This window comes from Acinetobacter pollinis (assembly GCF_015627175.1).
Taxonomy (GTDB): domain Bacteria; phylum Pseudomonadota; class Gammaproteobacteria; order Pseudomonadales; family Moraxellaceae; genus Acinetobacter; species Acinetobacter pollinis.
The window spans coordinates 1-57,671 of the sequence record NZ_VTDQ01000012.1; the positions used below are offsets into that span (position 1 = coordinate 1).

Consider the following 57,671-nt stretch of genomic DNA (forward strand, 5'->3'; position numbering starts at 1 on the left):
AGACACACAGGAGTTACTAGAACATCATGGGCATCAGATTTTATGGTTACCGCCTTATAGCCCTGATTTGAATTCTATTGAAAAGACTTGGGCATGGATTAAGAAAAAGAGAAAAGAATGGCAAGAGGATTGTATTGATCGACTCTTTCAGATGTTTTTTCATTTTTGTATGAGTAATTAGATTGTTTGACTATATTTTTTCAAAATATGAAGTTGCCGAAGGAGTAAATATCAGTTTAATAAAACCCAAAACAATAAGATGAAAAAGATATATTTCATAGCTTTTTTGTCCCATATAAATAAGAGGCTTAAACATTATTTTATTTTTATATTTATCTTGATAGCTATAAATTAGTATAGCTATCAATAAAGCAAATACTGTCATACTCCAAGTACTCACATCATGAATAGGTTTATAACAATATAAAAATATTAAGACTATAATCGTCATATATCTCAATTGATATAAACAGCGTACATATTTTTTATTATTATAAAGAAGACCTAACATACACCCTATTACAATAGCATCAAAGCTTGAAAAATAATGGTACAAATAGGCTTCATTTTTATCCATATAAAATTGTGAACGAAAATATATCGCGTATAAAATAATAAAAACAAAAATAGGATATATGCTTTTTATACTACTTATAAAAAATGTAAATATAATTGGAAAAGCGATATAAAAGACTTCCTCTACTGAAAGAGACCATAACACCCCTAATACATAGTTTACCCAACCATAGTGAATGATAAGTATATTCATGGAAAAAGTTAAAGCAGCTAAAACGGTCTCTGCATAAGAAACAGAAACACCATTTGGAGTATGATTGATAAAAACAGGAACTTTTAAGAAAACTAAAATAGATACAAGAAAAATTAATAGCGTTAAGCAGGGTAAAATCCTTGCTATTCTTCTTATATAAAAATCTTTTATATTAATATTTAATAAGGATGAATAACGCTTAATACTGGTTTGTGTAATTAAAAAACCTGAAATAACAAAGAAGATAGTCACACCATAATTTCCATTGCGGCATATTATATTTATCCAATCTAAGCCTTCTAAATGTATTTTATAAGGTATATTAAAATGATGTAAAAGTACTAGAAAAATAGAAATTCCTCTTAAAACATCTATAAAATAAATATGATTTTTTTTCACTTTTTTTAACTTCTAATTGATATCTTCACTAACGACAGAAATTTAACATGCCTCAATAGCTAATATTTTTTTTATTGTTCTATATCTGTATAAGATGACTTTAATAACTCAACACCTTTTCCCATTTCTCACACAAAAGTTCTTAATTGTGTCATAATATCAAGCAGTTTTATGGCTTGATTAGCGGTATTTATTTTATGAATCTTGAGCGAGTTGATTTAAACTTACTTATTTATCTCGATGTATTGCTACGTGAGAAAAATGTCACTCGTGCCGCTGAACAGTTGGGCGTTACACAACCAGCAATGAGCAATATTCTACGCAGACTTAGAACACTTTTTAATGATCCTTTATTAATTCGTTCTTCAGAGGGTATGACTCCAACTGAACGCGCCTTAGAGCTACAACCCCGTATTCGAGATGTACTTTCAGATTTATCAATGATCTTAGAACCTCGAACAGAGTTTAGACCTTATAAAAGTAATCGCGTCTTTAGAATTATGACTTCTGATTATGCTGAGGCCACACTTGTACCCAGATTGGTCAAAGCATTACGCGCAGAAGCGCCCAATGTTGTTTTAGACTTTTTAACGCCAAGTGATGTGTCTTATCGAGATATGGAACAAGGAAAAGTCGACTTAGCAATTAATCGTTTTAATGAAATTCCTCAAAGTTTTCACCAGATTTTAGTATGGCGTGATAGCTTTTCTTGCTTACTTAACCCAAATCATCCAAATATACACAATCTTAATTTAAAAAATTACTTAGATGCCCATCATATTTGGGTATCTAAAACAGGAATGGGCATTGGTTTTGGCGTTAATCCAGATAAACAAGCAGGTTTAGGTTGGATTGACCAAGCACTCGAAAGAATTGGGCAAAAGCGTAAAATATCTATTTTTACACGGCATTATCAAATGCCAGCTTTATTGACAAAAAATGTAGATTTAATCGCCACTCTACCAACGCGAATTGCACGACAACAAGCAAAACATCAGGGCTTAATTATTAAAGACCCACCTTTTTATATTCCAGATATTGAGCTTAAAATGGCATGGTGTCCGCTGTTACATCATCATCCCGCTCATCGTTGGTTACGACAATTGATTTTATATGTTGCTCGTCAAATGGTTGAAGAGGAAGGCCGTGAACTCTATCCAAACCATAGCCAAAATTTACATTATTAATAATTTCTTAGGTTGGTAATACATACCAACCTGTATGATTTTGTGTTAAAAATAAACTAAATAATGCCAAACTTATAAGCACAGGTGCATTGTGAGCTTTTTTCAAAGTATGATTATTGTCATCATCCTCATTGTAGGTGGTGGTTATTTGGCCCTCGCAGAAATCGCATTAGCGGGTGCACGAAAAGTAAAACTAAAAATTTTAGCAGAAGCTGGAGATGAGCGCGCTAAAAAGGTTCTAGACATTCAGGAGCAATCTGCCGACTTCTTTGCTGCATCTCAAATTGGCTTAAATGCAGCTGCAATTTTAGGTGGTATTGTTGGTGAACCAGCCTTTCGCGAATTATCGCTTAGAATTTTAAATCACTTTTTTGAAGGTGCTTGGATTGAAAATGCAGCCTTCGGTTTATCCTTCTTATTTGTAACACTTGCTTTTATTCTTTTTGCAGACTTCATGCCAAAACGTTTGGCCATGATTGCACCTGAAAAAATTGCAATGTCAGTCATCAATCCAACTTTAATTTATATCAGAATATGTAAGCCACTGGCTTGGATTATTAACTCGATTACAAACTTTTTATTTAGAATATTTAAAGTCAATACCATCCGTGAAGATAACATTACTTTCGACGATATTGCAGCCGTGATGGAAGCAGGTGCACAAGCAGGTGTTCTACAAAAACAAGAACATCATTTCATCGAAAATGTATTTGAACTTGAGGAACGTACCGTCCCATCAAGTATGACCACTCGAGAAAACGTCGTCTTTTTTACTCTCAATGAATCTGAAGAAAGTATTCGCCAAAAACTTGCTGAATACCCTTTTTCTAAATTTCTAGTCTGCAATGAAAATATTGATCAAGTCATTGGTTATGTAGACACAAAAGATATTCTGGTAAGAATTTTAAATCATCAAAAGATTAATCAGTTGAATGAATCTACTATTCGTACAGTACTGACTATTCCAGATACACTAACGCTTTCAGAATTACTTGATCGCTTCCGTGCAAGCAAAGAAAAATTTGCTGTTGTTATTAACGAATATGCTTGGGTAGTAGGTGTCATTACTCTCAGTGATGTTATGAGTACTGTAATGGGTGATTGGGTAACTCCAATGGATGAAGAGCAACAAATTATTAAACGTGATAGTAGCTCTTGGTTGATTGAAGGAAGTACACCAATCGAAGATATGAAGCATTCTTTAGATATTGATGAAATGCCTGACGAAGAAAACTATGAAACAGTTGCTGGATTTATGATGTACAAACTTAGAAAAGTACCTCGTCCAGCAGATTTTGTTGAGTTTAATGGCTTTAAATTTGAGGTTGTGGATGTAGATCACTATAAAATTGATCAACTCTTAGTAACACGTATTATGGATATTCCTATACTTATTCCTAAAGAGCCTTCTGAACCTCAAGAATAGTTCTAGTGCCATTGTTGTTGTAATAGATGAAGAGCATCTATAAAGCTTTTCATCTCCATAGCTTCTTCTGAATGAAAATCATCTTGTAAAAAATGATCAGGTAATTGCATTTCAGTTAAAATTTTATTCAGTGATTGTATTGTCTTAATCATTTGATAGCTAACTTAAATAAAAAACATCATATATAAAGTTAAATTAATGATAAAACCGAATGTTTTTATTATTATGATCGGGTAAGCAAATAAAAAGCCCTCAAATGAGAGCTTTTTATTTATTATTACAACTTAGCTATCTTTACGACGCATATGTGGGAATAACAATACATCACGAATACTCGGTGCATTTGCAAAAAGCATTACGAGACGATCAATACCAATTCCCTGCCCTGCAGTTGGTGGTAGACCATATTCAAGTGCTTCAATAAAGTCAGCATCATAATGCATTGCTTCATCATCACCAGCATCTTTTTCTTCAACTTGTGCTTGGAAACGTTCCGCTTGATCAATCGGATCATTTAACTCACTGAAACCATTTGCAAGTTCGCGACCACCCACAAAAAATTCAAAACGATCTGTCACATGTGGATTATCATCATTACGACGCGCAAGTGGTGACGTTTCTGCAGGATACTCTGTAATGAATGTTGGCTGTCTTAGTTTAGTCTCAACAGTTTCTTCAAAGACAATAGTTTGCAATCTGCCTAAACCAAAGCTTGGTTTTACTTCTTCTTTTAATGTTTCACGGACATAGTTTGCAAGAAATTCACGATCTGCAACGTTATCAGCCGTAAAGCTTGGATTATGCTCTAAAATAGCATCAAACATTGATATTTTTTTGAACGGCCCTTTAAAGCTATACACTTCATCACCATATGGTAAATCTGTAGAACCCAAAATATCTAATGCGAGTTTTTCGAGCATATTCTCTGTCAGTTGCATTAAATCTTTGTAGTCTGCGTATGCCTGATAGAATTCAATCATTGTAAATTCTGGGTTATGACGTGTAGATACCCCTTCATTTCTGAAGTTACGGTTAATCTCAAACACACGTTCAAATCCACCTACGACAAGACGCTTTAAATAAAGCTCAGGTGCGATACGAAGAAATAAATCCATATCTAATGCATTGTGATGCGTCACAAATGGTTTTGCAGAAGCACCACCCGGAATGATATGCATCATTGGTGTTTCAACTTCCATAAAGCGTTCAGCAATCAAATACTGACGAATACCTGCAACAACTTGTGCACGAATTTCAAATGTCTTACGTGTTTCGTCATTTACAATCAAATCCAAATAACGCTTACGATACTTTGCTTCCGTATCATTTAAACCATGGAATTTATCTGGTAATGGGCGTAAAGATTTTGTAAGTAATTCAAATTCTTGCAAATGTACATACAAATCCCCTTTGCCTGAACGACCAATATAACCAGTCGCAGCAACAATATCGCCTAAATCCAAACTTTTAATTGCATCTAATTGCGCTTTTGGTAAACCTTTGCGATCTACATAAAGTTGAATACGACCTGTCATGTCCTGCAAAACCATAAAAGAACCACGGTTTAACATGATACGACCTGCAACTTTCACATGGACTTGTTCAGATACTTCAATTTCAGCTTTATCTTTATTCTCAAATTGTTCTTGTAGATCGGCTGCATAGTGCTCACGTTTAAAACTATTTGGCCAAGGACTTACACCATTTTCCTTGGCTTGCTCTTGAATCTGTTTTAACTTGGCATGACGCTGTGCAATTAAATCGTTTTCGGAAATGGTTTGTTCAGAACTCGACTGAGCGTTTTTTTGCGTCATCTCTGCCTCTAAAAAAATAATAAAAAAGAAGTCCCATAGAATAGCAGAATTCACTTTCTTTTCTAATCTATTCTTCGCTAAGAATGCAAAAAATATTCATTTTTCGTCTTTCTTTAGACTATTTGCTAGCTTCCAAAAGCAAAAAACTTTTCTAGAATAAAAAAAACACGGCCAACGATGGCAGGAAATAAAGTTGGTCACCTATATCCAAATCAGATGTATTTATCAATGAAGGGATACGATATTAAAATATTATTCTTACACGGATTGGATTCGTCAAAAGAGTCAACGAAATTTCACACCATTGCATCTAAAAATAAATTTTGTATTAACGTTGACTACAGAAATTTGAACTTTGAAACTGTGCAATATTTCTACCAAGACACCATCCAAAAAATTAAACCAGACTTACTGATTGGCCATGGTATAGGTGGTTATTGGGCATTAAAAATGTCTTATCTCTTTCAGTTACCGACTATTGTTGCAAACCCAAGCTTAACGCCTACATTTAGAGCTGATTATCCTAAACTTGAAGAAGTCGACTTAAACCACGATATTCCGCAGGTTGCATATTTAGAACTAGGAGATGAACTTGTAGACATGCATAAAACACAGCGTTTTTTAGAGCATTTTATGTTTATCGAAACATATATAGGAGGATACCATCGATTAGAACACCCAGAGAATATCAATAAACTCATAGCATTCTTACAAAACAATTATAATCTATAAACATACCGACTCATTGTTCGGCATGTTTATAATATATCTAACCTTTTGTACTTTCTTGTAAAACTGACCAAACATTCATATCTAACGGCGCATCGAGTAACTCTAAATCTAACAATACAGATGTTCCAAGCACATCCAGATGACTCTTTTCAGCCAATTTTTGTGTCGCTCTTAAAGTTCCACCAGTTGCTAATACATCATCTACTAAAATTACTTTCTGAGGTTGAATGCTCGCAGATAATTCTAATTTGTCTGTACCATACTCTAAACTATATTCAACACCCACTACTGGTGGCGGAAGCTTTCCAGCCTTACGCACTAAAATTAAACCTTTATTTAAACGCTGTGCTAAAAAACTGGCTAATACAAATCCTCTCGCTTCGACTGCCATAAAACTATCCACATCCTTTAAGTATTGATCAGGTATGCTTTCAATTAATGCATCAGTCAAAGCATTAATTTGATCTAAAAATAAAGGGGTAAGGTCATAAAAACAAATTCCTTCTCGTGGAAAATCTGGAACAGTTCGTATATGTGACCAAAGCATTTCTGTAAGTTTCATAACCATTCATAAAGCGACTTAATTTATGCAATTTTATGTCTCCTCTTTATAAAAAACTATCTATTCGTGGTTATTTTCATATATTTTCTTCAATTCTTTTTTTAAATGACTGTTTAAACTACAGATGCTAAAAAATGAAACATCAATTTGAATATTTTCACTAAAGCCAGCAAAAATCTCCTGCTTCTTTTATAATACATCACGTTATAATTGTTAAACTGTACGACAATTTGCTGACAGGCACTTGTTTAACTCCCCCATCAGCACTTGGAGAAATTCATGAAAAAATATCAATGCATCGTCTGTGGCTTTATTTATGACGAAGCAGAAGGATGGCCAGAGGATGGTATTGCAGCAGGCACAAAATGGGATGATATCCCAGATGATTGGACTTGTCCTGACTGTGGTGTGACTAAAGTCGATTTTGAAATGATTGAAGTTGAATAATTTTTTTTAGACCATGTACTTACATGGTCTTTTCTTTTGGTCTTACACTGAGATTAACCTATGGAACATCCTATTATCATTATCGGCTCAGGTATGGCCGGATATACTTTAGCAAGAGAAATACGAAAACAAAATAAAGAACAAACATTAATAATGATCTGTGCTGATGATGCACAAAATTATGCCAAACCCACACTATCTAATGCATATGCCACTAAAAAACAACCGAATACCATCGCACTTGCAGATGCAACAAAAATGGCAACACAATTAAATATATTAATAAATAGCCACGCTGTTGTGGTAAACATTGACTCTAAAAATAAAATAATTAGCTATATGCAAAATGGGCAAAAAACAGATTTGAAATACTACAAATTGGTCTTAGCACTCGGTGCAACCCCTATAGTTCCTGAGCCACTAAAAGATCATCCTTCTGTTTTTAGTGTTAATAACTTACATGATTACGTCACCTTTAGATCGTTCATAGAAACGAAACCTGAAAAAAGAATTGTTATTGTTGGTGGTGGCCTAATAGGCTGTGAGTTTGCACACGATCTAAAAGCTTCAGGTTATGACATTACAGTTCTCGAAAAGAGCGCCTACCCACTTTCAGGTTTATTGCCTCAGCATATCGCTAAATTATTTCAAGACAAATTATCTCTATTAGGTATATCGTTTTTATGTGATACGACTGTGAAAGCGATAAATGATCACCATATTACGACACAGTCAAATCAGCAGATTCCTTACGATAGTATTTTATGTGCAATTGGTTTAAAACCTAATACCGAACTTGCGCAAGCCAGTGGCATTGAGGTAAATAAAGGTATTATAGCGAATACTCTATTAGAAACGAATCAGCCAGATATTTATGCACTAGGCGATTGTGTTGAGGTGAATGAGTTAATTCTTCCGTACGTCATGCCTTTAATGCAACAGGCAAAATCTCTAGCAAAAACACTCTTGGGTGAACCTACGCATCTACATTATCCGGCCATGCCAGTTGCCATTAAAACTCCAACAGCGCCACTTACTGTACTTCTCCCTCCTCAAAATATAACAGTGACATGGCATGATGAAATTTTAGAGGATGGACTTATTGCAAGCGCAATAGATTCAGAAAATACCTTGCGTGGTTTTATTTTGTTTGGTGCAACTGCCGCAAAGCAACGCATGTCTTTAACAAAACTTATACCAGACTTAATTGCACCTCAACTTACGATAAAAACATCATAAAACGAGATGAAAACTATGCCATCATTTCAACCCTCGCCCTATAGTCGTTTTATGCAAGAAGCAGTTATTGAAACACCAAATGGGCTTTCATTACATGTCGAAGTGGGTGGTAATCCAGACCATCCCTGTATATTACTTATTATGGGTTTAGGCGGACAAATGATTCATTGGCCTGATCAGTTTTGCGAAACACTTATTCAACAAGGATTTTATGTCATTCGATTTGACAATAGAGATATCGGCCTTTCGTCAAAAACTGAAGTTACGCACATACAAAAAAACCTTTTGAAGATGATGATCCGCTTTAAAATTGGCCTTAAAAATACACCTGTGACATATACACTTGAAGATATGGCAGATGATGCATTTATTATTCTTAAACAACTCCATATAAAAACTTGTTATGTCATTGGTGCATCTATGGGAGGTATGATTGCTCAAATTTTAGCTGCAAAATACCCTTCACTTGTTGCACGTGTTGGCTTATTATTTACAAGCAATAACGCACGTTTTCTTCCTAATCCTGGAATTAAGCAATTACAAATGTTCTTTACTAGAGCAAAATCAGCAAAAGAAGAAGATGTCGTACAACATAACATCAAGATTGCGAAAAATATTGGCTCTCCGAGCTATATAAACGTTACAGATATACGTAAAATATCTAAAATTGCTTATCAGCGTTCTTATGCGCCTTTCGGTGTATTACAACAACTTTTAGCAATATTATGTACTGGCTCCTTACTGAAATGGGATAAGAAAATTACACAACCCACGCTCGTTATCCATGGCGCATGTGATAAGCTACTTCCGCCAAAGCATGGAAAAGCTGTTGCAAAAGCAATAAACGGCGCAAAGTTTGAATTAATTTCAGGAATGGGGCATGATATTCCTACTGAGCTTATCCCACAGTTAAGTAAACTATTTGTACACCACTTTAAATCTTAAAAAAATATTAGGACATTATGGCTGCATTACCTTCTTTAAGACAGCTTTCTTACTTAGTCACCCTGTCTGAAACATTACATTTTACCGAAGCTGCGCGCAGATCTTTTGTTACACAGTCTACACTGTCTGGTGGCATTATGGAGCTAGAGCGCCTTCTTGGTGGTGTCTTAGTTGAGCGAGATCGACAAAATGTTCGTTTAACCCCGCTTGGAGAACAAGTCGTTGGACGAGCACGCGTTTTACTTGCAGATGCACAAGATTTAATGCGCCTCAGTCGTGAAATGAGTGAACCTCTTACTGGAGATTTACATCTCGGAATTATTCCAACCATTGCTCCTTTTATTCTGACTAAACTATTAGATGAAGTTCATCAGCATCTTCCAAAAATTCAGTTACATCTACACGAAGCACAGAGTGAGAAAATCGTTGAGAAGCTAGAGCATGGTAATCTAGATATGATTATTCTGGCTTTACCATTCGATACACGTGGCTTAAAAGTTGCTGAAATTTTTCAAGAAGATCTTATTTTGGTTTATAACAAACAAGATAAAGCATGTGCACAAGCAAACTCACTGGATGACCTTGAAATGTCACGCTTAATGTTACTTGAAGAAGGACATTGCTTACGTGACCACGTACTTAGTGTTTGCCCTATTGGCGACCGTAAGTCAGATCATCGTCTAAAAGCCAGTTCCTTACCAACACTGATTGAAATGGTTTCTTCAAATCTTGGGTATACACTCCTTCCAGAAATTTCATTAAACCGAAATATCTTACAATATCATCCAGATTTACAAGTTAAACGTATCGAGAATGCACCAAATAGAACGATTTCTCTTGTTACACGTAAAAGTACACCATTGCATAACGAGTTTGATGTCCTCGCACGTATCTTGCAAAAGATTACACGTGAACATGACTAAATAAGAACATAAAAAAAGGAAGCTTAGCTTCCTTTTTTTATAATAGATTATCTTACTCTTCAGACTTAGTTTCAGTGATCGCTTCTACACTTTCAACAACTTCAGCTTGCTCATCCGTCAGCTCTTCTTCATCTTCTGCTACTGCTTCAATAGAGACAACACCAACTAGAACTTCTTCATGTAAGCGAATAAGACGAACACCCTGTGCATTTCTTCCCGTTGTTGCAACCTCAGAAGCACGTGTACGTACCAAAGTACCTCCATTTGAGATAAGTAACATTTCTTTACTTTCATCAATGGAAACTGCACCAATCAGCTCACCATTTCGCTCACTGGTTTTGATTGCAATAATTCCCTTACCGCCACGTTTCTTCGTTGGGAAGTCATCTACAGGTGTACGTTTACCATAACCATGTGCACATGCACAAAGGACTTCACCATTTTCTGGTACAACCACAAGCGAAACAATTCGGCTAATAAGGTTCAAATCACCAGCATCATCTGCATTTTCATCATTTGAATCATCAATATCTGAATCTGCATCGTCCGCATCAGCTGTACTAGCAAGTGTTACACGCATGCCTCGTACACCGCGTGCTGTACGTCCCATGGCACGTACATCAGTTTCTGCAAAGCGGATTGCTTTCCCTTCATTAGAGAACAACATAATCTGTTGCTGACCATCGGTAATTGCAACACCTATAAGCGTATCTTCTTCATTTAGCTCAATTGCACGCAAACCATTTGAACGTACATTACTAAATTGTGAAAGATCGACACGTTTTACCGTACCTGAGGCAGTTGCCATAAATACGTAATGATCTTCTGGGAAATCCTTAACAGGTAGAATCGCAGTAATGGTTTCATTTGGCTCAAGCGGCAATAAATTTACCATTGGGCGACCTTTTGCTCCACGAGAAGCTTGTGGTACTTCAAATGCCTTTAAGCGATAGACTTTACCAACATTTGTAAAGCACAACACTGTTGAGTGATTTGATGTCACAATAAGATGCTGAATAATATCATCATCTTTCATTGATGTTGCAGATTTACCACGACCACCACGGCGCTGTGCCTGATAGTCTGAAAGTGGTTGTGTTTTTGCATAGCCTGTTTGAGAAACAGTCAATACAATTTGTTCTTCAGGAATTAAATCTTCACGAGAGAAGTCAATGCGTGACTCTACAATATCTGTACGACGCGCATCGCCATATTGCTGAAGAACTTGTGCAAGCTCCTCACGAATAACTGCCATCAGCAAGTTAAAGTCATTTAAAATTGCAGTTAGCTCAGCAATTTGTGACAATATTTCGCTATATTCTGCATGAAGTTTATCTTGCTCTAGGCCAGTTAAACGATGTAGACGTAATTCTAAAATTGCGCTCACTTGTGCAGGTGACAAACGATATTTATCTTCAGCTAAACCAAATGGACGGCTAAGATCTTCGCCTTCGATCACTTCTGGACGCACAGAAATTGAACCTGCTTTCTCCAGTAGGGCAACAACACTACCAGCTGCCCATTCATTTGCTAATAAACGTTCACGTGCTTGAGCAGGGTTTTCAGACGAACGAATCGTTTCTATAACTGCATCAATATTTGCAAGTGCAACAGTTAAGCCTTCTAAAATATGACCGCGCTCACGTGCTTTACGCAATTCAAACATCGTACGACGTGTAACCACTTCCTGACGATGACGAATGAACGCTGCGATAATATCTTTTAAGTTCATTAACTTAGGCTGACCATTATCTAGACAAACCATGTTAATGCTAAAGGAGTTCTCAAGCTGAGTATTTAAAAATAGATTATTAACAACAACTTCTGCATTTTCACCACGTTTTAAGTCAATGGCAATACGCATGCCTTCTTTATCTGACTCGTCACGAAGTTCTGAAATTCCCTCTATTTTCTTTTCTTTTACAAGTTCAGCAATACGCTCAATCACTCTTGCTTTATTAACTTGATATGGAATTTCAGTAAAGACAATTGTTGTACGACCTTTACTGTCTTCTTCGAAGTGGTATTTGCCACGAATATGTAAACGACCTTTACCTGTGCGGTAAGCATCTACAATACCCGACTTACCATAAATAATACCACCAGTTGGGAAGTCTGGGCCTGTCACATGCTCCATTAACCCTTCTACAGATATATTTGGATTATCTGCATAAGCAAGACAAGCATGAATGACTTCTGTCATATTATGAGGTGCCATATTGGTTGCCATACCAACAGCAATACCTGCAGCCCCATTAATTAATAGGTTTGGAATACGTGTCGGTAAAACCTGTGGTATACGCTCCGAACCATCATAGTTATCTTCCCAGTCGACCGTATCCTTTTCTAAATCGGCCAATAATTCATGTGCAAGGCGCGTCATACGTACTTCTGTATAACGCATCGCAGCAGCACTGTCACCGTCTATAGAACCAAAGTTTCCCTGACCATCAACCAGTTGATAGCGTAAACTAAAGTCTTGCGCCATACGTACGATAGTTTCATAAACAGCCGAATCACCATGTGGGTGATATTTACCAATAACATCACCTACCACACGTGCAGATTTTTTATAGGCTTTGTTATAGTCATTGCCCAACTCGTGCATAGCAAAAAGCACACGACGATGAACGGGTTTAAGGCCATCTCTCACATCTGGCAATGCACGAGAAACAATCACACTCATGGCATAATCTAAATACGAGTGCTTGAGTTCATCCTCAATGGCAATCGGTCTTATTTCCGATACGCTCATGCATACTCCTTGTTTTTTTGATTAGTCATGCTAATCATAAATCTTCAAAAATCAGATAGAATTGAGTTCAAAAGCTCAAACTAAAATTAAAAAATATAACGCTTAATTTTAACATATTTGCCATTTTATTTGTGTGATGAAAGTTAAAGTTCATCTATTTTTTTGGCGAGAAAATGTAATATTTTTTACAAAAAAAGTTGATCATTTTCTTAAGCTTATATTTTATTCAAGGTAAAAATAAAAAATGCCTCATTATGAGGCATTTTTACGCATTCGAGGTCTAAATTTTTGAAACGAGCTCTGGAATAACCTCGTTTAAATCGCCTACTAACCAGTAGTCAGCGACAGCATTTATTGGCGCCTCTTCATCTTTGTTAATTGCAACAATGACTTTAGAATCTTTCATACCAGCCAAATGCTGAATTGCACCTGAAATACCAACAGCAATATAAAGCTCAGGAGCAACGATTTTACCTGTCTGGCCCACTTGCATATCGTTTGGTACAAAGCCTGCATCTACTGCTGCACGAGAAGCACCCTGCGCTGCACCTAGCTTATCAGCTAGAGGGTCAAGTACTGCATGATAGTTTTCTGCAGAACCAACACCACGACCACCTGAAACCACAACACGTGCTGCTGCAAGCTCTGGACGCTCAGATTGAATAATCTCTTCAGCAATAAATTTAGATAAACCTGCATCTTCTGCATCTGTAATGGTTTCAACAGATGAATTTCCTGCATCTGATGCAACTGCTTCAAATGCTGTTGTACGTACAGTACCTAAAATAACAGTTTCTTCAGATTGCACTGTAGCAATAGCATTACCCGCATAGATTGGACGCTTGAACGTATTTGCAGATTCAACAGCAATAATATCTGTAACCATGCTGACATCTAGAAGTGCTGCCACACGCGGTAAAATATTTTTACCTGTTGTTGTAGAAGCAGCCAAAACATGTGAATAATTTTTTGCAATTTTAGCAATCAATGCTGCTACGTTTTCAGCAAGTTGATGAGCATATACAGCTTGATCAGCAAGGATAACTTTTGTTACACCTGCAACCTTTGCAGCTTGTTCTGCTACCGCACTTACGCCTTGACCTGCAACTAAAACAGTAATATCACTACCAATTTTCTGTGCCGCTGCAACAACATTTAAAGTCGCACCACCAAGTGCTTTGTTGTCATGATCAGCGATTACCAAAATACTCATGTTCTATCCCTTGTATTAGATCACTTTCGCTTCGTTTTTAAGCTTTTCTACAAGCTCATCTACTGAAGATACTTGCACGCCAGCTTTACGCTCAGGTGGATTTTCAACTTTAATGGTTTTTAGTTTTGTACCCGTCGCCACACCATAATCAGCAGGTGATTTTACATCTAACTGCTTCTTACGTGCTTTCATAATGTCAGGGAGCTTCACATAACGTGGTTCATTCAAACGCAAGTCTGATGTGATTACTGCTGGAAGTGAAAGTTCAATCGTCTGTAAACCACCATCGATTTCACGTGTAACTTGTGCTTTTCCATCTTCAATATGAATTTGAGATGCAAAAGTTGCCTGTCCTGAACCAATTAAGGCAGAAAGCATTTGACCGACTTGATTTGAATCATCATCAATCGCTTGCTTACCAAGTAATATCAATTCAGGTTTTTCTTCGGCCACGATGCCTTTCAATACTTTTGCGACTTCTAAAGCACCAATTTCATCATTTGTTTCAACTAAAATTGCACGGTCTGTACCAAGTGCCATAGATGAACGTAATTGTTCTTGAGCTTCTTTCGCTCCTACAGAAACAACTACAATTTCAGAAACAACCCCTTTTTCTTTAAGGCGTACTGCTTCTTCGACAGCAATCTCACAAAATGGATTAATTGACATTTTAACGTTAGTTAAATCAACACCACTGTTGTCCGACTTAATGCGAACTTTTACATTGGCATCTACGACACGTTTGACAGCAACAAGAGCCTTCATGTAATCCTCGGCTATGTTTAATGATATGGAGGGAAAAAGCAAAATGCTTTTTTAATTTATCTTTACGTGCCTATCTTGCATTGTACGCTATCTTTTGGTCAAGTCACAATTCTTCTTCTTAGCGGGTTTTGGGTAAAAAAACATACATTTAATTGCATAAAAAATAATTATTTTCACGAATTAAATTGGATCATTCTATTTTTTTATATGAAAAACAAATATTTAAACAACAAATACCAAGTGATCAGACAAATATTACATCAATTTTACTGATATAAAACATAAAAACAATTCAACGTACAAATATACCCCTTGAAGCTTGCATTCCTCGCCAAGGGGCATAACGTGCTAGATTAATGTGTAATAAGCCAAGTTGCTGCGAGCATAATCATTGTACCTGAGCCCACATCTACCCATTTTTGTTTATTTGCATCGAAATGTGTACGGCGCACGAATTTACCAACCAATAGACTTAAACCCGAATATACGACAAAGCATAAGCCAATAAAAATAAAAGACAAACTTAATCCCTGTACAATCGTGTTGCCCGTTTGATTCATAAATTGAGGTAAAATAGCAAAATAAATAAGCATGCCTTTGGGATTAAGTAATGCTGTAAAAAAACCTTTTTTGATCGGGCTTTTTACCACTTTTTTATTCAGCTTTAATGCCTCGTTATTTGAAAAAGCTGTTCTAAACAGTTGAAAGGCTAAAAATAATAAATATGCAACACCAATATATCGAATTGCATCGAATAATAAGGGATAAGCAATAATAATTGCAGATACTCCGAGAGCCACTAATATGGAGTGAATGAGGTAGCCAAGACATACCCCAAGCGTAGCCATAACCCCTGCTCTAGCATCTTTTCCAACCACTTGAGATAAAATAAAAATCATATCTGGACCCGGTGTAAATACCAATGGAATTATTGTTAGCGTAAATAAAACTAGATCAGACATTTAGACCCCCCAAACCGTTACTACCGAATGGGCGTATTATCTAAATTTTTTTATAAAATAGGATTGCAAATATTCTATAATTATTCATATTTTTAGAATTATCTGTGAAAAAATGAAAGTTAAATCATCAAATATTTCAGTAAGCTTAGATAGAATCGATAAAAATATTATTCGGCATCTACAAGAGAATGGCAGAATTCAAAATAATGACCTTGCCAGACATGTTGGGCTTTCACCATCTTCTTGCTTACGACGCGTTAAAATTTTAGAAGAAGCCAACATTATTCAAAGCTATACCACTCTAGTAGATCCGCAAAAGGTCGGTTTACAGCTCATTCTGTTTTCACGCATATGGCTTATTGGACAAGATGCAGAAACCATCGATCTTTTTATCGAAGCAATGAAAGAACTCCCACAAGTCATGGAGTGCTATATTATTTTAGGTGAGTGTGATGCTATGCTAAAAGTTGTTGTACCCGATTTAGAAAGTTACCGTAAATTTCAATCTGGACATCTCACTAAAAAAAATGGCATTACAAGCGTCAAAACCGATTTACCAAGTCAAATTATTAAACAAAGTTACCAATTGCCCTTATAAATATATAAAAGGATAAATCATGAGTTTTGTATCCCCTGTTCAACTTTGTATGAATAATATCCGAATTGAACCTTTAGACTTTTCACATGAGACAGGATTAATTGAAGCATGTAAAGATGGGGAGCTTTGGAAACTTAGAATTACCTCTACACCTCACTTTACCCAAGTCAAAGAATATATCGAACTCGCACAAAAACAACGCCAAGAAGGTTCAAGATTTGCATTTGTGGTTATCGATGAAACATCTGGAAAAATTTTAGGAACCACCAGCTATCACGATATTTTAGCATCCGTAAAACGTGTTAAAATTGGCTATACTTGGTATGCACAATCTGTACAACGCACCCATGTTAATACAACATGTAAATTACTTTTAATGAAACATGCTTTTGAAACCTTACAATGCAATGTTGTGGGGTTACGTACAGATATTTTTAATTTCAAAAGTCAAAAAGCGATTGAACGACTCGGGGCTAAAAGAGACGGTATTATTCGAGGTGACGCATTAAGAAAAGATGGTACGGTTCGAGATACAGTAATGTATAGCATTACTGCTGGAGAATGGGCTAATGTACATGCACATCTCTTAGATTTATTATCAAAATATGAATAGCTTCATAAACTATTCTACTTTGACCTTTTGTGCACGTGGATGTGCCTGATCATATACAGAAGCCAATCGGTCAAAGTCTAAATGTGTATAAATTTGTGTCGTAGACAAATTACTATGACCAAGCATCTCTTGTACGGCACGTAAATCTCCACTACCAGAGAGTAAATGGCTTGCAAAACAATGTCTCAATAAATGTGGATGGAGGTCAACATTTACACCTGCACGTTGTGCTTGAAATTTGACACGTTTTTCAATTTGTCTAGCACCTAGTGGCTCACCGCACCGTTGTGAAATAAACACAGCATCATCAGATTTAAATTCACGTTTCCATACACGATAAACTTGAAGCCATGTCAGAATCGCATTTTTTGCACTCTCTCCAAACGGTACAATTCGAGTTTTATTTCCTTTCCCTGTAATGCGAATGAGTTTTCGTTGAAAATCAATATCTTTGAATGTTAATCCTTGAATTTCCGATAGACGAATGCCACTAGAATATAATAGTTCAAGTAAAGCTTTGTCTCTTATCCAAAGTTGCTGTTGAATATGATTTTTGGGCGCAGGTTGATCTAAAATCTGAATAATAGTTTCAGGGTCGACCAGTCCAGGTAATGGCCGCGCATGGCGTTTAAGTTGAAAATCTTTAGTAACGTTTTGAGCGATCAGATGATTCTCACTTACCCATTTCATAAATTGCCGAATGGCACTGAGTTGACGTTGTAAGCTACTACGACTCAAACGCCCTTGTTCTACCTTAAACGTCAAAAACTCACGTAAATCAGATGTTTCTATAGAGTGAAGATCTAATGCCTTATTTTCACAAAACTTAAGAAAGTCTGTGACATCTCGTGAATAGGCTTGAATAGTTTGCACAGATTGATTTTGATTTCTACGCGAAATCAACCAATTCTCTAACCAATCCCATACTGTATTCACATTGATGTCCCAGATTTAAGAAAAAGCACTCGCAGTTGGTGCTTTTTCAATAGATGAACTTAGCCTTGGAAATAACGTAGATCCAAACGTCCTTCATAAACGGTAGATGTCGGACCTGTCATCCATACCACACCACCCTCTTTCCAAGCAATGTGTAAACGACCACCCGCAAGCTCTATTTCAACTTCACTTGATAAAAGGCCACGGCGCATAGCACTTACTGCTGCTGCACATGCACCTGTACCACACGCGAGCGTTTCACCTACACCACGTTCAAATACACGTAGTCGAGCATGTTTCTCATCTAAAATTTGTAAAAAACCTGCATTCACACGTTGAGGAAAGCGAATATGCTTTTCAATCTGAGGACCAAGCAATGGAACATCTACATTTAAGACATCGGGTACAACAGTAATCGCATGCGGATTCCCCATATTAACCACGTCAATTTTTACAATTAATCCATCTGCAAGAGATAAATCATAAAGTTCCTCTTGTTCTTCAGCAGCAAAAGGAATTTCATGTGGCAAAAATTTAGGTAGGCCCATATTTACACGCACCCAACCATTCGGGCCTAGTTCGGGTTCAACAATACCAGACTGAGTTTGTACTCGAATTTTGGTTTTGCGTGTAAGTTGACGATCATGGACAAACCGTGCAAAACAACGTACGCCATTGCCACACTGTTCTACCTCTGAGCCATCCGCATTGTAAATACGATATTTAAAATCTACATTCGGTAAATCTGGTGGCTCAACAATAAGAAGTTGATCAAAACCTATGCCAAAGTGCCGATCTGCTAAACGCTGAATAGTGAGTGTATCTAATTCAGCCTTTTGACTAATCAGATCAACGACCATGAAGTCATTCCCAAGACCATGCATTTTTGTAAATTCAAGTAACACTTTTTATTCCTCAGGCAATAAACGTTCTCTTTCCCATAATGACTCAATGGTTTCACGCTCACGGATTAAATGTGCTTTATGACCTTCAACCATAACTTCAGCAGCACGACCACGCGTATTATAGTTTGAGCTCATCACGAATCCATAAGCACCTGCACCAAATATAGCAAGTGTATCGTTTTCTTTAAGAGATAATTTACGATCTTTTGCTAAAAAGTCACCAGTTTCACAAATTGCACCCACGATGTCCCATACTTTAGCTTTGGTTTTCTTCAGCTCAGTTACAGGCTGTACATCCATCCACGCTTGATACAATGACGGACGAATTAAATCATTCATAGCTGCATCGACAATTGCAAAATTACGATGACTGGTTGGTTTTAATAAATCAACTTTAGTTAAAAGCACACCCGCATTTGCGCTAATGCTTCGACCTGGTTCCATAAACACTTTAAGCCCGAGTTTTTCAAGCGCAGGTTGAAGTGCATTGGCAAACTGTTTCGCTGTAGGAGGTGTTTCGTCTTTATAGACAACCCCTAATCCACCACCAATATCAATATGTTGAAGCTCAATACCCATTTTTTTTAATTTTTCAATCATGACCATTAAACGTGCAAGCGCATCTTCAAATGGTTGGGTCTCAGTCAACTGTGAACCAATATGACAGTCAATTCCAATGATATCTAAATGTGGTAATTGATTAGCATACTCATAAGTCTCATATACAGCATCACTTTGAATACCAAACTTATTTTCTTTTAAACCTGTAGAAATATAAGGGTGAGTATTGGCATCGACATCTGGATTTACACGTAGTGAAATTGGTGCTTTTACATTAAGTTTAGCTGCCACTTTTTCTATACGATCAAGTTCGGCATGAGATTCCACATTAAAACATGCAATACCGACTTCCAAAGCCTTTTGAATATCTGCTTCAGATTTACCAAGTCCTGAAAAAACAACTTTTTTAGGATCACCACCCGCCGCAATCACACGTGCAAGCTCCCCTCCAGTTACAATATCAAAACCAGCACCAAGCTTGGATAATACATTTAAAACCGCGAGATTTGAGTTTGACTTTACTGCATAGCAAATTTGATGATCTATATAAGAAAACGCCTTGTCCAATTCAGTATAATGTTTTTCAAAAGCAGCTTTTGAATATACATATAGTGGCGTACCAAACTCTTGTGCAACTTGCTCTAATGAGCAATGCTCTGCATGCAAAACCCCTTGAATGCGGTCAAATGTCATCATAAAATCCTTAAAAAATTAATCTTTCTGTGTTGTATTTGGCTCAGAAACAGACTGAGATGTTGCCGGATCTGTTTGTTCAGCACTTTGCTTATGATGCCAAAGTAAATATTTTGGTCTTTTGTCTAGATTCGGATCACTTGTAAGTTGCAATGCACCTGGTTGGCCACAACCGACCAAGCTTCCGACTAACATCAAGCCAATTACGCCCACTAAATTGCGCATAAACTTACCTTTTTTCATATTTTAAAGCAGTATACATTGATGCAAAACGCTTTTGTATCTTAGATTATGGGTTTCAAGCTTTTATATAGCTTAAAATATGCTCACTTTTTTCTTGGTTTTAAGAAAAAATATCCAACCACTAAAAGTACAAACCAAATTGGACTGACCTTTAAAGCTTGAAACGTATCTGGCTCAAGCGATAAGACATATAACATCATCACAAAAAATAAAATGACGATCCAGCAAGTTACTAAACCACCTGGCATCTTAAACTTAGACTGTGCATGAAGTGTTGGCCGTGTTTTATAATAGACCATATAACTCCAAATAATCATTAGCCAGACACAAATAAATAATATCGTTGACAATGTCGTTGCTAAGGTAAATGCTTTAATTGTATCGGGTACAAAGTACTGTAATGCAGCACCACCCAATAAACATAATGCGGAGAAATATAAGGCATTTGCAGGAACATGGCGTGAAGTTAAAATACCAAATAATTTCGGCCCTTGCCCTTCTCTTGATAAACCAAAAAGCATTCTACTGGTCGAAAAGACACCACTGTTCATAGATGACATTACAGATGAAAGCACAACTAAATTCATAATAATTGCAGCAGCCGCGATGCCTGCTTGACTAAATAAACTGACAAATGGACTCATATTTGGATTTACATGATTCCATGGCGTAACAGACATTACGACAGTCAAAGAAAGTACATAAAAGATTATTATACGTACAGGAATCGAATTTACCGCTTTAGGTAAGTTGCGTTCAGGATCTTGTGTTTCCGCAGCAGTTGTTCCAACCAATTCTACACCGACGAATGCAAAAATTGCGATTTGAAAGCCTGCGAGAAATCCATTTAGCCCTTGAGGAAACAAGCCACCATTTGCCCATAAATGTGTAAAAGAAGCAATATCTCCAGAGGTAGAGGTAAATCCTGTAAATACCATCCAAAGCCCTACCGCAATCAATACAACAATTGCAATAATTTTAACTAGGGCAAACCAAAATTCCATTTCACCAAATAGTTTTACAGTAACGAGGTTTAACCCCATAATAAAAAAGATAGATGCCACACAAATAAGTGCACTTTCCTGCGGGCTAAACGGCACACCATGATTAAAGAACTGCAAATAATTAATAATTGCTGAAAGATCGGCAATACCTATAGAGATCCAACATAACCAATACGTCCAACCAATAAAATAACCTGCCCAAGGGCCAATTAAATCTGTCGCAATATCAATAAATGACTTATATTCTAAATTTGATAGTAACAGTTCACCTAAAGCGCGCATGACAAAAAACACCATGACACCAATAATCATATAAATAAATAAGATAGAAGGTCCAGCTAAAGAAATAGTCTTACCAGAACCCATAAATAGACCTGTTCCAATAGCGCCACCAATAGCAATCAATTGTAAATGTCGATTGGATAAACTTTTTTGTAATTCTCCACCATGCTGAGAATCATGGATATTCTGATTAGACATGACTTACTAGCTTTTAAAAACGATTGAGCAAAGTTACCGTAAATTCGAATAAAAATAAAAATAAAATGTTATTTTTAGAAAAAATATTATAAAAAATGCCTATTTTAACTATAAATACGAAAAAATGAGTACTTTATTTCATCAAATTTCAACGTTTCTGAGGTATCTCGATCGGTGTTATAATCACTTGTTACTTTAATATTTATCTTTTCAAAGAACTTTAGGTGTGGGTAAATTTACTCTATGAGCAAAGCCAAAACGGTTTATCGTTGTGAACAATGTGGTACAGATCATTCGAAATGGGCAGGTCAATGCAGTGAATGTGGTGAATGGAACAGTTTACTTGAGGTTCGTCTAGACACAGCAACGCCACACCGTGCCCGCCCTAAAGTCAGTGGTGGTTACGCAGGTCAGGCATCAAGTGTGACTACCCTCAAAGATGTTTCTATTTCTCATGAATCGCGTCTTCCAACTGGCATCAGCGAATTCGATAGAGTACTCGGAGGAGGTCTAGTCACTGGTTCAGTAGTACTTATTGGTGGTGACCCAGGTATTGGAAAATCTACAATTTTACTGCAAACAGCGACGCACATGGCAGACACAAAACGTGCTGCTTTATACGTTACAGGTGAAGAATCTTTATCTCAAGTTGCCTTACGCGCCCAAAGACTTGATCTACCTACCACTCACTTGAAAGTTATGGCAGAAACATGTGTTGAGCGTATTTGTGAGGTTTTAGCACAAGAAAGACCAGCAGTTGCAATACTAGATTCGATTCAAACGCTTTACACCGAAACTTTACAGTCTGCGCCGGGTGGTGTATCACAAATACGAGAGTCTGCTGCTCTTTTAACACGATTTGCAAAACATAGTGGAACAGCACTATTTATTGTAGGTCATGTTACAAAAGAAGGTGCTCTGGCAGGTCCACGTGTCCTTGAGCACATGGTGGACTGTGTACTTTATTTTGAAGGACAGTCAGATTCTCGCTACCGCATGATACGTGCTGTAAAAAATAGATTTGGTGCAGTGAATGAACTTGGTGTCTTCGGCATGACAGATAAGGGACTTAAAGAAGTATCTAATCCTTCTGCGATTTTCCTCAGTCGTTATGATGAAGCAATTCCTGGTTCTATTGTAATGATTAGTCGCGAAGGTACACGCCCTCTTTTGGTAGAGGTACAAGCCTTAGTCGATGATGCACATGGACAGGCAAGACGAGTTTCTTTAGGACTTGATCAAAACAGATTGAATATGCTGCTGGCCGTTATGCATAGACACGGTGGTATTCAGACCACAGGGCAAGACGTGTATGTAAACATTGTAGGTGGTTTAAAAATTACAGAAACAGGTTCAGATTTAGCAGTACTTCTTGCATGTGCATCCAGTTTACGTGGCAAATCACTCCCACAGCAACTTGCTGTATTTGGTGAAGTTGGCTTATCTGGGGAAATTCGTCCCGTACCAAATGGACAAGAGCGACTGAAAGAGGCGATTAAACACGGCTTTGAATATATTATTTTGCCTAGAGCCAATGCACCTCAAAAGCCAATTCCTGGGGTTAAAGTCATTGCAGTTGCAAGACTTCACGAAGCATTATCAGAAGCACTTCAATTAGAAAATTAATTTTTTATTGCGTTTTTAGTACTTTTATTAAAAACGCCTCCCCACTTTCACTTATTTTTTAAATATATTATTTAGTTACAATAAGTACTTAGATCTTTGTCTATCGTATAGGTTTCATTTGTTATAATAAAATTTACACTTAGCTATTGAATTTTTTTCACTTTGCCTTCATAAATAGGTAACTCACTTTAATTTTTAATAGGAAAAATTAATGAAATTACGCCAACGTGGCTTAGTTGCAAGTATCTTAATAGCAACTTTGGTGGTTTCACCGTTGGTCGATGCAAAACGTGCAGGCAACGGCAAAAGCCAAGGTATGCAACGTTCAATCGCACCAAGTCAGTCTAGTCAACAGCAACAACGTGTTAGACCACAGCCTGCCCCAACTTACAACAATACAGCACCTCAACCTCAGCAAAAACAAGGTTCTGGTATTGGTAAAATGGTTGCTGCTGGTGCCGCTGGTGCTGCAGTTGGTGCATTAGCAACACATGCGCTTGCAGACAACAACCATAATAATGCGACAAATAACGCAAATACTGGTACTGCGACAGCAAATGAAGCAACTGCAACACAAAATACAGCACCTCAACAACAAGCTGAACAACCTGCAGAGAAAAAATCAGGTGGTTTACCGTGGTTGTGGATTATTTTGATCGCAGGCGCAGCGTTCTTTATTTTCCGTAAAATGAGTGCAAAAAAAAAGTCGGAGGGTAACAACAACCCTTATGCACCAAACAATGGTTCACCATCTTTTGGTTCAAACTCAACGACAACAAACACATCCAACAATGATACAAATATTTTTGGACAAAGCGTTGGTGGTGGTACAAACATGAATACGCAAGCACCTTTTACAAACAATGGTAATCAGTTACCAGATGGCACTGAACAGGCTGCTTTCTTACGTGTTGCACGTCAGCGTTTTAATCATATTCAGTCCATTAATAGCGCAAGTAACATTGAAGAAATTCGTCGTTATTTAACAAATGACTTATATAACTCAATGTATCAAGACATCATGGCTAACCAAGAGCAAGATGTTGCTGAGTTTGAAAACCTAACTGCAACCTTAGTCGATAGTACGACTGAAAATGGTCAGTACATCGCAAGTGTTCGCTTTACAGGTATGGTTTCAGAAGACTTAAACAGTACTGCAAAACCATTCTCTGAAGTTTGGCATTTTGTAAAACCTGTTAACTCTCAACAAGATTGGATTGTTGCAGGTATTCAAGTCGAAAACTAAAAACACATTAGAAAAAAGCCAGTCTCAGGACTGGCTTTTTTTATATTTAAGCAATGGTCTTATAAAATTGTAAGAAGCCATCTTCGTCTTGCTGAGTAAAATGATACTCTGTCTCTATACATTGTTGTTTACTTAGCTGAGTGTTTAGTGTCGTTTTCTTATATTTCATTACGTTATCTCCTCCTACGAGTTGAATATCGAAAATATAAGGAATATGTTCTTTCGCAAGTAACTTCTTAATACGTGCACAGTTTTTATGCCAGTTTGCGATATCACCATCACGTGTCGCTTTAAGCTTTAACAAGATTTTATATTCTTTATCTATACACTCAATTTCCTGTTCTCCATTTACATAAAATGCTTTTAAAGCTTCTGCACTTTTTGTAATGGTATATGGATGATTCAGTGTTGTTATTGTAAGTTGATACGTTTGTTGATTTGGCATAATTCTTCTCTTCCTAGGTTGGTTTGAAGTAGTTTTTAATACCACTTATGTCTATTGTTGTGATTGTTTCGCTGTTTTTTTATACTTTTTATCATATCTATTTTTCTGCTGAAAAAAAAGCCAGTCTCATATTTTTTTACAAAAAGGTAGACCAAAGTATTAAACCAACCTTAAAAGCTATGATTCTTCTTATTATTATCACAATAAACAAAAATTACTTACGCAATATAGCTAAAGCACGCCCTATTTCCTATAAAAGGACGTGCTTCAAGACTTATCTAGAACTATTAGGTAACGGAATATACTGAGTATTACGACGCTGAGGCGAACGCTCTCCTACTGTTACATCAAGAACGAGCGATTGATTATCTCGAATAACATCTACTTTCACTGTACTGTTTGGCGACTGTAAAGCAACATAGTTAATCAGGTGGGATGCCGAATTCATTTCTGTATTATTCACCTTAATAATCCGATCTCCATTTCTTAACCCAGCATTTGCGGCAGGTCCGTTAGGAAGAATAGTTGCAATAACAACACCACTCGGTACAGTATTCACATCATCACTATATTTGGGTGGTAAAAGACTAAGCCCTAACCAACCACGAGTAACCTTTCCATCTTTTAAAATCGAATTAAACACATGCTGACAAATCTTCGCAGGTATTGCAAAACCTATTCCTAGTGAACCACCAGATTGAGAAAAAATAGCAGTATTTACACCAATTAGATTCCCCGCAACATCAATTAAAGCACCTCCTGAATTACCAGGATTAATTGCAGCATCTGTCTGAATAAAATCTTCATAGGTATTAATACCTAAATCAGAACGCCCAAGTGCTGAAATAATACCTTGAGTTACTGTTTGACCCACACCAAAAGGATTACCTATGGCTAAAACAACATCTCCAACTTGATTGCCACTCAATTTAAAAGGTAAAACTGGCAAATTATCTAAATCAATTTTAATAACAGCTAGGTCTGTATCTGGGTCAGTACCAATTACTTTCGCTACAGCCCTTCTACCATCATTTAAACCAACAATAATTTTTTCTGCCTGTGTAATGACATGATTATTCGTTAAAATATAACCATCGGATCGAACAATAACACCTGACCCTAAATTATTTTCATTGCGACTTTTTAATTCTGGAGATTGGCTCCCAAAAAACTCTCTCAGCGCATCTGAATTCGAAAGGTCTTTACCATTTCGTTTTATTTTTTGAGTTGTAAAAATATTAACTACTGCGGGTGCAGCTGCTTTTACTGCATCACTATAGGAGTCAAATGCACCTGCTTTTGCATTTACCAAAGGCTCAACTTTTTCGGCAGGCATTTTAACGCCATCAGAAGCAATCGGTGCTTGAGGAGCCACTTTTTTAGGTATAATTGTATGATCTGTTTGGTTAATCCTTTGCCACCCTAAAAAAGTGATAATTACTATAACTAGCAACCCCCAAGGTAACCATATCAATGCTTTACGCACGTTGCCATCCCTCTGTAAAATACTTTAATTCATTGATGTCAAAAAAAATTTATGCGTTATTGTAATCATAATTTTCTTTGAAGACGTTAAAAGTTAACATGAATTTGTCTAGCTTTAGTTAATACATAACCTATTTTTTATTTCATTTACTTATTTAGGATAATTATGGCCAATCTTAATGACATTATTCAATGGTGTGATCAGACCTTAAAAACTCAAGAATTTAAAGACTATGCACCAAACGGATTACAAATAGAAGGTAAACAAGACGTAAAAAAAATTTTGTGTGCTGTTACAGCCTCTCAAGATGCTATTGATGCATGTATCGCTGAAGGTGCTGATGTACTTTTGGTACACCATGGTTATTTTTGGAAAGGCGAACCGTACCCAATTACAGGTATGCGTGGAGAACGCATTAAAAAACTGATCCAACATAACATTTCTCTCATTGCCTATCACTTACCACTCGATGCCCATCCTTCATTAGGTAATAATGCAGCAATTGCCGAACTGCTTAAATTAGAGAATATTCAGGCCCTCGACTTCAATGACAAACACCCTATCGGTAATGTTGCAACGTTAAAGTCACCCATCTCAGTTTCAGAATTTCAAACGCTTTTAAAAAATAATATTAATCCAAATATTCTTCATTTATCTGCTCAACGAGAGATGATTCAACGCATAGGTTACTGCACAGGAGCTGCACAAGATTTTATTAGCAAAGCTTCTGAACAACTGTGTGATGCATATATATCAGGAGAAGTCAGCGAAAGAACTTTTTATGAGGCTAAAGAGTTAAATGTCCACTACTTTGCTTGTGGTCATCATGCTACTGAACGTTATGGCGTACAAAGACTTGGGAAAGCAATAGCTGAGCAATTTGGAATCACATATCACTATTTCGAACAAGATAACCCAGTTTAAACATTTGAATATTTATTTTTTTTACATACTATGTATACGGTGCCATGCACAACATGCATCTTCAATGTGAAATAACATAAAACTTTCTAACCCAGCATAACGCAAGGAACGAAAAACATGACAACGATTACTTTACCAGAATTACCATATGGTTATGACGACTTAGCACCTCATATTAGTCGTGAAACACTTGAGTTTCACCACGATAAGCATCACAACACATACGTTGTTAACTTAAACAAAGCAATTGAAGGTACTGAGTTACAAGGTAAAACGCTTGAAGAAATTATTGTTGCAACCGCAAATGATAGTTCTAAAGCAGGCGTATTTAACAATGCAGCGCAAGTATGGAACCATACATTTTATTGGAACTGTTTAAAGAAAAATGGTGGTGGTCAACCTACAGGTGCTGTTGCTGAAAAAATTAATGCAGCTTTCGGTTCATACGAAAAATTTGCAGAAGAGTTTGCAAATGCTGCTGCAACACAATTTGGTTCAGGTTGGGCATGGTTAGTTGCAGATGAAATTAATGGTAACCTTTCTATTTTAAAAACATCAAATGCTGATACACCACTTGCACATGGTAAAATTGCTGTATTAACGATTGATGTATGGGAACATGCTTACTATATCGATTTCCGTAATGCACGTCCGAAGTACATTTCAACTTTCCTAGAAAGCTTAGTGAACTGGGATTATGCAAATGCAAAACTTGCTGGTGAACCTGCTGGCGTTGAAAAATAATATTTAAAAGATGTCCTACATTCACTGTAGGACATCACCCATTTGGTTAAAAATATAACTAATATCCTGATTTAGATCACAAATAATACAAAAGAATCAAATTATTTCAATATATCCTTGACGATCTTTTATATCCCACATAGAATGCGCATCAGATTCTCCAATAGCTCAGTCGGTAGAGCGACGGACTGTTAATCCGCAGGTCCCTGGTTCGAGCCCAGGTTGGAGAGCCAGCTATTCTCCCATAGCTCAGTTGGTAGAGCGACGGACTGTTAATCCGCAGGTCCCTGGTTCGAGCCCAGGTGGGAGAGCCAAATACTAACCCTCAAAGTGTACGAATCTTTGAGGGTTTTTTAATGCCTGCTTGTTCAAAAACGAAGCCATGCCAGAGTATAACATGGCACTTCGTCTATTTAATGTTGGACCAACCACCACCTAAAGCACTAATTAAAGCAACACTGTTTTGTAATTGAGTTGACTGCAACTGCAATAAGCTTTGTTCACTACTTAAACGTGTCGCCTCTGTGGTTGCCACACTGGTGTAATCAATAACACCTTCTTCATATTGATTGCGAATAATCCTCGCTGACTCTGTGGCTGCAACCAATGCTTTTTGTTGTGCAGAAAATTCTTTTTCTAAGCTTGTCGACTTAACTAGATAATCCTCTACATTCTGCATCGCGTCTAAAACTGTTTGGCGATAGCTAGCGACAGTTTCATCGTAAGCAGCACGTGCAGAAGCAACTTTTGCTTTATTGGCACCAAAATCTAAAATACTCTGTGTTGCAGATGCACCTAAAGACCAAATAGATGTAGCCGCAGAAAACAACTCAGATAAGTGATTACTGCTATATCCTGCGCTTCCAGATAAACTTAAACTTGGAAAATAGCCTGCAATGGCAATCCCTACGGCTTCATTTGCGGCTGCTACACGGCGTTCAGCTGCTGCAATATCTGCTCGTCTTTCTAAGAGTTCACTCGGCAACTCAATCGGGATATTTGGAATATAAAGCGTTTGATTACGTGTTTCTAAATTAAAATCTGCGGGCATTTTACCCACCAGTACAGCAATCGCATGCTCATACTGCGCTCTTTGCCAAATCAAATCCTCTCTCGATGCAATACTACTATGCAAAGATTGTTCAGCCTGTGTTAAATCTGACTTTGCAATAATACCTTCGGTATACTTCGCATTTAAAACAGTCGCATATTTACGATAAACCTGAATCGTTTGATCATACAAATAAATTCTTTGATCAAGTACACGCAATGCAAAATAGTTCTGTGCCAAAGTGGTTTGAGCACTTAATGTCGCATTTGCTAAATCTGCAAAACTGGCTTGTGTACTTGCTGTATTTTCTTGAACTTGCCTTTTTAAGCGCCCCCATAGATCTAACTCCCACGATGCACTTAAACTCGCTGTATAACTATTATTTACAGATGTTTTTCCAGAGCGTGTTGCACTTGGCCCTAAAGTTACATTAGGAAATAAACTACTTTGCGATTGATTAACCAATGCGGCTGCTTGTTGGTATTTTGCCACATACTGCGCAACATTCTGGTTAGAGATAACCACTTGTGCTTCAAGCTGGTTTAATATGGAATCGTTGTAAATCTCCCACCACTCACCTTTCGCCTGTGCATCTTTAGGTGTAGCCACCTTCCAACCTTTCGCCTCTTTAAATTGAACTGGGCTTGTAATCACAGGTTTCTGATAGTTTGGCCCAACAGTACAGCCTGTCATAACAGGTAAAAAAATAACAATTGACCAAAATAACTTACTTTTAAACATATTATGACTCATCTGTAATATTAGAAGTTGGGCGATATAACACATGCCACCGTCGCTTAACCCATGCACCGAAACGATCTAAGTAAACATATATCACTGGTGTCGTATAAAGTGTAAGTATTTGACTTAATGCAAGCCCACCACAAATAACATAGCCTAAAGGACGATGTAATTCTGCATTTCCCCCAGTTTCTAAAATCAATGGTAATGCACCAAAGAAAGCAGCCAGTGTTGTCATTAAAATTGGACGAAAACGTTTTGAACATGCTTCGACTATTGCTTGTTCAGGTGTAAACTGATGATTCTTTTCAGCATCTAAAGCAAAATCAATCATTAAAATTGCATTTTTCTTTACAATGCCAATAAGTAGCAAAATGCCAATAAAAGCAATAACTGTAAATTGAGTGCCTGTTAAAATGAGAAGTATAAGTGCACCTACACCTGCAGAGGGTAATGTAGATAAAATTGTAATTGGATGAATCCAACTCTCATACAACATACCCAATAAAATATAGATCGTAGCTAAAGCAGCCAATACGAGCCATGGAATATTTTTTACCAATGTTTCATAAGCTTTTGCAGTGCCCTGCAATCCGCCATGAATCGTATCTGGTACACCAATTTTTGCAATAGTTTCATTAATGGCTTGCTGAGCTTGCTCTAATGAGACACCATCTGCCAAGTTAAATGCAATTGTAGTTGTCGCCATTTGATCCTGATGAGCAACAGAGAGAGAGGTATTGCCATAGCTTAAGCTTGCAAATGCAGAAATAGGAACGACTTCATTATTACTTGTGAGTACATGAAGTTGATTTAATATATTTGGATCGGCAGTATACTCTGGTGCTAGACCTAAAATTGTATAATACTGATTCAACATTTTGTACTGGGTTGCGATTTGCCGTTGACTAAACGCATTATTTAAAAATGTATCAATATCATTTACATCTAGACCATATCTCTTAGCGGCAACACGATCTATAACAACCCTCACTTCTTGCCCACCTGTCTGGGAATCTGTATCAACACTGGTCAATTGTGGTAACTGTTTTAAAGCCGCATATACGATGGGAGCCCATTCACGTAACTGACTCAGATCATCGCTTTGTAAACTGTACTGATAAGTTGCATTTGCACTACGCCCACCTATACGTAAATCTTGTGCAGGCATAAGAAAGACTGAAGCACCCGCAATATTTTTATTTTTCATGGTCAGTGAGTTTGCAATTTGCATAGCAGATTGTTTACGCTCACTTAAATCTTTTAAACGAACAAAGAAAGTACCTGTATTTCGTGCACCAAATCCTCCGCCACCTGTAGATGACATCACATATTTCACATTTGGATCTTGCATTAAAGAATGGGCCACTTCCTTTAATTTGGGTTCAAATGCTTGAAAACTGGTATTCTGATCTCCTCTCACCATTCCCATGAGCATGCCAGTGTCTTGGTTTGGAAAGAATCCTTTTTGTACTACAGTATAAAGATAGACGTTACATATAATAGTAATCAAAAGTGTAAGTACGGTAAGTCGTTTATGTCGCATCACTACAGAAAGACTTTTGATGTATCCCCGATGTATACCGTTTAAGCATCGTTCAATAAAAGAATAAAATTTATTGTCTTTATTTTCTCCATGCATATGCGGTTTAAGTACAGTTGCACATAACATCGGAGTTAGGGTTAATGACAAGAACATTGAGAACACAAGAGAAATTGACAATGTCACAGCAAATTCACGAAATAATCGTCCAAGCATTCCTCCCATCAATAACAGAGGAATAAATACAGCAATTAAAGATGCTGTCATTGACAGTACTGTAAAACCAATTTCACGACTTCCATCTAATGCTGCCTGAACTGGCTTCTTACCCATTTCTAGATGACGACTAATATTTTCTAATACAACGATGGCATCATCGACGACAAACCCAGTGGCAATAATTAATGCCAACATTGAAAGCGAATCGAGCGTGTATCCAAGTACATACATAGCAGAGAATGTACTAATAATTGAGATAGGTAGTGCAACTGCTGGAATAAGTAAGGCACGTGCATTTCTAAGAAATAAAAACACAACAGCAATGACTAAAAGTATAGCAATTACGAGCGTCATTTCCGTATCATGCAATGCACTACGCGTTAAAGTAGAACGATCAATCGTAAATGTAAGCTGAGTATCTGCAGGTAACATTTCATTTAAAACAGGCATCTCAGCTTTAATTGCATCAATGGTTTTGAGCATGTTTGCATTGGCTTGTCGGGTAATTGAAATCATGACTGCAGGCTCATTATTCAAATAACCTGCAGCATAAATATCTTGCACAGAGTCTGACACTAATGCGACATCTTTTAAACGAACCACAGCACCATTACGAGATGCAATAATAACTTCTTGATATTCCTTGGCTTTGGTTAACTGACCATTGGCCTCAATCCATAAATTGTAGGCATTCCCATTTAGTTGACCACGTGGAGTATTGGTTGTGGCATTATTAATGGCTGCACGTACTGTATCTAATGAAATACCATAGCTTTCTAACTTTTTAGGTTGTAAGGCAACCCGTACAGCAGGTAAAGCACTACCCCGAATAGAAACTTGTCCTACCCCTTGTACTTGAGATAATTTCTGTTGGAGCTTACTCGATGCTAAATCGTATAACTGACCACGATTAAAACGAGATGATGTCAAAGATAAAATAACAATTGGAGCATCAGAAGGATTCGCTTTTCGATAAGTAGGAAGTGTTTTCATACTACTTGGAAGCAAACTTCTTGCCGCATTAATCGCCGCTTGTACTTCTCTTGCCGCGCTATCAATATCTTTGTCTAAATCAAATTGAACAATAACACTGGTAGATCCCTGACCACTGGTAGAAGTCATTTCGGTAATGCCTGCTATTTGCCCCAACGCTCGCTCTAACGGCGTTGCAACAGTAGCAGCCATAGTTTCGGGACTAGCACCAGCAAGACTACCCTGAACCATAATAGTAGGAGTATCAATTTTGGGCATTGGTGCAACAGGCATTAAATAAAATGAAAGAATGCCTAACAATGTCAATGCAAAACTAATCAGTAATGTACCAACAGGGCGAAGAATAAATATCTTTGAAAAATTCAATTTATTCTCCTTTACCTACCGCTTGTTTACCATGCACAAGTCGTTCAAAGGCCAAGTAAATAATAGGTGTTGTAAATAAGGTTAAAACCTGACTAAGCAATAAGCCACCAACAATGACCAAACCTAAGGGCTGACGTAATTCAGATCCTGAGCCTACAGCAAACATCAATGGAACTGCGCCAAGTAAAGCAGCACATGTCGTCATTAAAATAGGGCGAAAACGTAATAGACACGCTTGATACATCGCCTCTGTGGCAGTTTTTCCGTCTCTTTGTGCATCTAGTGCAAAATCAATGAGCATAATGGCATTTTTCTTTACAATACCAATAAGTAAAATCACACCAATCAATGCAATAAGAGAAAACTCAGTATTGGTTAAACGTAATGCAAGGAGAGCCCCTATCGCTGCCGAGGGTAAAGTAGAAAGCACGGTAATTGGATGAATCCAGCTCTCATACAAAATACCCAATACAATATACATGGTTAGCAAAGCTGCTAAAATAAGCCATAAGGTATTGGAACCAGAAGTACTATAAGCAAGTAAAGCACCTTGATACTTCACATTAATAGTTTTAGGTAAACCCACCTCTTGTTGAATATGTTCAAATGCTGCTTTTGCTTCTTCTAAGGTATACCCTTGATTTACATTAAAAGAGAGTGTTGCAGCGGGTGTCTGGTTAATTCGAGTATAGCCTTGATAGCCTATCTTTTCAGAAACAGTCACTAAATTACTCAAAGGCACCATTGAAGTTGATGACGTTGTTACTGTGCCATCTGAGTTTGTTGTCGTTGAAGCTGTACCAGAAACATAAATATGTGAAAAGGCAGATAAGTCTTGACGATATGGCTGTCCAACTTCTAAAACCACTCTGTACTGATTTGCTTGTGTATAAATCGTAGAAATCAAACGCTGACCAAAAGCATTATATAAGGCCGTATCTATATCACTTGCTGTAATACCGTAACGACCTGCTTCTGTACGATTAATTTCTAAGTATGCGATATTGGCTTTATTTTGAAGATTCTGATTAACTGCAGAAAAAATTGGATTCTTCTGCATGGCTTCAACTAACTTAGGTGACCATAATTCTAAATCTTTTTGGTCTGGAGTATCTAAAGTAAGTTGATACTGACTTGGTGTTACTTGATCATCTACACTTAAATCTTGATTTTTAATTGCATATAACTGAATGCCTGCCACCTGTGCAGCTTCTGCTTTTAATCGTTGAATTACAATATCTGCTTTATCACGCTCAGAAAAATCTTTTAAACTAATCTGCAAACGTCCAGTATTTAACGTTGTATTGTTTGCAGCATCAATACCCACAATTGAAGAGATAGAAGCAACTGCTGGATCTTTTTGTAATGCCTGAACCAATGCCTGTTGTCTCTTAGACATCTCCGCAAAAGAAACATTTTGCGGCGCCACAGAAATGCCTTGGATCATTCCTGTATCTTGCGATGGAAAAAAACCTTTTGGTATCCATGCATATAAAAGTCCCGTCAATACCAGTGTTAAAATGGCGACAATTAAGGTAATTCCCTGATGGCGAAATACAACCTTTAAACAACGCTCATATACATGCAATACACGATCAAATCCACGTCCAAAACTACGTGCAACCACATTATGCTTTTCTTCTGGGATATGTTTTAGCAAATAAGCGCTCAACATTGGTGTCAAAGTTAATGACACAAACATAGATACAAAAATTGCAACGGCTAAAGTAATTGAAAACTCTCTAAATAAACGTCCAATCACATCACCCATAAATAATAATGGAATCAGTACCGCGACCAAAGAAATTGTGAGTGAAATAATAGTAAAGCCAATTTCTCGCGAACCTTTTAAAGCGGCTTGCATTGGTGGTTCACCATTTTCAATATGGCGCTGAATATTTTCAACAACAACAATAGCATCATCAATCACAAACCCCGTTGCAATGGTTAATGCCATTAAGGTGAGATTATTAATTGAAAAACCAGACAAATACATCACCCCAAAAGTACCGATAATAGATAGCGGCACAGCAACACTGGGAATAAATGTAGCAGCAAAGGTACGCAAAAATAAGAATGAAACCATAACGACCAAACACATGGCCAAGATGAGCTCAAACTGGACATCATGAATAGAAGAACGAATAGTTTGAGTTCTGTCTGACAATACCTCTAAATGGATCGAAGCAGGTAAACTATTTTGAATTTCTGGTAATTGCGCTTTAATATCGTCTGCAATTGAAACTACATTTGTACCAGGTTGACGTTGCACATTCATAATAATGGCAGGTTTCCCATTGGCAGAAGCTGACTGATACAAATTCTGTGGCGCTTCAGTTACTGTAGCCACATCTCGTAGATAAATTGCACTACCATTTTCATACTTCAAAATCAGATTCTTATAGTCATCTATACTTCTGAGTTGATCATTTGCTTCAATAGTTACGGACTTACTGGGACCATCAAATCCGCCTTTTGAACCATTCACATTCGAATTACTAATTACTGTAGAAATATTAGCAAGCGTTAAACTGTGATTGGTAAGCGCTGTAGGATTGACTTGAATACGTACTGCGGTTTGCTGTCCTCCAGCAAGACTCACTAAACCCACACCAGAAATCTGAGATAACTTTAATGCAACTCGGTTATTCAAAATATCTTGTACTTTAATTAAAGGTAACGTATCTGAAGTCGCAGCAATTGTTAAAATCGGCGCATCGGCAGGATTCACCTTTTTATAGGTAGGTTTATTCGGTAATCCACTAGGTAATAAAGAGTCCGCCGTATTAATCGCTGCCTGTACTTCTTGTTCTGCAACATCAAGTGACATATCTAAACTAAATTTAAGTGTAATAACAGATGCACCGCCTGAGCTGGTGGAATACATTTGTTTTAAACCAGCCATTTGTCCAAGCTGTCTTTCTAAGGGTGCTGTCACCCCACTGGTCATTACTTCTGGCCCTGCACCGGGGAATTCAGTTGTCACTTGAATAATTGGATAGTCCACTTCAGGCAAGGCAGAAATGGATAAGTTCTTATAAGCTAAAATGCCGCTTAAGATAATAGCAATCATTAACAGTAATGTTGCAACAGGTCGATCTATAAAAATACGAGATGGATTCATAGTCTTTTAGCGTGGTCCATGATGACGAGGTGCAGGCGCATTGTCTAAAATACGTGTATCTACTTTTTCAGGTGTAACAACTTTTACTTTTGCGCCATTACCCAGTGAGTCTACACCTGTAGTGACAACCTGCTCGCCATTTTGAACACCCTCAAGAATAGTAACTTTTCCATCATTTGTTTCTGGACCAGTTTTCACCATTACTTTTTTCACAGTTGAATGATTATTTACTGTAAATACATACTTACCAGCATCACTCAGTTGTACGGCTGCGCTTGGAACAACCAACGCATGACTTAATGTTTTTGTTGTTAATTGTACATTTACAAACTGATTCGGGAACAATTCATCTGATTGGTTTTCAAATACTGCTTTTAATGAAATGGTTCCTGTAGAACTATCAATTTCATTGCTAATAACCGCAACTTTACCTTCAGCAAGCTGGGTTTTACCACTTTGATCATAAGCATGAACAACTAGAGGCTTTCCTTCTCTTAATGGCTTCACAATATCGGCAATTTCAGATTGAGGAATACTAAAAACCACAGTAATAGGCCTAGTTTGAGTAATGACTGCGATTGCGGTACTATCTGCACTCACAGCATTACCAATATCTACTTTTCTTAAACCGATATACCCTGAGATTGGTGCAACAATTCGACCATAGCCAATATTAAGTTTGGCAGCTTGTATTTGCCCTTGTACAGATTTAATTGCGCCTTCATATTGTGCAGCTGTCGCTGTTTGCGTATCTAAATCTTGTTTAGAAATAGAATCCTTCTCATATAATCTTTGATATCTTTCTAGGGTCAAACGTGCATTTTTTAATTGAGCCTGATTTTGAGAAAGTGTGCCTTCATATTGTTCTAATGTCGCTTGTGAAGGTTTGACATCAATCTGTGCCAGTGAATCTCCCTGATGAACGTACTGTCCCTCTTTAAAATACACCGATTGCAAATTACCTGTAATTCTACTCGTAACTGTTACTGTTTTATTTGCCGTTACGGTTCCAAGTGCATTTACAATCACAGGTACATCCTGTGTCGTAACGACACCTACCTGAACTGGTGTTCCTTCAGACTGAGGCATACTGCGAGGTTGACTAGAAAATTTTGATTGAATATAAAAATAAGCCGCTACAATAACAACAATGAAGATTAAGAATATAAAAATCTTTTTAAGTTTTCGCGACATAGTACAACCTTGGAAGAGTTAAAATATTTTTCTGCACAAATTAAAACAGAGTCATGTTTCAAATAAACGATTTAACGATATTATTCAATAATTTCATGAAGTAATTATGTTCTTACTGTAAATACCATTATTAAAAAAACCAGACTTTTTATTATTTTGATAAAAAATGAGGAATAACTTAGATCATACCTATAATTTAAAAAATAAAATATCTTATTTCACAAGGAAAACGTTTAAATTTAGATCACTTAACTAGATCTTTGATGATATAGACTTGACGATATTTAAAATCGAACATAGAATGCGTATCAGATTCTCCAATAGCTCAGTCGGTAGAGCGACGGACTGTTAATCCGCAGGTCCCTGGTTCGAGCCCAGGTTGGAGAGCCAAGATTCTAAAAAACCCATATATTATTTTTAATATATGGGTTTTTTATTGGGCATAAATTATAAAAAATGCTTTTAAAATAAAAAGCATTTTTGTGAATACATTAACGAGTTTGATTACTGCTCGTTGTTGCTTCAGGGTCAGAAGCTAAACTACGCTCTTCATCTTGCTTGGCAAATTTTTCTGCATACCCTGCTCTCTCTGCAGCATATTTTTTACTGGTTTTTGCATCCTGTGACGCAGCTACAAATAAAAGTAATACAAGTAAAATAGGAACAAGTAAAGCAACGGAAAAAATTATCCAACGCTTACGGTTTCTTGTACGTACATCTTCGCTCACACTTCCTACTCCCTTACAGCAAACTCATAAAAATACCAGCAAAAACCAAGATTCCCACCCAACGGTTATGTAAAAACATTTTAAAACAGCGTTGTGGATCACGGTCCTTAATTTGATACCACTGATAAAGATAATCAATAAATACCAAAAACAATGCTATCGTACCATATGGGTGCAAAATATCATCACGAAATAAAGCCCAACCAATAAGAAACAAACTCACTACTTGTAACAATGCAATGATTTGCACGTCATAACGACCAAATAAAATGGCTGTAGACTTTACACCAATTTTCAAGTCATACACACGATCGGTAATTGCATATTGGGTATCGTATGCAACTGTCCATGTTAGATTTCCAAAATATAAAAGCCAACAGGTTAAATCTAGAGGTCGACCTACTGCAGTGAATGCCATAGGAATAGACCAAGAAAATGCTGCACCCAAAACCACTTGTGGTAAGTGTGTATAACGCTTCATAAATGGATAGATAAAGGCTAAAAATAATGCACCAAAAGAACAGTAAAACGTTGCAATAGGCAAAAATAATAATAAGCAAGCACTTGCTAGAACAAGCAGGATAAAAACTATTACTGCTTCTTTAGGTGTAATTATACCTGTGGCTAAAGGTCTGTTTTTGGTTCTTTCAACATGGCCATCTACCTTCCGATCTGCAAAATCATTAATAGCGCAACCCGCTGCACGCATAAAAATGGCGCCAAGCACCATCAGTAAAAGTACTTTAAAATTTGGAATACCACCTGTTGCATCCCATAACGCCCACAGGGTTGGCCAAAGTACCAACTCTGTACCAATTGGTCGATCAAAACGGCATAAGTAATAATATGCTTTTAGGCGCTCTGCCCATGTTATTTCTTTATTCACTATTACTCGGCCTTACTATACTCATATCTTGAATGAACTGTTCAAATGTGGGTAAAAATGTCTCTTGTACAATAAACTTACATCCATGCCAAGTATATGCACTTTGTCTTGTCCATCCTTCACTTAAATAAATAACGCGACGTTCGCATAAAGGAAAAGTACGTTGAAATAGAAAGAAACCTATTGGTCTTTTTCCTAAATATCTAAAAATACGGGCTTTCCTTTGTAAACTTAATATGGGAAAAATACTTGTAGCTTTAACCCATGGCTCATCCTCACACCCAAATAAGAAAGCTTCTCTTACCCATGATGTATGTGAGCTTGGCATATTCAACCATTGACTATCTTTAAATGTTAATCGCTCAAAAGATGACTGTATTGGTTGAACATGAAATTGTCCATGTGCAAGGCGTGTTAACTGCTGAGTTAAAGAGCCCGAAGCGTATAACCAATCATATAAATAAGGAGGAATATTCTTTAGCCGTTTTTGAGCTTGACCAATACGACGCTTCTGTTGCATATCACTACATATTATTTTAAACGCTATTAGTGTAACTGAAAATTATGTGATCGCCATCTACAATTTTATTGTTTATATACAAGTATCGTTGAAAGTACATTCTAATAAGGAACAAAACCAACGTGTTCAAAAACTTGTTTTAAGCAACCAAAGATAAAGAGGAATGACATCACTCTATGACACGTAAAACTATAAAATTAAAACTGCATTTTGGTTATAAAGCTATCCATTGAATCATTATTACCTCTCTGCATTCCTTCACTTATTACAGTTACTTGTAAATCAATACTCTCTTGAAGAAACTTATACTTTAAATTCTATCTTTTACTCTTCAAAATATAGCTTTAAGCAAAAATTTATCTAAAGAGCAACTGAATGAAAAAAGAATTATCAGATAACAATCCAAGTTATTATAGTTTATTTTTAATTTTAGGCATGTTTTCTTATTGGGGTGGAATCTTATATCTCATAAGCATGAAAAGTAAAGGAGTATATATAGTTAGTGATATTGGTACTTTTAATTTCAAAATAGGAATAGGTTGTGCAATTTTAGGAAAGGTCTTTAGCATTCTTTTTAATAAACTAGAAGAAATTAATTATTTATTTTTAAAAAATATTATTGGTTGTTTTTGTAATTTAGTGGTGGTAAAGCCTAACTTCTAAACTATATACCTCTTAACTTTTCTTATAAAAGCCTGAAAACTAATATTGACATCAGTCCGCCATATATATGAAATCAGCAATACTAAACTGAAGACAAAGCCATAATACCCCTAAAAAAATACCCACCATAATGGTGGGTACTTTAACGTAAATTTAAATCATTAAGCGACAATATTTAGTGTTACATCAATATTGCCACGAGTTGCATTTGAGTATGGGCATACAATGTGTGCAGCATCTACCAATTTCTGAGCAGCTTCTTGCTCCATCTCTGGCAAATGAATATTTAATGTCACTTGAATACCAAAACCATTTGGAATTGGGCCAATACCTACTTCACCCTCAATAAAGGTATCTTTTGGCATCGCAATTTTGTCACGACCCGATACAAACTTCATTGCCCCTAGGAAGCATGCAGAATAGCCTGCAGCAAAAAGTTGTTCTGGGTTAGTTGCTTCACCGCCTGCACCACCCATTTCTTTTGGTACACCGAGTTTAACATCTAGTACACCATCACTTGATGTTGCACGACCATCACGACCACCCGTTGCTTTTGCTTTTGCTGTATAAACGACTTGTTCCAATGACATTGTTATTACTCCACCGTTATTAATGATTGTTTACGATTATATCGTACACGATATAAATTATCCGTCAACTGCCTTTTGATATTATTTTTCTTACTTCTGATTTAATCTATCACGCAATTCATTTAATTGTTGTTTTATTTCTATCATTGTTTGTAATTCACAACCTGAAGCACATTGTATTTGATTGGGAATATCCTTCATCTTTGCTTTTAACTGCATCCCTTCATCCGTTAAAGAAACAAGTACTTGCCTTTCATCTTGCTTTGAACGATGACGTACCACCCATTTTAAAGCCTCTAGTCTTTTCAACAGTGGTGTAAGTGTAGAAGACTCTAAAAATAACCGCTTACCGATATTTGAAACTGTCAAATGATCTTCTTCCCACAAAACCAATAAAACCAAATACTGTGGATAGGTTAATCCCCACGGTGAAAGTAGTTTTCTATAAGTCTGATTTAGAGACAAGTTCATAGAGTAGACGGCAAAACAAAACTGGTTATCTAACTTTAATAATTCATCTTGTTCAAACATCATTTCACCCGCTCTACTTATCCAATCTAATTGATCAGTTTACTACAAAACGAAAATTATATTTGTATACCATCTTCACATACAAAAAAGCCCTTATACAAGACAAGGACTTTTCTAATAGTGCAGGAACTATAGATTATTCAATAAGTAATTCTTTTTCTGAAATATCTGTACCATATACAGGTTTCAGTGTTTTTTCATATGCCTGTTGCATTACACCTTCTTTCGTCAGCTTATCCATTTCTTGGTCAAGCCAATTCAATAAAGCAGTATCGCCTTTCTTCACTGCAGGAGCAATAAAGTCATGTTGCCCTAGTGTTGGAATACCCACTTTAAAGTTTGGATTCTCTTTTGCCCAAGCAAGTACTAACAAGTTATCATGTGCAAGTGCAGCACCACGCCCATCTTTTAAAGCATCAAACGTTTCAGTATTTTGCTCATACTTTTGTAGCTTAATTTCAGGATGATTCTTAGTGAAGAAATTATCTGCTGTTGTGCCTTTATTCACAAGTAAGATTTTATCTTTCAGCTGCGTCAAATCGGTAATTTGATGATCTTTAGGAGAAACAATGCCTAAAGCAACTTTAAGATATGGTTTTGCATAATCTACCACTTCTTTACGTTCAGGCGTAATGGTGAAGTTTGCAAAAATAATGTCGACTTTATTCGATTTTAGATATTCAACACGGTTAGCGGCTTCAGTAGGAACGAATTGGACTTTCTTTTCATCACCCAATAAATCTTTTGCTACATGTTTTGCAATTTCAACATCAAAACCTTGATTATTGCCTTTTTCATCTAGATAACCAAATGGTGGTTTATCAGTAAATACACCGATACGAACGACATCATTCTTCTTAATACGATCGATCGATGACAAGTTTGCATCTGTAGATTGTTCCTGCTTACTGCATGCTGTCAGCCCCATTGCGAGTAATGATGCTGCAACCAATACTTTGGCACCACGAATAAATCCCATAGTTATACCTTTCAAATGTTATATTCTTAGCATTAATATGCCAAAATATTTAAGAAGTTACGTGCACGCTCTGTTTTTGGATGTTCAAAAAACTCCTCTGGCGATGCTTCCTCGATAATATGACCTTGATCCATAAATATAATACGATCTGCAACTTTTCGCGCAAATGACATTTCATGTGTCACAATCAGCATTGTCATACCTTGCTGTGCAAGCTCAAGTACAACATCTAAAACCTCTCTCACCATTTCAGGGTCGAGTGCTGCTGTGATTTCATCCATAAGAATGACTTCTGGGTTCATGACCAACGCGCGCACAATTGCGATACGCTGTTTTTGACCACCTGATAGCTCTCGAGGGTACGCATTCTTTCGATGCATAAGCCCCACACGAGTGAGTAGTTCATCTGCAATTTTTTCAACATCTTTTGCATTTCGATTTTGAACTTTTACAGGACCCAGCAAAATATTATCTAAAATGGTCATATGACCAAATAATTCATAGTTCTGAAATACCATACCCACTTTAGCACGGGCTTTTTCCCAACGTATATCTTTACCTAATACACCATTGCCCTCTAAAACAATTTCACCACCTTGAATTGTTTCTAGACCATTGACACAACGTAATAGTGTACTTTTACCACAGCCAGATGGACCTAAAATAACAACAACCTCTCCACGCTGTACATTTAGGTCTACACCTTTTAATACAGGTGTTTCACCAAAAGCTTTTTGTAATTTTTGGATGGATAATAAAGCCATAATTTGCCTACTCCCAAATTTTTTCTAAATATGTAGCTAACTTTGACAATGGGTAGCAAATTGCAAAATATAGAATAAAAATAAATCCATACACCCATAGTGATGCATTTGGAACAACCAATAGGGAGTTTTCTATTAACTGTTGTCCCACTTTAATAACATCAACCACACCAATTAAAACAGCCAAAGAGCTTGTCTGCACCATTCGTGTAAACAAATTAATACTCCCCGGTGTCACGCGCTTTAAACTCTGAGGTAAAACAATGTAGTACAGCGTCTGCCACTGCGTCATACCTAACGCATAACTTGTATCACGTTGATGCTTATCAATCGAAGAAATCGCAGCTCGAACAAGATCGCCCATTTCTGCAGTTCCCCACATCACAAAAACTACAATACAAACACTAAAAGAAGAAAGCTGCCAGTTAAACCATGTTGCAAAGCCAAAATAGAAAATAAACAACCACACCAATATAGGAATAATACGAATTGATTCTAAATAAATACGGCAGATACTACGAACAATTAGATTATTGGATGTCATTACAATTCCAAATATTGCACCCAATATAGCTGCAAAAAAGATTGAAATGAATGAAATCTTTATGGTCTCAAATAAACCAAACATCAACCGTTCAAGGTGACTTGGTTGAAATAAATACTCAAACCCCATGACTCACCTTACGACTGCGATACTCTAGAAAACTTGTGATTAAGGAAACAGGTAACAAAATAATCAAATAAGAACTTACTAATAGAAACAATGCTTCAGTGGTTTTATAGTCCATACCAATTAAGTCTTTCGTGACAAATAGCAACTCGACCACAGCAATAGCGCTGACAATAGAACTCTCTTTAATAAGAAATAGACAGTTTGCACCAATTGAGGGCACAGAAATTGCGAATGCTTGAGGAAATGTGACATGCATAAATACTTGGATTGGTGTCAAACCAATACTTTTGGCTGCATCGATTTGCCCTTTAGATACAGCCTGTAAGCCTGCTCTAAATGCCTCAGCCATATAACTTCCACCTAAAAAGGTTAAACCAATGACACCACATGTAAATCCTTCTAACTTAATTCCCACCTTAGGTAAACCATAATAAAGGAAGAAGAGCTGAATTAATAAAGGTGTGTTACGAGAAAGCTGAATATAAATTTTTGCAATTGTGCCTAAAACACGTATTTTGTACGTCACAACAACTGCGCACAGCAACCCCACAAGCATAGCTAAAATAATACTAATGCATGAAATTTTTAAAGTTGTTAATATCGCATGTCCAAATTGAGATGCGACACTATAAATATATTGCCAGTTCAAAAGACATCCTAATAAAAATAGAGGCTTACTATAATTTTTTGCATTTTATTGAGTTTGATGAACGCTGAACAGCAAAACATTAGAATAAAATAATATTTATATATTCTTTTTATTGATAAAGAAAAGTATTTTTAATCATAAATATAAAAAAGCCTGCTTATGCAGGCTTTTTTATTTAACGCTTAAACGCTGTAGTACATGTCAAATTCAACTGGGTGAGTTGTCGTATTTAAACGACGAACTTCTTCAGTTTTTAATTCGATGTATGCGTCTAGCATATCTTTCGTGAATACACCGCCTCTTAACAAGAACTCTTGATCCGCTTCTAACGCATCTAAAGCCATTTCTAGACTGTGCGCCACTGTTGGGATTTTTGCTTCTTCTTCAGGAGGAAGGTCATATAAGTTCTTATCTGCTGCTTCACCCGGATAGATTTTATTTTGAATACCATCAAGACCTGCCATTAATAATGCAGAGAATGCTAAGTACGGGTTTGCTGCTGGATCAGGGAAACGTGCTTCAATACGTTTTGCTTTCGGGCTAGAAACATAAGGAATACGAATAGACGCTGAACGGTTACGTGCAGAGTAAGCAAGCATAATTGGTGCTTCGTAATGAGGAACCAAACGCTTATAAGAGTTTGTAGATGGGTTTGTTAAAGCATTTAATGCACGAGCATGCTTAATGACACCACCAATAAAGTAAAGTGCTGTTTCTGAAAGACCTGCATACTCATCGCCAGCAAACAAGTTTTTGCCATCTTTAGAGATAGAGATATGTACATGCATGCCTGAACCATTATCGCCCACCATTGGTTTTGGCATAAAGGTTGCTGTTTTTGCATATTGGTGTGCAACATTATGAATTACATATTTAAATTGTTGCACTTCATCAGCTTTACGAACCAATGTATTGAAACTTACACCAATTTCTAACTGGCAAGATGCCACTTCATGGTGATGTACTTCTACACGGCCTTCACCCATCACTTCTTCTAGTTTTGCACACATTTCTGCACGCATATCATGATGAGAATCTACTGGAGGAACTGGGAAGTAACCACCTTTCACACGTGGACGATGGCCTGAGTTACCCGCATCAAAGTCCTTACCTGTAGACCAAGCAGCTTCTTCAGCGATTAATGTATGGCGCGCGCCAGACATATCGATGTCCCACTTCACTTCATCAAATACAAAGAATTCTGGTTCAGGACCAAAAAATGCTGTATCACCAATTCCTGTAGATTTTAAATACTCTTCTGCACGGCGTGCAATTGAACGTGGATCACGTTCATAACCTTGTCCTGTCGCTGGCTCTACAACATCACAAGTCACAACAACAGTCGGTTCAGCAAAGAATGGATCAATAAAAGCACTCTCTGCATCTGGACGTAAAATCATATCTGATGCTTCAATGCCTTTCCAACCAGCAATTGAAGAACCATCAAACATTTTACCGTCTTCAAAATTATCCTCATCCACAGAATGTGATGGATAAGTGACGTGTTGTTCTTTCCCTTTTGTATCTGTAAAGCGAAAATCAACCCACTTAGCACCAGTTGCCTGAATGAGTTCTAGAACCTTGTTCGCCATGCTCTTTGCTCCAATATGAAGTGTTTTATTGCACTTATGCAGTGCGTCTTGCAGTTAGGCTTTAGAATGCAAACCTCATGCCAACTTCAGGTCAAATCTTTCATTGTCATTCGATTTCTTATTCATTGCCCTGTCTTACTTTAAATAACAATAGAATAATTACGTTGTAGATGCCAGTCATCGCACTAGAATAAAACAATTTATGCACATCTCTAATTGAGTATGTAGAAATTACATTCAAATTTCTAGCATATAACAAAAATTAATTGCACCAAATTAGCACATTAAATCTTTCGCATGCTTTTATTGCACCAACTTATACCAAAAATATAGTTTGAGCATTCATTAAATGCCTGAAATATAAAATGATCGCTATAAAGTTGAACCCAATGCTCAAAGAAAGGAATTTCAAAAAATTAAATCAACCCTGATTCTTTCATATCTATTACATATTTTTGTATTTATTGAATGAATATTTAAAAGTATAAAAAACCATCCGAAGATGGTTTTCTTGAACTAGATTTAATTATGCCAAAAAGTTGCACTTGGATTCGCTACAGCATCTTCACCATATCTTGAACTATATTTATAAATTTTATTTACTTTCATCGATTTACAAATATTAGAATCAGCCCCAATTAAACGACTTACTTTTTCGCACTCAGCCATCCCCATCGCATTTATAAAGGTTAACTTATCTTCAGGATAGGCATACAAATAGTACTTAGTCATATAATTCATCTTTTTTTCACAAGTATTATTTCCATTTCCATTTGCTACTTTTACAGCCAACCCCTTTTCTAAAAAATTAAGATTGCTCTCATTATCACCAGACACAATACATATTCTATAACCCGGCTGAGCATATACCGCCGTAAAACCTAAAATGTTTATAGCAAATAAAAAAACTACTACGCGCATTATTCTTCTTTCAAAACTAAACACTGACAATCCTTAATACTTATTAAAACGATAAATAAACAGCGTCGGCATATTATTATATTAAATAAATCACATTTTAATATTTTTGTGTGATTAAAGTAACATTATTGTTTCCTTGATTTTTATACTGCCTCTCTTATAGCTTACATAAATGATTCACTTGAATACCCCTTTAGATGTGCATGTAAAATTCAATCCACTGTAAGGTAAAAATAGAATATAAAAATCTAGCTTTACTCTTATATGAATGATGTCGTCACAAATCGATTAAATTCTGATAAAGTAGTGACTTAAGAGTGGCTTTTTTATTTATGCATAAAAATGCAAACTTTTATTTCTGTGATAATCAATTCACTTAAATAAATAAATTAATTAACTTTCAAAAGGTTGCCATTAAAATGCTTTTAATGATTGAAAAGAAGTATTTTAGTTTTATATAGTGCTTATTAGTTTGATTCACTTCCTCAATAACTATACTATTAAATAGTCTTAGTGCTTATTAGTTTTATATAGTTTGTTTTAATCTGACAAAAAAACGGGTATTTTAACGGGTAATATTTAAAAATAGTACAAGTTACCCGTATGCTCTCAGACGCAAAGATCAAAACACTTAAACCTAAAGAGAAAGTATATCGCATACTTGATGCTGAACGCCTTTATATAGAAGTTCGCCCTAGTGGTAAAAAGATATGGCGTTTCAAATATGTTCTAAACGGGAAAGAGGGATCAATTAGTCTTGGTGAGTATCCAGTTGTTTCACTACTTGAAGCAAGACGATTAAAACAGGCTGAACAGGTAAAACTATCACAGGGACTCAACCCATCTGACGAAAAGAAAAAGGCAAAGCAAAAAGAATCCTCGTCAACAACATTTAAAGATATTGCCCAAGAATATAAAGAAAAGAAATTAGTGAACAGGTCTGTTGGCTATATCAATCAGTTTGATAGTGCAATGGAAAAAGATATCTTTAAGGTTATTGGCGCAAAGGACATCTCAAAAGTAACATCAGCTGATGTTCTAAAAATTATGGAGAGCACCTTAAAGAGAGTACGTTCACAAACCAATTATGGTTCAGGGGAAGTGACTGCTATCCAAAACCGTAAGTTTATTGGCCTTGTGATGCGATATGCGATTGTTACGCTACGAGCTGAATATGACCCAACTTATGCAGTTAAAGATTATGTCACTAGGCCTGATGTAGAACATGCAAAACCAATAGATCGCTCTGACATGTCAAAACTAAGAACTAATTTAGAGAACTATAATGGTTCAACAACTGTCAAGAATGCAGGACTATGTTTGCTCTACTCTATGCTTAGAACAATTGAAATTAGGCGTATGAGATGGTCTTTTGTTGATTTTGAGCAAAGAATAATTACCTTCCCGATCTCATCAAAAAGGAATCCAAGTGAACGAACAACCAAGAAAAATCGTCTTCACATCGTACCATTCTCAAAACAAATTGAAGGCATTCTAAAAGAGCAGTTAAAAATTACAGGCGGCCAAGAGTATGTGTTTCCTTCTGTCTATAAAACAGGAATGCTATCTGCTACAACATTAAATCGAATGCTAGACTATATTGGGTTAAGTGAAGTTACTGCTCACGACTTTAGAGCTACAGCCTCAACCATGCTTAATGAAAAAGGATATAGCCAAGACTGGATTGAGAAACAATTGGCACATGCTGAAGAAAACAAAACAAGAGCATCATACAACCATGCTCAATATTTAGAGGATAGACGCAAAATGCTTCAGGATTGGGCTGATATGGTTGATGGGTGGAAGTAGATATCTAGTATAAATTTCTCTCGACTTCAGCAATTAATTTAAACTAGAATGCAGTTAAGGTTATTTGATGTTAGATGTTAACAGTATGAGCTTCTTTAGAGATAAAATTGATGAATTGGAGAGTGTACTTGAGTATCACCCGATACTTTGTTCTATTGTAGTTATAGTCTCCGCACTACTCATCTTTATTTATGACAAGGTTGTTCTTACCTTATTTAATGTTCAACTTTTCGATTACTTTTTATTTAGAGAACATATTGCTAATCATTTAACAACTGTTAAATCTATATATTTTATACTACCCCTTTCATGTATGTATTTTGGATACTGCTATGTTAGAAGAATTTTTTATTCTAGATTTTAGTGAAATCGATTTTTTATTCAGTAAAATAGGAAATTAGAAGTCATTATTAAATAAGGTCGATAATACATATTTTGATATCGGATTTCTTATTATTATATAATAAAAACAAATATACATAGGAAGACATATCAAAATGTTTGATTTTAAAATTGGCACACTATCTTTACTTGGAGCTATTATTTTTCTTTTAATTTATCAAATTGGTAGATGGTGTAGAAAATTTAAGCTTTGGGCTTATAAAAAAAATACTGAACTAGATGATCGTAAAATTTTATTTTATCCATCAAGTATACTGTTTGGTTTTATAATCGGCTCTTTACTACAAGCACCATTTAATCAGTATAATAATTGCAAGAAGATAGAGATTGATTCTAAAGCTTGTATTTTTAAATTTGCAGACTATCCAAAATAATTAAATATATATTTTATGAAATTCATCATTTTAATTACTAGATAAATTATGGAGTTATTTATAACAACTCCATAATTCATCTTATTTATCAACGTTTCCATCGATTGTATAATTGTGTAATATGCTCAAAGTTGCTAGGGTTATTTTTTTGTCGATCCTTGATTATTAACTCCAAGAATTCATAATTAGCGACAACAATAGAGCCGAGGGTATTCTTAATCAATTGCTCATCAAAATCTCCAAATCTTATTCCTACAGCCACAAACTCTAGATAATTCAATATATAAAATAGATTCTTTTTATCTTCGTAAGAAATTATGTGGGATTTATTGTGATGATGGCATCCATCTTTATTATCTTCATAACAAATATGTTCAATCTTAAGTTTAAAACATCCCGCCTTCATGCATCTTTCATAAATCCCATTAGCTTTTTCAATCCTATCAGAATATGCTGTAGAGAACCTAGAAGACATAAGACTCTGTATAGAGTGGTTTCTAGTTGCTGCTAAAACCTGGTTTCGACTTGTAAAAAGCCAACCAAAAACAGCTGCAACAATACCAAGTAAAACTAAAATAGAGCTTGATTGGCTTCCCCTAGATCCTGTGAAATCAGCAAGTGAAAAACCTAAAAAGTTACGATCTTCTATACATAAATTCCAAATTACAATTTCAATAAATAAAATAATTAGTGAAATCATAATTAACGCGAGCTGTATATGAGTTCTTGGTTTCAAAAAAAATTTATCTTTTACATATTTATTAGCTATGTACGCTAAAATAATATATGGAACAAAAACAAGTACGGTTCTTAAAAGTAAAATATTATCAATTGACACTTTAAAGCCTAAAAATGATTATCTATAGATACAAGAAAGCACCTCACAAGAGGTGCTTTGCACTAATTTTAATGATTTACTAACCGATCCCGTATCCATCTTGCAAACCTTTATTTTTAATAAAATATGACATAATTATACTCCTCTGTAGGCGCTAAAAACTCAATATTCATAAACTAGAAATTAAGATCACCTAAAAATAATACTATATGAATCCATATAGTATTGATATGCTAGTTCGCTATTGATATATCACAATCAACAGAAAAAAAGCGTTTTGACCCGAATAGGCAACAACTTTACCTATGCAGTCCGCAATAGAGATTAAATTCACCTATGCGGTGTATATACAACCATATACAAATAATTTAACTCAGTCAACCATACTAAAGCGAATAGTGTAATAGAATGTACTCATAATTTTATGAAGTTAGTTGTCTACAAAACTATACAACTAGTCATCTACTAAGTGAAAATATAAATTAAACTATCGTACCGATCCTTACACTCATTATATTTCTTCACCGTATCCACCGACCAAAGAATCCATGCCTTACCTGTATTTTCATCTAATGTTTGAAGATCAGGACAAGGCTGCAACAAGTTACTTGGTATCTGTACTGGTGGTTTGACCTGATTTAATGAGTTCATTGAGCTGCACCCGACCATCATCATCGATGCACACATTACGATAGACAGGGCGATCAACGTATTTATTGATGGTCCTTGTGACGTATTCAACTTTTGTTGCTTGCTCAGATTTAAGTTTTTCATAGTCTGCACTCACCTTGTTCATTTCAATTTGCTGTTGTTGAGCAGCTTCTAAATATTTCTGTTTTTGTTCTTGCACATAGCCAATATGCTCTTGCTTCAGTTTCTCAATGCTGTGATCTTTGTGACTCAAGATCATGAGTAAGCACAGAATTAAAAAAGCGAGTAATGCAATTAAGCATTCTCGCCAGTACTTCAAAGCCAGCAATAGATAAGTCATCGGTTCACCTCTAAACACTTTTCAATTCGCCATTTCTGACGATTCCAAACGCCTTTACACTTAGAATTAAGGCGACAATCTACTTTGATGTTATGTGACCCTACACGGCTAAACCGCCAATTCTCTAGTGAATGACACGCTTTCACATACTGCCCTGCTTTTAAATGTTTTAGCATTTGTGATTGAGTCCATGCATTAATCCCGTACTGATAAACAAAGTCGGCATATAGATCATATTCAACTTGTGAAATTTTGACGTTCTTCAAAGAGTGATTGAACGTATCTCGATGACGAGAAATATGAGCATGTAAATAACGTAAGGCTTCTTTTTGTGAGATCGGCTTGTCTGTCATTTTAATTTTTGAACCATCAGGTTTTAATGTTGAACCAAAACCTTGAGTAACAACTTTCCCTGAATCATGATAAGGCTTTGCTCGATAACCCTCTTGCATTGCCGTTCCCTTTACCCCATTTTGACTTACATCACTTAGATAATAGGAAGCCGTAGGAACGCCTGTCATTACTGCAACAATTGAGCCGATAACATAGTATTTAGTCTTGTCCATGCCATTTACCCTCTTTCATTAACTGCATTTTTAGTTGATGAAATTCTTGCGCTCTTTGGTCTTCATTCGACTTATATTGATCATCCTTATATTTGTAATACCAATTCATGAAAAAGCTAAAAATAGTGAACACCGCACTAACTGCTGCAAAACACAGTAAAATCTTTGCAACAATATCTATGTTTGCAAGCGCGGAAAGAATCCCTGCACCTGTACTTGTATATGCTCCAATTTGCGTGGTCTTATTTGTAAATACTGTATTCGCCGTATCTACAAGTTGTTGCCGATCTGTCATCTTTCCCTCTAATTTGCTAATTTTTAGATATAAAAAAACCATGCTTTTGCATGGTCTTAACTTGTTTAGTAAAAACTAAATTTCTATCGTTCCTGTATTACCTGACGGCGCAATACGTTTGATCTCTGTGCCAGCAACAAAAACTCGATCACCGGTTTTAAATTGAGTGGCACTGGTACACAGCAGTAAACCAGTACTATCAACGATCAACACTTTATAATTTGGATGATCTGCATTGGTAATATCCCCAATGAGTTCCGGTGTTTTTGGTAAAAGGTCTAAAAGCTTCTGATATGGATTACTCACTTGTTACAACCCTCTCAATAGCAACTGTTTGCATCACTTTGTCATAAGAGAAAGAAACATCAACACTGTCTACAATACCCCACCACTCACCGTTAAACGCTGTAATTTCACCTAAAACACACTGTCCAACCTTATCGCTAATCGGCATCTGAATTGTATGCATTTCAACAAGACCAGCTTTAGAAAGCATTGCTTTCCCTGCACTGGCCATCACAGACGTAGAGCTATAAAGTGGATTGTTTTGTGTGGCATAGATATTTGCACCATCAGTCCCTGTTTTCTTCACCTTATAAATATCGCCTGACTTATCACTAGTCAGCCACACGGCGTTATATTCAGGGTATCTTGTATCATTTACACTAATATTTACCGCAATCGATTCAGGAATCAATCGGTCGTATTCACTCACAACCAATGACTCCCAATAGCTCTTTTTATATAGTGGCTTAATGGTCAACGTATTACTGTCAGGCTCACTATAAATAAAGCCCCCGGCTGAATCAGCAATCAGCTTAATTGCTGCAATCGGGGTTAAATTTGAATAAGAAAAACTATACTTAGGAACAATCCAACCTAACTCATCAATGAGTTTCCAATTCAAGGCTACAGTACTTCCCACGCGATCTAATTCGGCCTGTGCTAATTGAACGGATGTCCGCTCATTTTCCTGTAAAAAAGTACGTGTCGGAGAAGCCGGTGCATCGAGTAACGCAGTTGGACTTCGCCCTGTTACGGTATAGACTTCCTTACCGAATTGCCGTGTTCGTGTTCTATCCTCAACAAACATACGATGAACATTACCATTCACGGCAACCACTAAAATAACTGGATTGCCGTCAGTACTTCTTGTCTTTTGAATTTCGCTTGCTGGAATAGATAAGCTAAAGGTCCAACACCACTTTGATCTGTCACAGTTATAGCGACCATTAAAAATTAAGATACTTTCTTTTGTATCCTCACGATATACAGAAACATCATTCACAATCTGCCATCCATTTACTGGTGCGACTTGTGGAATACAATCATCATTCCCAAAGTCAAAATTAATATGATGTGCATCAATATTCGTACACAAGCACTGAAAATCTAGGTCATTGCTACCAAGATACGGTTTTTCAGGAACAGGCTCCCATGCCTCAATATCATGCTTTTTATAATAGATTGCCCGACCATCTTGCCAAGCATAGGCATTCTCAACAATCAGCTCTAAGCCTTTAGCAAAACCAAACTGATAACGCCGTTCAAAAACATGGGCCACTTCATACGCGTATGTCAGTTGCTTTCTTTGCCGTTGCATTTCTTGCCATTGCACAATACTTTCAGTTGTTGCTTTTAAACCGCTCTCCCAAGCGATAAACGCATTTGACTGTAGAGATAGATCCTGTTGCCATAATGACCCAAAGAAATTACTCAAACGATTACCCGATTGATAAATACTTTGAATACTGCGACTCAGTGACGAAGTTTTTTCAAACTGCAAGGATGCACCATGACTACACGCAATTGCTTCATTCAACCCATTGTCATAGTATTTGGTAGCATGAATACCAATTTGCCACGGCGTATCAATATGAGCGCTTGCCTCTACCGTAGATTGGAACGCCGTATTTAAGTCCATAAATACAGCTCGGTAATAGTCAGCGTCATAATTTGCAGTGACTTCACTCAAAAACGGTGCATGACTCACAACTGCATCAATCACAGCCTGTTGCTGATCATATTTGGCCTGAATATCAGCAGTCATTGTACTTGCGACTTGGCGATCAATACGTGCAAGTGCTTTTACATTTGTTTGAATATCACTAAGCAGACTCAGATTGACTTGAGAATTTACATACGCAAGTTGAGTGGATACAGCCTCAATCTCAGGAATAATTCTGCTTTCATACGAAGCATCAAAAACAGCAACATTATCGCCTGTTGCTGAATATATCGCTTGTATCTGAGAGGAAAAATCAAAGGATATGCTTGAGCTAAGAGTATCTGCGACCACTTCACCAAAGTTTAAGTCTGTTGACTCGATCACCCTACCTATAAAGTTTAGATCAACATGATGACTGTCATTCTTTAGATATGGATCAATATAGTCATACTGTGCTGTAACTTGAGCTGAAAAAGCTGTTTGAAATAAACCATCTGCATGGCCAGTTCCGCTTACTGTTGTTACATAGTTGGTTTGTGTTTCTAGCTGAAAACCTAGATTGATACGCGCGTCAACCGCACCTAAAACATCATCACCAAAATTAAGATTGGTTGAGCCTGTAGCTAGATACTGAAAATTGAGAACACTTGAGTCATCACTCTCAAAATTGAGAATAAGATTTAGGGCATCGATGGGTACCCTACGTTTCTTAAAATCCACATTTTGCCCCCTATTGCCCGGTATAAGGTCTTAACTTAATAGACACAATACTAAGGGTACCGCCGACAATTAAAGATGTATTGGCCAAAGTAATGTCTGTCCCAACTTCAAAGTCTGCAACGGCTTTACCATCACCATTAAATAGTCTTGCCCAGCGTGCAGTACCTGTTTTCACTGCAACTGCTGTATCCGTTGGATTTAACTCAATACTATCTGTATTTACTTGTTTTAAACTTGGTTTAGGTAATGTCAAGGTGACAAGCTTCGCGCCGTTGTCTGCATTTACATCACTCGTTGTCGGCTTTATAGAATCATAAAAAATAAAGGTAGCATTATTGCTACCTTGATCGATGTATGAAGCGAGCGCACTCAGCTGAGAAACAGCCGCAGTATTTGATAAATAAATCATTTTGGAACCACCATATCTTGTATAACTGCGTTAAATTTTGTCTGATTATCAAAAGCCACTATGAATAAAGTTAAATCTTTATTTAGTCCACGAACAACATAAGAACCATCTAGTTTCGGCTTCACTGAGGCCAATAAACTCAGCTGATTTCTGTCAAAGATACCAACTAGGCAATTACTATAATCTGAGCCCTGCTTTTTAATTGAGCCTTGAACTTTTCTTGGAGTATTATCACTTCCAAAATAGTTGATATTAATGCCAGTGACACCAATTCCAATCTTTCGAGATATAGGAAACACTATAAATACTCCCCTAAGTAGAAATAAAAACCTCCACCACCAGGGGTCCCATTTACCATTGCAGCGTCAGATACATACATTGAGGAATCCGACAAAATTGGTGTTGTTGAAATATTACCTAAAGCATTTCCTGAATAGAAAATGTGTTTAAAAGTACCTCTGAGATAAGAGAGTCCATCAGCAAATGGTATTTCTAATGCACTCATAGAGTTTGCATTAAAGGTACCAGAACCCGAAACATAATTTGGTATTATGGGTAAACCGATGATGCTATTCCCATTAAGAGTCATTGGATGTGTTACAAGAAATTTTGCGAAAGTTTCATTGTAAGCTAATGGAGTGGAATACCCGATAGAATTACTTGAAAAGTCGATACCTGTTGAAGCAGTTATATTTTTAAAGGCTGAAGATAATAAAAACCATTGTGGGATGGAGCTATTCAAAGATGAGTTAAATAAACCACAGCCCGAAAGTGTCTTATAATTATCTGCACCTGTAGCAGTTCTAAGAAAGTAAAATGCATCGGAATCCCCGATCAAAGTAAAGTTACGCAATCCACTAGAAGGGGCTGTCGCATCAGATGATGAATTATATGAATTTGTTGCTCTTGCCCAATACCACCGTGCCCAACCACGTACACAATCACCATTACTTCCTTTAATATCCCAATTACTTGTGGGATTGGCTGAATCAAATGGTAACTGTTGGACTGTATTATTATTAATATCATCAACATTATTCATTGATGCCAATAACCCAACCATCCCATACTTGGCATAACTGTCATTATAAACACTTGAGCCATCTGCATTTGCTCGGCTTTCATCGATACGAATAAAAGGATGCTGTGCTGTAGGATTCTTCGCACGATAAACTCTTTTTTGATTTGCACTAAAAATAATGTCATACCCTAAAGGTGATAAAACTGCTGTACCAATAGTTGTAACCGTTTGTGCTATTAAATCTGTAGATAAAATAAATTGCGTTGTATTTGGTACACCAACAATACGATATTTGCCATTAATCACATCAGGCTTACAAGCCGACAGCGTTATACATTGAAACAACATACATTGATGATCTGCATTGAAATTAACCGTCATCTTTCCATCATCAGCAATGCTTATTGATGTGACTGTAGGTAAAGCAACGCCATTCACTAAGCATGAATCTAAGAGGTTAATTAAATCGCCCCAACGGTTATCTAATGACAGTCCATTTTTATGACTAAAAAACTGAACCTTTGTATCTGCTTTCATAATAATTTCCATAAAAAAACCCATGCGAGGCATGGGCTAAAACTTGTTAAAGACTTAGAGTTTGCGGTCAATATCACCACGGAGCATGAGTTGAAATTGATCTGATAATAAAGATGGTTCAGACTGCTTCACTGTACGAATACACCAAATTGGATAGGTTGCTGCTTTTGTATCAAAACGAAGTACATTACCACTTGCCCACCCAGTTCCCCAACCTGTTGCTTTAATCACAAAATAGGGAGCATTAGTCACTGGATTAATCGGTGCACAGTCACTGTCTGTTGATCCTGTTGCAATTTGACCGCTATATTCACCAATCACCCTAAATCCTGTGGTTGATGTGAAAACTAAAGCCCATCGTTCCTGAATTGCGCCTTTATTGGTGACCTGAA

At 36.6% G+C, this 57,671-nt stretch carries 58 protein-coding genes and 3 tRNA genes (1 of these 61 running past the window's edge); 20 read left to right on the top strand and 41 right to left on the bottom strand.

What is annotated here, in order from left to right; all coding sequences use genetic code 11:
- Positions 1-181 (top strand): transposase (locus tag I2F23_RS06540; RefSeq protein ID WP_195771759.1); only part of this gene is annotated, 181 nt, incomplete at its 5' end.
- A 9-nt stretch (positions 182-190) separates the two neighbouring features.
- Here I2F23_RS06540 and I2F23_RS06545 read toward each other — a convergent pair.
- On the bottom strand, positions 191-1,168 hold the full coding sequence (locus I2F23_RS06545; RefSeq protein WP_195771760.1) for an acyltransferase family protein: 978 nt from the start codon (positions 1,166-1,168) through the stop codon (positions 191-193).
- 197 nt (positions 1,169-1,365) lie between these two features.
- Here I2F23_RS06545 and I2F23_RS06550 point away from each other — a divergent pair, with 197 nt between their 5' ends.
- Together I2F23_RS06550 and I2F23_RS06555 are read left to right on the top strand one after the other, a co-directional pair.
- Positions 1,366-2,355, top strand: coding sequence for a LysR family transcriptional regulator (locus tag I2F23_RS06550; RefSeq protein WP_195771761.1), 990 nt, complete (start codon positions 1,366-1,368; stop codon positions 2,353-2,355).
- Positions 2,356-2,446: 91 nt separating this feature from the next.
- Complete coding sequence (locus I2F23_RS06555) at positions 2,447-3,781, top strand: hemolysin family protein (protein ID WP_195771762.1); 1,335 nt, start codon at positions 2,447-2,449, stop codon at positions 3,779-3,781.
- A 2-nt stretch (positions 3,782-3,783) separates the two neighbouring features.
- On the opposite strand, the gene I2F23_RS06560 is transcribed toward I2F23_RS06555, so the two are convergent.
- Positions 3,784-3,933, bottom strand: a complete 150-nt coding sequence (locus tag I2F23_RS06560) for a hypothetical protein (protein WP_195771763.1) — start codon at positions 3,931-3,933, stop codon at positions 3,784-3,786.
- Positions 3,934-4,065: 132 nt separating this feature from the next.
- Positions 4,066-5,595, bottom strand: coding sequence for a lysine--tRNA ligase (lysS, locus tag I2F23_RS06565; RefSeq protein ID WP_195771764.1), 1,530 nt, complete (start codon positions 5,593-5,595; stop codon positions 4,066-4,068).
- A gap of 228 nt (positions 5,596-5,823) precedes the next feature.
- Between lysS and I2F23_RS06570 the strand changes: the two genes are divergently transcribed.
- A complete protein-coding gene (locus tag I2F23_RS06570; protein ID WP_195771816.1) occupies positions 5,824-6,327 on the top strand; it encodes a YqiA/YcfP family alpha/beta fold hydrolase in 504 nt (167 codons plus the stop codon).
- Positions 6,328-6,364: 37 nt separating this feature from the next.
- Here the strand turns inward: I2F23_RS06570 and I2F23_RS06575 are convergent, their stop codons facing one another.
- Complete coding sequence (locus tag I2F23_RS06575) at positions 6,365-6,889, bottom strand: adenine phosphoribosyltransferase (RefSeq protein ID WP_407648002.1); 525 nt, start codon at positions 6,887-6,889, stop codon at positions 6,365-6,367.
- 279 nt (positions 6,890-7,168) lie between these two features.
- Between I2F23_RS06575 and rubA the strand changes: the two genes are divergently transcribed.
- From rubA to oxyR, 4 genes are read left to right on the top strand one after another with little or no spacing between them, the layout of a single operon-like run.
- Positions 7,169-7,336 carry a rubredoxin RubA gene (gene rubA / locus I2F23_RS06580; protein ID WP_195771766.1) on the top strand — a complete coding sequence of 56 codons (168 nt, stop codon included), beginning with the start codon at positions 7,169-7,171 and terminating at the stop codon, positions 7,334-7,336.
- A gap of 60 nt (positions 7,337-7,396) precedes the next feature.
- On the top strand, positions 7,397-8,575 hold the full coding sequence (locus I2F23_RS06585; protein ID WP_195771767.1) for an FAD-dependent oxidoreductase: 1,179 nt from the start codon (positions 7,397-7,399) through the stop codon (positions 8,573-8,575).
- Between the two features lie 6 nt (positions 8,576-8,581).
- The gene (locus I2F23_RS06590) at positions 8,582-9,520 is read left to right on the top strand and encodes an alpha/beta fold hydrolase (RefSeq protein WP_195771768.1); all 939 of its coding nucleotides are present in this window, start codon (positions 8,582-8,584) and stop codon (positions 9,518-9,520) included.
- 17 nt (positions 9,521-9,537) lie between these two features.
- Positions 9,538-10,443, top strand: coding sequence for a LysR family transcriptional regulator OxyR (gene oxyR, locus I2F23_RS06595; protein WP_195771769.1), 906 nt, complete (start codon positions 9,538-9,540; stop codon positions 10,441-10,443).
- 52 nt (positions 10,444-10,495) lie between these two features.
- Here the strand turns inward: oxyR and gyrA are convergent, their stop codons facing one another.
- From gyrA to I2F23_RS06615, 4 genes are all read right to left on the bottom strand, one after another.
- Positions 10,496-13,198: a DNA gyrase subunit A gene (gyrA, locus tag I2F23_RS06600; protein ID WP_195771770.1), complete on the bottom strand. Its 2,703-nt coding sequence runs from the start codon at positions 13,196-13,198 to the stop codon at positions 10,496-10,498.
- Between the two features lie 280 nt (positions 13,199-13,478).
- The gene (locus I2F23_RS06605; protein ID WP_195771771.1) at positions 13,479-14,411 is read right to left on the bottom strand and encodes an FAD-binding protein; all 933 of its coding nucleotides are present in this window, start codon (positions 14,409-14,411) and stop codon (positions 13,479-13,481) included.
- 15 nt (positions 14,412-14,426) lie between these two features.
- Complete coding sequence (locus I2F23_RS06610) at positions 14,427-15,176, bottom strand: electron transfer flavoprotein subunit beta/FixA family protein (protein WP_195771772.1); 750 nt, start codon at positions 15,174-15,176, stop codon at positions 14,427-14,429.
- A 353-nt stretch (positions 15,177-15,529) separates the two neighbouring features.
- Positions 15,530-16,138, bottom strand: a complete 609-nt coding sequence (locus I2F23_RS06615) for a LysE family translocator (RefSeq protein WP_195771773.1) — start codon at positions 16,136-16,138, stop codon at positions 15,530-15,532.
- Between the two features lie 112 nt (positions 16,139-16,250).
- Between I2F23_RS06615 and I2F23_RS06620 the strand changes: the two genes are divergently transcribed.
- Both I2F23_RS06620 and I2F23_RS06625 read left to right on the top strand, forming a co-directional pair.
- Positions 16,251-16,736: an Lrp/AsnC family transcriptional regulator gene (locus I2F23_RS06620; RefSeq protein WP_195771774.1), complete on the top strand. Its 486-nt coding sequence runs from the start codon at positions 16,251-16,253 to the stop codon at positions 16,734-16,736.
- 19 nt (positions 16,737-16,755) lie between these two features.
- Positions 16,756-17,349 (top strand): GNAT family N-acetyltransferase, encoded by a 594-nt coding sequence (locus I2F23_RS06625; RefSeq protein ID WP_195771775.1) that lies wholly within the window; start codon positions 16,756-16,758, stop codon positions 17,347-17,349.
- Between the two features lie 9 nt (positions 17,350-17,358).
- Here I2F23_RS06625 and I2F23_RS06630 read toward each other — a convergent pair whose 3' ends face one another.
- The 5 genes from I2F23_RS06630 to I2F23_RS06650 form a co-directional block, all read right to left on the bottom strand.
- Positions 17,359-18,285: a tyrosine recombinase XerC gene (locus tag I2F23_RS06630; RefSeq protein WP_195771776.1), complete on the bottom strand. Its 927-nt coding sequence runs from the start codon at positions 18,283-18,285 to the stop codon at positions 17,359-17,361.
- 59 nt (positions 18,286-18,344) lie between these two features.
- Complete coding sequence (gene dapF, locus I2F23_RS06635) at positions 18,345-19,190, bottom strand: diaminopimelate epimerase (RefSeq protein WP_195771777.1); 846 nt, start codon at positions 19,188-19,190, stop codon at positions 18,345-18,347.
- A 3-nt stretch (positions 19,191-19,193) separates the two neighbouring features.
- Positions 19,194-20,444 carry a diaminopimelate decarboxylase gene (gene lysA, locus I2F23_RS06640; protein ID WP_195771778.1) on the bottom strand — a complete coding sequence of 417 codons (1,251 nt, stop codon included), beginning with the start codon at positions 20,442-20,444 and terminating at the stop codon, positions 19,194-19,196.
- A gap of 18 nt (positions 20,445-20,462) precedes the next feature.
- On the bottom strand, positions 20,463-20,669 hold the full coding sequence (locus I2F23_RS06645; RefSeq protein ID WP_195771779.1) for a hypothetical protein: 207 nt from the start codon (positions 20,667-20,669) through the stop codon (positions 20,463-20,465).
- Positions 20,670-20,770: 101 nt separating this feature from the next.
- On the bottom strand, positions 20,771-22,171 hold the full coding sequence (locus tag I2F23_RS06650) for an amino acid permease (RefSeq protein WP_195771780.1): 1,401 nt from the start codon (positions 22,169-22,171) through the stop codon (positions 20,771-20,773).
- 243 nt (positions 22,172-22,414) lie between these two features.
- Between I2F23_RS06650 and radA the strand changes: the two genes are divergently transcribed.
- Together radA and I2F23_RS06660 are read left to right on the top strand one after the other, a co-directional pair.
- Positions 22,415-23,797 carry a DNA repair protein RadA gene (gene radA / locus I2F23_RS06655; protein ID WP_195771781.1) on the top strand — a complete coding sequence of 461 codons (1,383 nt, stop codon included), beginning with the start codon at positions 22,415-22,417 and terminating at the stop codon, positions 23,795-23,797.
- A gap of 211 nt (positions 23,798-24,008) precedes the next feature.
- Positions 24,009-25,043 (top strand): Tim44 domain-containing protein, encoded by a 1,035-nt coding sequence (locus I2F23_RS06660; protein ID WP_195771782.1) that lies wholly within the window; start codon positions 24,009-24,011, stop codon positions 25,041-25,043.
- Positions 25,044-25,089: 46 nt separating this feature from the next.
- On the opposite strand, the gene I2F23_RS06665 is transcribed toward I2F23_RS06660, so the two are convergent.
- Both I2F23_RS06665 and I2F23_RS06670 read right to left on the bottom strand, forming a co-directional pair.
- Positions 25,090-25,488: a hypothetical protein gene (locus I2F23_RS06665; RefSeq protein ID WP_195771783.1), complete on the bottom strand. Its 399-nt coding sequence runs from the start codon at positions 25,486-25,488 to the stop codon at positions 25,090-25,092.
- A gap of 274 nt (positions 25,489-25,762) precedes the next feature.
- On the bottom strand, positions 25,763-26,974 hold the full coding sequence (locus I2F23_RS06670; protein ID WP_195771784.1) for a S1C family serine protease: 1,212 nt from the start codon (positions 26,972-26,974) through the stop codon (positions 25,763-25,765).
- A gap of 165 nt (positions 26,975-27,139) precedes the next feature.
- Here I2F23_RS06670 and I2F23_RS06675 point away from each other — a divergent pair, with 165 nt between their 5' ends.
- The 4 genes from I2F23_RS06675 to I2F23_RS06690 all read left to right on the top strand — a co-directional run bounded on the left by I2F23_RS06675 (position 27,140) and on the right by I2F23_RS06690 (position 28,956).
- A complete protein-coding gene (locus I2F23_RS06675) occupies positions 27,140-27,898 on the top strand; it encodes a Nif3-like dinuclear metal center hexameric protein (RefSeq protein ID WP_195771785.1) in 759 nt (252 codons plus the stop codon).
- 117 nt (positions 27,899-28,015) lie between these two features.
- Positions 28,016-28,642, top strand: a complete 627-nt coding sequence (locus I2F23_RS06680) for a superoxide dismutase (protein WP_195771786.1) — start codon at positions 28,016-28,018, stop codon at positions 28,640-28,642.
- Between the two features lie 157 nt (positions 28,643-28,799).
- Positions 28,800-28,875 (top strand) — tRNA-Asn (locus I2F23_RS06685).
- A 5-nt stretch (positions 28,876-28,880) separates the two neighbouring features.
- Positions 28,881-28,956, top strand: a tRNA-Asn gene (locus I2F23_RS06690).
- A gap of 95 nt (positions 28,957-29,051) precedes the next feature.
- Here the strand turns inward: I2F23_RS06690 and I2F23_RS06695 are convergent.
- The 4 genes from I2F23_RS06695 to I2F23_RS06710 are packed head-to-tail and all read right to left on the bottom strand — an operon-like array spanning position 29,052 to position 37,873.
- Complete coding sequence (locus tag I2F23_RS06695; RefSeq protein ID WP_195771787.1) at positions 29,052-30,434, bottom strand: efflux transporter outer membrane subunit; 1,383 nt, start codon at positions 30,432-30,434, stop codon at positions 29,052-29,054.
- Between the two features lies 1 nt (position 30,435).
- Positions 30,436-33,555 (bottom strand): efflux RND transporter permease subunit, encoded by a 3,120-nt coding sequence (locus I2F23_RS06700; protein WP_195771788.1) that lies wholly within the window; start codon positions 33,553-33,555, stop codon positions 30,436-30,438.
- Between the two features lies 1 nt (position 33,556).
- Positions 33,557-36,679: an efflux RND transporter permease subunit gene (locus I2F23_RS06705; protein ID WP_195771789.1), complete on the bottom strand. Its 3,123-nt coding sequence runs from the start codon at positions 36,677-36,679 to the stop codon at positions 33,557-33,559.
- 6 nt (positions 36,680-36,685) lie between these two features.
- Positions 36,686-37,873, bottom strand: coding sequence for an efflux RND transporter periplasmic adaptor subunit (locus I2F23_RS06710; RefSeq protein ID WP_195771790.1), 1,188 nt, complete (start codon positions 37,871-37,873; stop codon positions 36,686-36,688).
- Between the two features lie 314 nt (positions 37,874-38,187).
- Between I2F23_RS06710 and I2F23_RS06715 the strand changes: the two genes are divergently transcribed.
- Positions 38,188-38,263, top strand: a tRNA-Asn gene (locus tag I2F23_RS06715).
- A 101-nt stretch (positions 38,264-38,364) separates the two neighbouring features.
- Here the strand turns inward: I2F23_RS06715 and I2F23_RS06720 are convergent.
- Genes I2F23_RS06720 through I2F23_RS06730 form a run of 3 tightly spaced genes read right to left on the bottom strand, consistent with a single transcriptional unit; the run spans position 38,365 to position 40,007 of the window.
- The gene (locus I2F23_RS06720; protein ID WP_195771791.1) at positions 38,365-38,601 is read right to left on the bottom strand and encodes a hypothetical protein; all 237 of its coding nucleotides are present in this window, start codon (positions 38,599-38,601) and stop codon (positions 38,365-38,367) included.
- A 13-nt stretch (positions 38,602-38,614) separates the two neighbouring features.
- Positions 38,615-39,487, bottom strand: coding sequence for a 4-hydroxybenzoate octaprenyltransferase (ubiA, locus tag I2F23_RS06725; protein WP_407648004.1), 873 nt, complete (start codon positions 39,485-39,487; stop codon positions 38,615-38,617).
- Positions 39,480-40,007, bottom strand: coding sequence for a chorismate--pyruvate lyase family protein (locus I2F23_RS06730; RefSeq protein ID WP_195771792.1), 528 nt, complete (start codon positions 40,005-40,007; stop codon positions 39,480-39,482). The genes ubiA and I2F23_RS06730 overlap by 8 nt, the downstream gene beginning before the upstream one ends.
- Before the next feature lie 375 nt (positions 40,008-40,382).
- Between I2F23_RS06730 and I2F23_RS06735 the strand changes: the two genes are divergently transcribed.
- Positions 40,383-40,670, top strand: a complete 288-nt coding sequence (locus I2F23_RS06735) for a hypothetical protein (RefSeq protein ID WP_195771793.1) — start codon at positions 40,383-40,385, stop codon at positions 40,668-40,670.
- A 161-nt stretch (positions 40,671-40,831) separates the two neighbouring features.
- Here the strand turns inward: I2F23_RS06735 and I2F23_RS06740 are convergent, their stop codons facing one another.
- The 8 genes from I2F23_RS06740 to I2F23_RS06775 form a co-directional block, all read right to left on the bottom strand.
- Positions 40,832-41,260, bottom strand: coding sequence for an organic hydroperoxide resistance protein (locus I2F23_RS06740; RefSeq protein ID WP_195771794.1), 429 nt, complete (start codon positions 41,258-41,260; stop codon positions 40,832-40,834).
- A 90-nt stretch (positions 41,261-41,350) separates the two neighbouring features.
- Entirely contained in the window at positions 41,351-41,791 is a 441-nt protein-coding gene (locus I2F23_RS06745; RefSeq protein WP_195771818.1) for a MarR family winged helix-turn-helix transcriptional regulator, read from the bottom strand.
- Positions 41,792-41,927: 136 nt separating this feature from the next.
- Positions 41,928-42,770, bottom strand: a complete 843-nt coding sequence (locus I2F23_RS06750; protein ID WP_195771795.1) for a cysteine ABC transporter substrate-binding protein — start codon at positions 42,768-42,770, stop codon at positions 41,928-41,930.
- 32 nt (positions 42,771-42,802) lie between these two features.
- Entirely contained in the window at positions 42,803-43,534 is a 732-nt protein-coding gene (locus I2F23_RS06755; protein ID WP_195771796.1) for an amino acid ABC transporter ATP-binding protein, read from the bottom strand.
- Between the two features lie 7 nt (positions 43,535-43,541).
- Positions 43,542-44,207, bottom strand: coding sequence for an amino acid ABC transporter permease (locus I2F23_RS06760; protein ID WP_195771797.1), 666 nt, complete (start codon positions 44,205-44,207; stop codon positions 43,542-43,544).
- Entirely contained in the window at positions 44,197-44,856 is a 660-nt protein-coding gene (locus I2F23_RS06765) for an amino acid ABC transporter permease (protein ID WP_195771798.1), read from the bottom strand. The genes I2F23_RS06760 and I2F23_RS06765 overlap by 11 nt, the downstream gene beginning before the upstream one ends.
- Positions 44,857-45,038: 182 nt before the next feature.
- On the bottom strand, positions 45,039-46,448 hold the full coding sequence (glnA, locus tag I2F23_RS06770) for a type I glutamate--ammonia ligase (RefSeq protein ID WP_195771799.1): 1,410 nt from the start codon (positions 46,446-46,448) through the stop codon (positions 45,039-45,041).
- 522 nt (positions 46,449-46,970) lie between these two features.
- A complete protein-coding gene (locus I2F23_RS06775) occupies positions 46,971-47,369 on the bottom strand; it encodes a hypothetical protein (RefSeq protein ID WP_195771800.1) in 399 nt (132 codons plus the stop codon).
- 603 nt (positions 47,370-47,972) lie between these two features.
- On the opposite strand from I2F23_RS06775, the gene I2F23_RS06780 reads away from it, so the two are divergent.
- Both I2F23_RS06780 and I2F23_RS06785 read left to right on the top strand, forming a co-directional pair.
- A complete protein-coding gene (locus I2F23_RS06780) occupies positions 47,973-49,178 on the top strand; it encodes a tyrosine-type recombinase/integrase (RefSeq protein ID WP_195771801.1) in 1,206 nt (401 codons plus the stop codon).
- Between the two features lie 497 nt (positions 49,179-49,675).
- Positions 49,676-49,954 carry a hypothetical protein gene (locus tag I2F23_RS06785; RefSeq protein ID WP_195771802.1) on the top strand — a complete coding sequence of 93 codons (279 nt, stop codon included), beginning with the start codon at positions 49,676-49,678 and terminating at the stop codon, positions 49,952-49,954.
- Positions 49,955-50,042: 88 nt separating this feature from the next.
- On the opposite strand, the gene I2F23_RS06790 is transcribed toward I2F23_RS06785, so the two are convergent.
- The 11 genes from I2F23_RS06790 to I2F23_RS06840 all read right to left on the bottom strand — a co-directional run.
- A complete protein-coding gene (locus I2F23_RS06790) occupies positions 50,043-50,792 on the bottom strand; it encodes a DUF4760 domain-containing protein (RefSeq protein WP_195771803.1) in 750 nt (249 codons plus the stop codon).
- A gap of 465 nt (positions 50,793-51,257) precedes the next feature.
- Positions 51,258-51,443 (bottom strand): hypothetical protein, encoded by a 186-nt coding sequence (locus I2F23_RS06795; protein ID WP_195771804.1) that lies wholly within the window; start codon positions 51,441-51,443, stop codon positions 51,258-51,260.
- Positions 51,397-51,783 (bottom strand): hypothetical protein, encoded by a 387-nt coding sequence (locus I2F23_RS06800; protein WP_195771805.1) that lies wholly within the window; start codon positions 51,781-51,783, stop codon positions 51,397-51,399. Before I2F23_RS06800 ends, I2F23_RS06795 begins: the two co-directional genes overlap by 47 nt.
- On the bottom strand, positions 51,780-52,349 hold the full coding sequence (locus I2F23_RS06805) for a glycoside hydrolase family protein (protein ID WP_228285388.1): 570 nt from the start codon (positions 52,347-52,349) through the stop codon (positions 51,780-51,782). The genes I2F23_RS06800 and I2F23_RS06805 overlap by 4 nt, the downstream gene beginning before the upstream one ends.
- The gene (locus I2F23_RS06810) at positions 52,336-52,644 is read right to left on the bottom strand and encodes a phage holin family protein (protein WP_195771806.1); all 309 of its coding nucleotides are present in this window, start codon (positions 52,642-52,644) and stop codon (positions 52,336-52,338) included. The genes I2F23_RS06805 and I2F23_RS06810 overlap by 14 nt, the downstream gene beginning before the upstream one ends.
- Before the next feature lie 75 nt (positions 52,645-52,719).
- Entirely contained in the window at positions 52,720-52,950 is a 231-nt protein-coding gene (locus I2F23_RS06815) for a hypothetical protein (RefSeq protein WP_195771807.1), read from the bottom strand.
- Entirely contained in the window at positions 52,943-55,312 is a 2,370-nt protein-coding gene (locus tag I2F23_RS06820) for a hypothetical protein (protein ID WP_195771808.1), read from the bottom strand. The genes I2F23_RS06815 and I2F23_RS06820 overlap by 8 nt, the downstream gene beginning before the upstream one ends.
- Before the next feature lie 10 nt (positions 55,313-55,322).
- Positions 55,323-55,721 carry a hypothetical protein gene (locus I2F23_RS06825; protein WP_195771809.1) on the bottom strand — a complete coding sequence of 133 codons (399 nt, stop codon included), beginning with the start codon at positions 55,719-55,721 and terminating at the stop codon, positions 55,323-55,325.
- A complete protein-coding gene (locus I2F23_RS06830; RefSeq protein ID WP_195771810.1) occupies positions 55,718-56,020 on the bottom strand; it encodes a hypothetical protein in 303 nt (100 codons plus the stop codon). The genes I2F23_RS06825 and I2F23_RS06830 overlap by 4 nt, the downstream gene beginning before the upstream one ends.
- Entirely contained in the window at positions 56,020-57,279 is a 1,260-nt protein-coding gene (locus I2F23_RS06835; RefSeq protein WP_195771811.1) for a hypothetical protein, read from the bottom strand. Before I2F23_RS06835 ends, I2F23_RS06830 begins: the two co-directional genes overlap by 1 nt.
- Positions 57,280-57,333: 54 nt before the next feature.
- A protein-coding gene (locus I2F23_RS06840; RefSeq protein ID WP_195771812.1) for a hypothetical protein crosses the window boundary here: on the bottom strand, positions 57,334-57,671 show its 3' portion. Its footprint extends 3,232 nt past the window's final position; 338 of the gene's 3,570 nt are visible here — the last part of the coding sequence; its start codon lies off the right edge, out of view — the gene reads right to left on this strand; its stop codon occupies positions 57,334-57,336.

What these genes read in the sequence shown, in the direction of transcription:
- I2F23_RS06550 (WP_195771761.1), top strand. Translation starts at nt 1,366, where the DNA reads ATGAATCTTGAGCGAGTTGATTTAAACTTACTTATTTATCTCGATGTA.
- I2F23_RS06560 (WP_195771763.1), bottom strand. Translation starts at nt 3,933, where the DNA reads ATGATTAAGACAATACAATCACTGAATAAAATTTTAACTGAAATGCAA.
- lysS (WP_195771764.1), bottom strand. Translation starts at nt 5,595, where the DNA reads ATGACGCAAAAAAACGCTCAGTCGAGTTCTGAACAAACCATTTCCGAA.
- I2F23_RS06570 (WP_195771816.1), top strand. Translation starts at nt 5,824, where the DNA reads ATGAAGGGATACGATATTAAAATATTATTCTTACACGGATTGGATTCG.
- I2F23_RS06575 (WP_407648002.1), bottom strand. Translation starts at nt 6,889, where the DNA reads ATGAAACTTACAGAAATGCTTTGGTCACATATACGAACTGTTCCAGAT.
- rubA (WP_195771766.1), top strand. Translation starts at nt 7,169, where the DNA reads ATGAAAAAATATCAATGCATCGTCTGTGGCTTTATTTATGACGAAGCA.
- I2F23_RS06585 (WP_195771767.1), top strand. Translation starts at nt 7,397, where the DNA reads ATGGAACATCCTATTATCATTATCGGCTCAGGTATGGCCGGATATACT.
- I2F23_RS06590 (WP_195771768.1), top strand. Translation starts at nt 8,582, where the DNA reads ATGAAAACTATGCCATCATTTCAACCCTCGCCCTATAGTCGTTTTATG.
- oxyR (WP_195771769.1), top strand. Translation starts at nt 9,538, where the DNA reads ATGGCTGCATTACCTTCTTTAAGACAGCTTTCTTACTTAGTCACCCTG.
- gyrA (WP_195771770.1), bottom strand. Translation starts at nt 13,198, where the DNA reads ATGAGCGTATCGGAAATAAGACCGATTGCCATTGAGGATGAACTCAAG.
- I2F23_RS06605 (WP_195771771.1), bottom strand. Translation starts at nt 14,411, where the DNA reads ATGAGTATTTTGGTAATCGCTGATCATGACAACAAAGCACTTGGTGGT.
- I2F23_RS06610 (WP_195771772.1), bottom strand. Translation starts at nt 15,176, where the DNA reads ATGAAGGCTCTTGTTGCTGTCAAACGTGTCGTAGATGCCAATGTAAAA.
- I2F23_RS06615 (WP_195771773.1), bottom strand. Translation starts at nt 16,138, where the DNA reads ATGTCTGATCTAGTTTTATTTACGCTAACAATAATTCCATTGGTATTT.
- I2F23_RS06620 (WP_195771774.1), top strand. Translation starts at nt 16,251, where the DNA reads ATGAAAGTTAAATCATCAAATATTTCAGTAAGCTTAGATAGAATCGAT.
- I2F23_RS06625 (WP_195771775.1), top strand. Translation starts at nt 16,756, where the DNA reads ATGAGTTTTGTATCCCCTGTTCAACTTTGTATGAATAATATCCGAATT.
- lysA (WP_195771778.1), bottom strand. Translation starts at nt 20,444, where the DNA reads ATGACATTTGACCGCATTCAAGGGGTTTTGCATGCAGAGCATTGCTCA.
- I2F23_RS06645 (WP_195771779.1), bottom strand. Translation starts at nt 20,669, where the DNA reads ATGCGCAATTTAGTGGGCGTAATTGGCTTGATGTTAGTCGGAAGCTTG.
- I2F23_RS06650 (WP_195771780.1), bottom strand. Translation starts at nt 22,171, where the DNA reads ATGTCTAATCAGAATATCCATGATTCTCAGCATGGTGGAGAATTACAA.
- radA (WP_195771781.1), top strand. Translation starts at nt 22,415, where the DNA reads ATGAGCAAAGCCAAAACGGTTTATCGTTGTGAACAATGTGGTACAGAT.
- I2F23_RS06660 (WP_195771782.1), top strand. Translation starts at nt 24,009, where the DNA reads ATGAAATTACGCCAACGTGGCTTAGTTGCAAGTATCTTAATAGCAACT.
- I2F23_RS06665 (WP_195771783.1), bottom strand. Translation starts at nt 25,488, where the DNA reads ATGCCAAATCAACAAACGTATCAACTTACAATAACAACACTGAATCAT.
- I2F23_RS06675 (WP_195771785.1), top strand. Translation starts at nt 27,140, where the DNA reads ATGGCCAATCTTAATGACATTATTCAATGGTGTGATCAGACCTTAAAA.
- I2F23_RS06680 (WP_195771786.1), top strand. Translation starts at nt 28,016, where the DNA reads ATGACAACGATTACTTTACCAGAATTACCATATGGTTATGACGACTTA.
- I2F23_RS06695 (WP_195771787.1), bottom strand. Translation starts at nt 30,434, where the DNA reads ATGTTTAAAAGTAAGTTATTTTGGTCAATTGTTATTTTTTTACCTGTT.
- I2F23_RS06705 (WP_195771789.1), bottom strand. Translation starts at nt 36,679, where the DNA reads ATGAATCCATCTCGTATTTTTATAGATCGACCTGTTGCAACATTACTG.
- I2F23_RS06710 (WP_195771790.1), bottom strand. Translation starts at nt 37,873, where the DNA reads ATGTCGCGAAAACTTAAAAAGATTTTTATATTCTTAATCTTCATTGTT.
- I2F23_RS06730 (WP_195771792.1), bottom strand. Translation starts at nt 40,007, where the DNA reads ATGCAACAGAAGCGTCGTATTGGTCAAGCTCAAAAACGGCTAAAGAAT.
- I2F23_RS06735 (WP_195771793.1), top strand. Translation starts at nt 40,383, where the DNA reads ATGAAAAAAGAATTATCAGATAACAATCCAAGTTATTATAGTTTATTT.
- I2F23_RS06740 (WP_195771794.1), bottom strand. Translation starts at nt 41,260, where the DNA reads ATGTCATTGGAACAAGTCGTTTATACAGCAAAAGCAAAAGCAACGGGT.
- I2F23_RS06745 (WP_195771818.1), bottom strand. Translation starts at nt 41,791, where the DNA reads ATGTTTGAACAAGATGAATTATTAAAGTTAGATAACCAGTTTTGTTTT.
- I2F23_RS06750 (WP_195771795.1), bottom strand. Translation starts at nt 42,770, where the DNA reads ATGGGATTTATTCGTGGTGCCAAAGTATTGGTTGCAGCATCATTACTC.
- I2F23_RS06755 (WP_195771796.1), bottom strand. Translation starts at nt 43,534, where the DNA reads ATGGCTTTATTATCCATCCAAAAATTACAAAAAGCTTTTGGTGAAACA.
- I2F23_RS06760 (WP_195771797.1), bottom strand. Translation starts at nt 44,207, where the DNA reads ATGGGGTTTGAGTATTTATTTCAACCAAGTCACCTTGAACGGTTGATG.
- glnA (WP_195771799.1), bottom strand. Translation starts at nt 46,448, where the DNA reads ATGGCGAACAAGGTTCTAGAACTCATTCAGGCAACTGGTGCTAAGTGG.
- I2F23_RS06775 (WP_195771800.1), bottom strand. Translation starts at nt 47,369, where the DNA reads ATGCGCGTAGTAGTTTTTTTATTTGCTATAAACATTTTAGGTTTTACG.
- I2F23_RS06780 (WP_195771801.1), top strand. Translation starts at nt 47,973, where the DNA reads ATGCTCTCAGACGCAAAGATCAAAACACTTAAACCTAAAGAGAAAGTA.
- I2F23_RS06785 (WP_195771802.1), top strand. Translation starts at nt 49,676, where the DNA reads ATGTTTGATTTTAAAATTGGCACACTATCTTTACTTGGAGCTATTATT.
- I2F23_RS06795 (WP_195771804.1), bottom strand. Translation starts at nt 51,443, where the DNA reads ATGAACTCATTAAATCAGGTCAAACCACCAGTACAGATACCAAGTAAC.
- I2F23_RS06800 (WP_195771805.1), bottom strand. Translation starts at nt 51,783, where the DNA reads ATGACTTATCTATTGCTGGCTTTGAAGTACTGGCGAGAATGCTTAATT.
- I2F23_RS06805 (WP_228285388.1), bottom strand. Translation starts at nt 52,349, where the DNA reads ATGGACAAGACTAAATACTATGTTATCGGCTCAATTGTTGCAGTAATG.
- I2F23_RS06810 (WP_195771806.1), bottom strand. Translation starts at nt 52,644, where the DNA reads ATGACAGATCGGCAACAACTTGTAGATACGGCGAATACAGTATTTACA.
- I2F23_RS06825 (WP_195771809.1), bottom strand. Translation starts at nt 55,721, where the DNA reads ATGATTTATTTATCAAATACTGCGGCTGTTTCTCAGCTGAGTGCGCTC.
- I2F23_RS06835 (WP_195771811.1), bottom strand. Translation starts at nt 57,279, where the DNA reads ATGAAAGCAGATACAAAGGTTCAGTTTTTTAGTCATAAAAATGGACTG.